At 73.3% G+C, this 56278-nt stretch carries 51 protein-coding genes and 2 pseudogenes (1 of these 53 only partly in view); 20 read left to right on the top strand and 33 right to left on the bottom strand.

Annotated features, from left to right (window positions below):
* Positions 1–790, top strand: the 3' portion of a protein-coding gene (locus ADK41_RS10320) for an aminopeptidase P family protein (RefSeq protein WP_030828419.1). Its footprint begins 338 nt before the window's first position; only the last 790 of its 1128 coding nucleotides appear in the window; its start codon lies off the left edge, out of view; it ends in the stop codon at positions 788–790.
* A 50-nt stretch (positions 791–840) separates the two neighbouring features.
* Positions 841–1794, top strand: coding sequence for an aminoglycoside phosphotransferase family protein (locus tag ADK41_RS10325; RefSeq protein WP_030828416.1), 954 nt, complete (start codon positions 841–843; stop codon positions 1792–1794).
* A gap of 9 nt (positions 1795–1803) precedes the next feature.
* On the opposite strand, the gene treZ is transcribed toward ADK41_RS10325, so the two are convergent.
* Positions 1804–3549, bottom strand: a complete 1746-nt coding sequence (gene treZ / locus ADK41_RS10330; RefSeq protein ID WP_030828413.1) for a malto-oligosyltrehalose trehalohydrolase — start codon at positions 3547–3549, stop codon at positions 1804–1806.
* A 175-nt stretch (positions 3550–3724) separates the two neighbouring features.
* Here treZ and ADK41_RS10335 point away from each other — a divergent pair, with 175 nt between their 5' ends.
* Together ADK41_RS10335 and ADK41_RS10340 are read left to right on the top strand one after the other, a co-directional pair.
* On the top strand, positions 3725–4276 hold the full coding sequence (locus ADK41_RS10335) for a DUF1707 and FHA domain-containing protein (RefSeq protein WP_030828409.1): 552 nt from the start codon (positions 3725–3727) through the stop codon (positions 4274–4276).
* Positions 4277–4400: 124 nt separating this feature from the next.
* Positions 4401–4817, top strand: coding sequence for an SSI family serine proteinase inhibitor (locus tag ADK41_RS10340; protein ID WP_030828406.1), 417 nt, complete (start codon positions 4401–4403; stop codon positions 4815–4817).
* 152 nt (positions 4818–4969) lie between these two features.
* On the opposite strand, the gene ADK41_RS10345 is transcribed toward ADK41_RS10340, so the two are convergent.
* The 9 genes from ADK41_RS10345 to glgX all read right to left on the bottom strand — a co-directional run bounded on the left by ADK41_RS10345 (position 4970) and on the right by glgX (position 17186).
* Entirely contained in the window at positions 4970–6220 is a 1251-nt protein-coding gene (locus tag ADK41_RS10345) for a M14 family zinc carboxypeptidase (RefSeq protein ID WP_030828403.1), read from the bottom strand.
* Positions 6221–6365: 145 nt separating this feature from the next.
* Positions 6366–8021 carry a fused response regulator/phosphatase gene (locus tag ADK41_RS10350; RefSeq protein WP_051843212.1) on the bottom strand — a complete coding sequence of 552 codons (1656 nt, stop codon included), beginning with the start codon at positions 8019–8021 and terminating at the stop codon, positions 6366–6368.
* On the bottom strand, positions 8018–9850 hold the full coding sequence (locus ADK41_RS10355) for an ATP-binding protein (RefSeq protein ID WP_051843211.1): 1833 nt from the start codon (positions 9848–9850) through the stop codon (positions 8018–8020). Before ADK41_RS10355 ends, ADK41_RS10350 begins: the two co-directional genes overlap by 4 nt.
* The gene (locus tag ADK41_RS10360; RefSeq protein WP_030828394.1) at positions 9847–10893 is read right to left on the bottom strand and encodes an ATP-binding protein; all 1047 of its coding nucleotides are present in this window, start codon (positions 10891–10893) and stop codon (positions 9847–9849) included. Before ADK41_RS10360 ends, ADK41_RS10355 begins: the two co-directional genes overlap by 4 nt.
* The gene (locus ADK41_RS10365; RefSeq protein ID WP_030828391.1) at positions 10881–11300 is read right to left on the bottom strand and encodes an anti-sigma regulatory factor; all 420 of its coding nucleotides are present in this window, start codon (positions 11298–11300) and stop codon (positions 10881–10883) included. The genes ADK41_RS10360 and ADK41_RS10365 overlap by 13 nt, the downstream gene beginning before the upstream one ends.
* Positions 11297–11665, bottom strand: a complete 369-nt coding sequence (locus ADK41_RS10370) for an STAS domain-containing protein (RefSeq protein ID WP_030828388.1) — start codon at positions 11663–11665, stop codon at positions 11297–11299. Before ADK41_RS10370 ends, ADK41_RS10365 begins: the two co-directional genes overlap by 4 nt.
* Positions 11662–12510 carry an STAS domain-containing protein gene (locus ADK41_RS10375; protein ID WP_030828385.1) on the bottom strand — a complete coding sequence of 283 codons (849 nt, stop codon included), beginning with the start codon at positions 12508–12510 and terminating at the stop codon, positions 11662–11664. The genes ADK41_RS10370 and ADK41_RS10375 overlap by 4 nt, the downstream gene beginning before the upstream one ends.
* Positions 12511–12567: 57 nt before the next feature.
* Positions 12568–14946, bottom strand: a complete 2379-nt coding sequence (gene treY, locus ADK41_RS10380) for a malto-oligosyltrehalose synthase (protein WP_030828382.1) — start codon at positions 14944–14946, stop codon at positions 12568–12570.
* 101 nt (positions 14947–15047) lie between these two features.
* Entirely contained in the window at positions 15048–17186 is a 2139-nt protein-coding gene (gene glgX, locus ADK41_RS10385; RefSeq protein ID WP_030828380.1) for a glycogen debranching protein GlgX, read from the bottom strand.
* Positions 17187–17485: 299 nt separating this feature from the next.
* Between glgX and ADK41_RS10390 the strand changes: the two genes are divergently transcribed.
* The 3 genes and pseudogenes from ADK41_RS10390 to ADK41_RS10400 all read left to right on the top strand — a co-directional run bounded on the left by ADK41_RS10390 (position 17486) and on the right by ADK41_RS10400 (position 19859).
* A complete protein-coding gene (locus tag ADK41_RS10390; RefSeq protein ID WP_037804462.1) occupies positions 17486–18727 on the top strand; it encodes an SAV2148 family HEPN domain-containing protein in 1242 nt (413 codons plus the stop codon).
* A 107-nt stretch (positions 18728–18834) separates the two neighbouring features.
* A pseudogene (locus ADK41_RS10395) lies at positions 18835–19056 on the top strand (3'-5' exonuclease); the annotation flags it as partial.
* Between the two features lie 92 nt (positions 19057–19148).
* Positions 19149–19859, top strand: coding sequence for a 3'-5' exonuclease (locus ADK41_RS10400; RefSeq protein ID WP_030828372.1), 711 nt, complete (start codon positions 19149–19151; stop codon positions 19857–19859).
* Between the two features lie 75 nt (positions 19860–19934).
* Here ADK41_RS10400 and ADK41_RS10405 read toward each other — a convergent pair whose 3' ends face one another.
* On the bottom strand, positions 19935–20798 hold the full coding sequence (locus ADK41_RS10405; RefSeq protein ID WP_030828369.1) for a phosphotransferase: 864 nt from the start codon (positions 20796–20798) through the stop codon (positions 19935–19937).
* A 240-nt stretch (positions 20799–21038) separates the two neighbouring features.
* Here ADK41_RS10405 and mgt point away from each other — a divergent pair, with 240 nt between their 5' ends.
* A complete protein-coding gene (gene mgt, locus ADK41_RS10410) occupies positions 21039–22238 on the top strand; it encodes a macrolide-inactivating glycosyltransferase (RefSeq protein ID WP_030828367.1) in 1200 nt (399 codons plus the stop codon).
* Positions 22239–22517: 279 nt separating this feature from the next.
* On the top strand, positions 22518–23069 hold the full coding sequence (locus ADK41_RS10415; RefSeq protein WP_030828364.1) for a DUF1697 domain-containing protein: 552 nt from the start codon (positions 22518–22520) through the stop codon (positions 23067–23069).
* Between the two features lie 2 nt (positions 23070–23071).
* Here the strand turns inward: ADK41_RS10415 and ADK41_RS10420 are convergent, their stop codons facing one another.
* The 15 genes from ADK41_RS10420 to ADK41_RS10490 form a co-directional block, all read right to left on the bottom strand.
* Positions 23072–23809 carry a sirohydrochlorin chelatase gene (locus ADK41_RS10420; RefSeq protein ID WP_030828361.1) on the bottom strand — a complete coding sequence of 246 codons (738 nt, stop codon included), beginning with the start codon at positions 23807–23809 and terminating at the stop codon, positions 23072–23074.
* An 8-nt stretch (positions 23810–23817) separates the two neighbouring features.
* Entirely contained in the window at positions 23818–24714 is an 897-nt protein-coding gene (locus ADK41_RS10425) for an ABC transporter permease (protein ID WP_030828358.1), read from the bottom strand.
* Positions 24701–25489, bottom strand: coding sequence for an ABC transporter ATP-binding protein (locus tag ADK41_RS10430; protein WP_030828355.1), 789 nt, complete (start codon positions 25487–25489; stop codon positions 24701–24703). Before ADK41_RS10430 ends, ADK41_RS10425 begins: the two co-directional genes overlap by 14 nt.
* 36 nt (positions 25490–25525) lie before the next feature.
* Positions 25526–26629, bottom strand: a complete 1104-nt coding sequence (locus tag ADK41_RS10435) for an aliphatic sulfonate ABC transporter substrate-binding protein (protein WP_030828352.1) — start codon at positions 26627–26629, stop codon at positions 25526–25528.
* A 228-nt stretch (positions 26630–26857) separates the two neighbouring features.
* Positions 26858–28192: a sulfate adenylyltransferase subunit 1 gene (locus tag ADK41_RS10445; RefSeq protein WP_030828350.1), complete on the bottom strand. Its 1335-nt coding sequence runs from the start codon at positions 28190–28192 to the stop codon at positions 26858–26860.
* Between the two features lie 2 nt (positions 28193–28194).
* On the bottom strand, positions 28195–29133 hold the full coding sequence (cysD, locus tag ADK41_RS10450; protein ID WP_030828348.1) for a sulfate adenylyltransferase subunit CysD: 939 nt from the start codon (positions 29131–29133) through the stop codon (positions 28195–28197).
* Complete coding sequence (cysC, locus tag ADK41_RS10455; protein WP_030828346.1) at positions 29130–29699, bottom strand: adenylyl-sulfate kinase; 570 nt, start codon at positions 29697–29699, stop codon at positions 29130–29132. Before cysC ends, cysD begins: the two co-directional genes overlap by 4 nt.
* Before the next feature lies 1 nt (position 29700).
* Positions 29701–30411, bottom strand: a complete 711-nt coding sequence (locus tag ADK41_RS10460; protein WP_030828344.1) for a phosphoadenylyl-sulfate reductase — start codon at positions 30409–30411, stop codon at positions 29701–29703.
* Entirely contained in the window at positions 30408–30587 is a 180-nt protein-coding gene (locus tag ADK41_RS43015; protein WP_030828342.1) for a hypothetical protein, read from the bottom strand. The genes ADK41_RS10460 and ADK41_RS43015 overlap by 4 nt, the downstream gene beginning before the upstream one ends.
* Positions 30584–32281 (bottom strand): nitrite/sulfite reductase, encoded by a 1698-nt coding sequence (locus ADK41_RS10470; RefSeq protein ID WP_030828339.1) that lies wholly within the window; start codon positions 32279–32281, stop codon positions 30584–30586. The genes ADK41_RS43015 and ADK41_RS10470 overlap by 4 nt, the downstream gene beginning before the upstream one ends.
* A gap of 127 nt (positions 32282–32408) precedes the next feature.
* A complete protein-coding gene (locus tag ADK41_RS44205; protein WP_310887545.1) occupies positions 32409–32492 on the bottom strand; it encodes a putative leader peptide in 84 nt (27 codons plus the stop codon).
* Positions 32493–32619: 127 nt separating this feature from the next.
* Positions 32620–33192, bottom strand: a complete 573-nt coding sequence (locus tag ADK41_RS10475; protein WP_030828336.1) for a GNAT family N-acetyltransferase — start codon at positions 33190–33192, stop codon at positions 32620–32622.
* A 62-nt stretch (positions 33193–33254) separates the two neighbouring features.
* Positions 33255–34526, bottom strand: a complete 1272-nt coding sequence (locus ADK41_RS10480; protein WP_030828333.1) for a hypothetical protein — start codon at positions 34524–34526, stop codon at positions 33255–33257.
* A gap of 202 nt (positions 34527–34728) precedes the next feature.
* Positions 34729–36003, bottom strand: coding sequence for a helix-turn-helix domain-containing protein (locus ADK41_RS10485; RefSeq protein WP_037804470.1), 1275 nt, complete (start codon positions 36001–36003; stop codon positions 34729–34731).
* A 254-nt stretch (positions 36004–36257) separates the two neighbouring features.
* Positions 36258–37892 (bottom strand): acyl-CoA dehydrogenase family protein, encoded by a 1635-nt coding sequence (locus tag ADK41_RS10490; protein ID WP_030828328.1) that lies wholly within the window; start codon positions 37890–37892, stop codon positions 36258–36260.
* Between the two features lie 90 nt (positions 37893–37982).
* Between ADK41_RS10490 and ADK41_RS10495 the strand changes: the two genes are divergently transcribed.
* On the top strand, positions 37983–39122 hold the full coding sequence (locus ADK41_RS10495) for a YihY/virulence factor BrkB family protein (RefSeq protein WP_030828325.1): 1140 nt from the start codon (positions 37983–37985) through the stop codon (positions 39120–39122).
* A 99-nt stretch (positions 39123–39221) separates the two neighbouring features.
* Here the strand turns inward: ADK41_RS10495 and ADK41_RS40700 are convergent, their stop codons facing one another.
* On the bottom strand, positions 39222–39374 hold the full coding sequence (locus tag ADK41_RS40700; RefSeq protein ID WP_199821807.1) for a hypothetical protein: 153 nt from the start codon (positions 39372–39374) through the stop codon (positions 39222–39224).
* 86 nt (positions 39375–39460) lie between these two features.
* On the opposite strand from ADK41_RS40700, the pseudogene ADK41_RS10505 reads away from it, so the two are divergent.
* Positions 39461–40135: pseudogene (locus ADK41_RS10505) on the top strand (helix-turn-helix domain-containing protein); the annotation flags it as partial.
* Here ADK41_RS10505 and ADK41_RS41625 read toward each other — a convergent pair.
* Positions 40130–40531, bottom strand: coding sequence for a VOC family protein (locus tag ADK41_RS41625; RefSeq protein WP_078661999.1), 402 nt, complete (start codon positions 40529–40531; stop codon positions 40130–40132). The pseudogene ADK41_RS10505 and the gene ADK41_RS41625 sit on opposite strands and share 6 nt — an antisense overlap.
* A 296-nt stretch (positions 40532–40827) precedes the next feature.
* Here ADK41_RS41625 and ADK41_RS10510 point away from each other — a divergent pair, with 296 nt between their 5' ends.
* The gene (locus tag ADK41_RS10510; RefSeq protein ID WP_030828312.1) at positions 40828–41520 is read left to right on the top strand and encodes a ThuA domain-containing protein; all 693 of its coding nucleotides are present in this window, start codon (positions 40828–40830) and stop codon (positions 41518–41520) included.
* Here the strand turns inward: ADK41_RS10510 and ADK41_RS10515 are convergent.
* The gene (locus tag ADK41_RS10515) at positions 41495–42721 is read right to left on the bottom strand and encodes an MFS transporter (RefSeq protein ID WP_030828309.1); all 1227 of its coding nucleotides are present in this window, start codon (positions 42719–42721) and stop codon (positions 41495–41497) included. The genes ADK41_RS10510 and ADK41_RS10515 overlap by 26 nt on opposite strands.
* Positions 42722–43059: 338 nt before the next feature.
* Positions 43060–44130 (bottom strand): LacI family DNA-binding transcriptional regulator, encoded by a 1071-nt coding sequence (locus ADK41_RS10520; protein WP_030828306.1) that lies wholly within the window; start codon positions 44128–44130, stop codon positions 43060–43062.
* 175 nt (positions 44131–44305) lie between these two features.
* On the opposite strand from ADK41_RS10520, the gene ADK41_RS10525 reads away from it, so the two are divergent.
* The 3 genes from ADK41_RS10525 (at position 44306) to ADK41_RS10535 (ending at position 47154) form a co-directional block, all read left to right on the top strand.
* The gene (locus ADK41_RS10525) at positions 44306–45847 is read left to right on the top strand and encodes a carboxylesterase/lipase family protein (RefSeq protein WP_030828303.1); all 1542 of its coding nucleotides are present in this window, start codon (positions 44306–44308) and stop codon (positions 45845–45847) included.
* Positions 45848–45988: 141 nt separating this feature from the next.
* The gene (locus tag ADK41_RS10530) at positions 45989–46756 is read left to right on the top strand and encodes an SDR family NAD(P)-dependent oxidoreductase (RefSeq protein WP_030828300.1); all 768 of its coding nucleotides are present in this window, start codon (positions 45989–45991) and stop codon (positions 46754–46756) included.
* A 26-nt stretch (positions 46757–46782) separates the two neighbouring features.
* Positions 46783–47154 (top strand): MerR family transcriptional regulator, encoded by a 372-nt coding sequence (locus ADK41_RS10535; protein WP_030828297.1) that lies wholly within the window; start codon positions 46783–46785, stop codon positions 47152–47154.
* A gap of 315 nt (positions 47155–47469) precedes the next feature.
* Here ADK41_RS10535 and ADK41_RS10540 read toward each other — a convergent pair whose 3' ends face one another.
* Together ADK41_RS10540 and ADK41_RS10545 are read right to left on the bottom strand one after the other, a co-directional pair.
* The gene (locus ADK41_RS10540; protein WP_037804458.1) at positions 47470–48501 is read right to left on the bottom strand and encodes an MBL fold metallo-hydrolase; all 1032 of its coding nucleotides are present in this window, start codon (positions 48499–48501) and stop codon (positions 47470–47472) included.
* 83 nt (positions 48502–48584) lie between these two features.
* Positions 48585–49526, bottom strand: a complete 942-nt coding sequence (locus ADK41_RS10545; RefSeq protein ID WP_030828292.1) for a serine hydrolase — start codon at positions 49524–49526, stop codon at positions 48585–48587.
* 88 nt (positions 49527–49614) lie between these two features.
* Between ADK41_RS10545 and ADK41_RS10550 the strand changes: the two genes are divergently transcribed.
* Positions 49615–50583 carry a LysR family transcriptional regulator gene (locus tag ADK41_RS10550; RefSeq protein ID WP_199822393.1) on the top strand — a complete coding sequence of 323 codons (969 nt, stop codon included), beginning with the start codon at positions 49615–49617 and terminating at the stop codon, positions 50581–50583.
* 23 nt (positions 50584–50606) lie between these two features.
* On the opposite strand, the gene ADK41_RS10555 is transcribed toward ADK41_RS10550, so the two are convergent.
* The gene (locus ADK41_RS10555; protein WP_030828287.1) at positions 50607–51434 is read right to left on the bottom strand and encodes an MOSC domain-containing protein; all 828 of its coding nucleotides are present in this window, start codon (positions 51432–51434) and stop codon (positions 50607–50609) included.
* A 521-nt stretch (positions 51435–51955) separates the two neighbouring features.
* Here ADK41_RS10555 and ADK41_RS10560 point away from each other — a divergent pair.
* The 4 genes from ADK41_RS10560 (at position 51956) to ADK41_RS10575 (ending at position 55740) form a co-directional block, all read left to right on the top strand.
* On the top strand, positions 51956–54157 hold the full coding sequence (locus ADK41_RS10560; RefSeq protein WP_030828284.1) for a glycoside hydrolase domain-containing protein: 2202 nt from the start codon (positions 51956–51958) through the stop codon (positions 54155–54157).
* Between the two features lie 12 nt (positions 54158–54169).
* On the top strand, positions 54170–54502 hold the full coding sequence (locus tag ADK41_RS10565; RefSeq protein WP_245174629.1) for a hypothetical protein: 333 nt from the start codon (positions 54170–54172) through the stop codon (positions 54500–54502).
* Between the two features lie 44 nt (positions 54503–54546).
* Positions 54547–55128, top strand: coding sequence for a twin-arginine translocation signal domain-containing protein (locus ADK41_RS10570; RefSeq protein ID WP_030828279.1), 582 nt, complete (start codon positions 54547–54549; stop codon positions 55126–55128).
* A 93-nt stretch (positions 55129–55221) separates the two neighbouring features.
* Positions 55222–55740 carry a hypothetical protein gene (locus ADK41_RS10575; protein ID WP_030828275.1) on the top strand — a complete coding sequence of 173 codons (519 nt, stop codon included), beginning with the start codon at positions 55222–55224 and terminating at the stop codon, positions 55738–55740.
* Positions 55741–56278: the final 538 nt, after the last annotated feature.

Below are 56278 nucleotides of genomic sequence, written 5' to 3' on the forward strand. Positions count from 1 at the left end.
CGGCATCAGCGACAACGCCTGGGCCATGCACCTGCTCGGCCTGCAGAAGGCGTTGCCCGGCACCTCGTACGCCTCCCTCACCGAGGCCCTGCCGATGCTGCGCGCCGTCAAGGACGCGGCGGAGCTGGAACTCCTGGCCGCCGCCGGGGCCGCGGCGGACGCGGCCTTCGAGGAGATCAGGCAGGTCGCCTTCGCCGGCCGCCGCGAGACCGACGTCGCCGCCGATCTGGCCGCCCTGCTGCGCCGGTTCGGGCACTCCCAGGTCGACTTCACGATCGTCGCCTCCGGCCCCAACGGCGCCAACCCCCACCACGAGAGCGGCGACCGCGTCATCGAACGCGGCGACATGGTCGTCCTCGACTTCGGCGGCCTCAAGGACGGCTACGGGTCCGACACCTCCCGCACCGTCCACGTCGGAGAACCCACCGACGAGGAGCGCCGGGTGCACGACCTGGTGCGCGAGGCACAGGAGGCGGGCTTCCGCGCGGTGCGGCCCGGGGCCGCCTGCCAGGACGTCGACCGGGCCGCCCGCGCGGTCATCGCCGACGCGGGGTACGGCGAGTACTTCATCCACCGCACCGGGCACGGCATCGGCGTCACCACGCACGAACCCCCGTACATGATCGAGGGGGAGGAGCAGCCCCTCGTCCCCGGCATGTGCTTCTCCGTCGAACCCGGCGTCTACCTGCCCGGCCGGTTCGGCGTGCGGATCGAGGACATCGTGACCGTGACCGGGGACGGCGGACGGCGGCTGAACGACACCGGGCGGGAGATGGTCACAGTGGACTGAACGGCCCCTTCCGTCCTCTCCCCGCCTCCCCGAACGGCAACGGCGCGCCCATGACCCAGACACCGACACCCACCGCGGACACCGTCCGCCGACTGGCCCGCTCCCTGCTGAAGGACGGCGGCAAAGGCGGCGGCGCGCAGTCCGCCGCCGGCCCCGACGTCCGGCCCGTCGCCGCGGGCGCCGAGCCCGCCACCTGGTGGGTCGGCACCCGCCATGTGCTGCGCCTCGCCCCGGACCGTGAGGCGAGTGTGCGCCGCCGCCGCGAGCTGCGGCTGCGCGACCTCGTCCGCCCGCTCGTCCCGGTCGCGCTGCCGTCCACCGTGGCGTACGGCGAGTGGGCGCCCGGTCTGCTCTGCAGTCTGGACACCCGGCTGGCCGGCGGCACGGGGGAGGAGCACCGCGTGTCCGCCGTCGGCGAGGCCGACCTGGCCGGGCTGCTCTCGGGGCTGCGGGAGGTGCCGGTGCGGCAGGCGGAGACGCTCGGTGTGCCGCGCGTCTCCCCGCGCTCCCTGGAAGCCCTGCGCCGGGTCGCCGCGGAGGCCGCCGGACGGCTCGCCGCGGCCGACGAGTTCGACCCGGGGCGGCTGAACCGGCTCACCCCGCCCGCCGCGGTCCAGCTCGCCGCCCAGCCCGGCACGGCCGTCCTCGTCCACCACGCCCTCACCGGCGGGCACCTCGTGGTGAGCGCGGACGGCCGGGTACGGGGCGTCCTCGGCTGGGACGCGGCGGTGGTCGGCGACCCCGCCGAGGACATCGCGGGCCTCGCCCTCGCCGTCGGCGCCCCGGCCGCCGTACGCGCCGCCACCCTCGCCGGCTACGGCGCCCGCCCCTGCCTGCGCGGGCTGTGGCTGGCCCGCTGCGACGCCCTCGTCCGGCTCGCCGAGGCGCTGGCCGGCCCCGCCACCGCCCCGTCGCCGCGGCCCCCGCGCACCAGACTGCGCCGCGCCTGGGAACCGATCATGCTGGAACGCGTGACCGACCTCGGCGGCGACGAAGTCCCGTAGCCGCGGCGGTCACTCCTGCAGCAGCACCACCGCCGACTCCGCCGGCAGGCGCAGCACCCCGTCCGGGCCCGGGGCCTCCACCGGCTCCCACGCCGCCAGGACGCGTGCGCCGGGCACGCCCAGGGGGATCTCCGCCCACTCGGCGCCGAGGTTCACCGCGACCCGGACGTCCCCCCGCCGGAAGGCCAGCCAGCGGTGCTCCTCGTCGTGGGCCACCTTGGTGTCGCCGAGGTCGGGGTCGGTGAGGTCCGGGTGCTCGTGGCGCAGGGCGAGGAGGAGCCGGTACCAGGACAGCACGCGCGCGTGGGGCTCGCGTTCCGGTTCCGACCAGTCGAGGCAGGAGCGGTCGCGGGTGACGGGGTCCTGCGGGTCGGGCACGTCCTGCTCGGCCCAGCCGTGCGCCGCGAACTCCCGCCGCCTGCCCGCGCTCACCGCCTCGGCGAGCTCCGGGTCGGTGTGGTCGGTGAAGAACTGCCAGGGCGTGCCCGCCGCCCATTCCTCGCCCATGAACAGCATGGGCGTGAAGGGGGCGGTCAGCGTGAGGGCCGCCGCGCAGGCCAGCAGCCCGGGGGAGACCAGGGCGGCCAGACGGTCCCCCCGGGCGCGGTTGCCGACCTGGTCGTGGGTCTGGCTGTAGCCGAGGAGCCGGTGCCCGGCCACCCGATTGCGGTCCAGGGGGCGGCCGTGGCGCCGGCCCCGGAAGCTGGAGTACGTCCCGTCGTGGAAGAACCCGCCGGTGAGCGTCTTGGCGAGGGCCGCGAACGGGGCGCGCGCGAAGTCGGCGTAGTAGCCCTGCGACTCACCCGTCAGCGCGGTGTGCAGGGCGTGGTGGAAGTCGTCGTTCCACTGTGCGTTCAGCCCGAGACCGCCCTCCGCGCGGGGCCGGACGACCCTGGGATCGTTCAGATCCGACTCGGCGATCAGGAACAGGGGCCGGCCGGTGTCGGCGGCGAGGGCGTCCACGGCCCCGGACAGCTCCTCCAGGAAGTGGCACGCGCGCGTGTCCACCAGCGCGTGCACCGCGTCCAGCCGCAGCCCGTCGAACCGGTAGTCCCGCAGCCACGCCAGCGCGCTGTCCACGAGGAACGCGCGCACCTCGTCGGAGCCGGGCGCGTCCAGGTTGACCGCCGCCCCCCACGGAGTGTGATGGGTGTCGGTGAAGTACGGCCCGAACGGCGGCAGATGGTTCCCGGACGGTCCCAGGTGGTTGTGCACGACGTCCAGCACGACGCCGAGGCCGAGCGCGTGCGCCCGGTCGACGAACCGCTTCAGTCCCTCGGGTCCGCCGTACGGCTCGTGCACCGCCCACAGCGAGACCCCCTCGTACCCCCATCCGTGCCGGCCCGGGAACGGGCACACCGGCATCAGCTCGACGTGCGTCACGCCCAGCTCCGCGAGGTGACCGAGCCGCTCGGCGGCGGCGTCGAAGGTGCCCTCGCGCGTGTACGTGCCCACGTGCAGCTCGTACAGCACCGCACCGGGCAGCGGGCGTCCCGTCCACTCCGTGCGCCAGGCGAACCGGTCGTGGTCGACGACGGCGCTCAGCCCGTCCGGCCCGTCCGGCTGCCGGCGCGAGCGCGGGTCGGGCAGGACGGGACCGTCGTCCAGCGCGAAGCCGTACCGGGAGCCGTCGTGCGCCCCGGCCTCCCCCCGCCACCACCCCTCCCGCTCCGGATCGCGCTCCAACGCGTGCCCGACGCCGTCGCACCGGAGCGTCACTCGGCCGGCCTGCGGTGCCCACACCTCGAACTGCACGGACGGTTCCCCTTCGTCTGCTCACCGTGATGTAGCCCCTCCATCGTGCTCCATGGGAGATCAATGCGCCGGTGGATCCTCCCTTTTGCGGCAGGTGTCGCCGGGCACGCGCACGCGTGCGGCCGTCTGCCCGTTTTCTGGACAGCCCGGCCGTCACTGACCGACAATCGGCGACGTGACGTCGTCCTTCGAGTTCCACACGTATCCCGCGCGGCTCTCCGACGCGGAGCGCGACAAGGCGCTGAGCGTGCTGCGGGACGGCGTCGCCATGGGCCGCCTGTCCCACGACACGTTCGTCCGGCGCATGGAACTCGCGCTCGTGGCCCGCCGTTCCGACGAGCTCGCCGCGCTCACCGCCGACCTCCCGCAGGAAAACCGCGTCTCCCGCCTGGTGTTCGGCACCGTGGAGGCCGTCTCCGGATTCACCGTACGGCTGCGCCGGGCCTGGCGGGCCGAGAAGCTCCCCAAGCTGCTGCTGCCGCACCCGGCGGCCGGCCACCCCCTGCGCATAGGCCGCGACCCCGGCAGCGGACTGCGGATCAGCCACGAGACGGTCTCCCGCGTGCACGCCGAACTCCGCCACCAGGGCGGCCTCTGGGTGCTGCGGGACCTCGGCTCCACCAACGGCACCACGGTGAACGGGCGTCGGGTGGTCGGCGCGGCCGTCGTCCGCGAGGGCGACCAGATCGGCTTCGGGCAGATCACCTACCGGCTCGCGGCGCACTGACTTCCCGGCGAAGCCCTCACGGTCGTCGGGAGGTTGACGTGCCCCCACGCCGTGGCCGACCGCGGAGCCTTCCGTTCGGGTGAGTTGAGTGGGGTCCGGACGCCGTCGTGCCGATGCATCGGGAATGACGCACATCTCAGTGAAAGCGGTACGGGCGGGACTGGTCACCGCCCTCGTCCTGCTCGCGTGCGCGGCGCCCGCGCGGGCCGGCGGCGGGCACGTGGCCGAGGACAGCTGGCTGATGCTCACGGTCAGCCGCGGAGAGACGCCGTCCACCAGGCAGGACGGCACCCTGCTGCGGTGCGACCCGCCCCGGGGCCACCGGCGCGCCGCCGACGCCTGCGCGGAGCTGACCGCGGTGGACGGGCGCATCGCCGACCTCCCGGCGAAGGACGTCGTCTGCCCGATGGTCTTCGCCCCGGTGACGGCGCACGCGAGCGGAAGGTGGCGCGGCCGTCCCGTCGACTACACCGAAACCTTCCCGAACACCTGCCTGCTGACCGCCCGGACAGGAGCGGTCTTCGCCCTGGACACCCAGTAACCCATCCGGCTGCGGGGGGTCGTGCCTCTCCCCGTGCCTTGAGGGTCTGGGAGGCACCCCGTCGTCGCCGGGCCGGGCACCGCCCCCCGCCCGGCGCCGACGCCCCACACGCCAGAAGCCCCGGCGCCGACGCCCCGCCCGCGAGCCCTCCGTCACCGGGCCCGCTCGCGGGCCTGGCGGGCAGCCACCAGCACCGTGCGGGACTGGTGCTCGACCTGGTGGTCCACCGGCACCCACCGGGCGCGAAAACGCCCGGCGAACGCGTCGCTCCAGCGCGCGACCAGCCCCTCCAGCCGAGCCGCCGCCCCCGCGTCGCTCTCCCGCAGCGCCCGCCGCAGCATCGCCGCCGCCCTGAGCGGCACCCGGCGCGTGAACGCGTCCACGCTGCCCACGTACGCCCGCGTGCCGTCCACGGGCGGCGTACGGACCAGGTCGGCGGCCAGCCCCGGCACCAGCTCCAGCCCCCAGGCGGCCGCCCGCAGCAGCGGCCCGTCCGCGTCCCCGTGCCGCGGCCGCGTCTCCTCCAGCACCCGCCGCACCTCGTCCGCGTCCCGCAGCAGCCGGTCCGCGAGACGGCGCAGCGCCGCGTCCGGGTCCGGATGCGGCGCCGGGTCGCCCACCAGGTCGCAGGCCCACATCGGCACCTCGATCACCGCCGTCAGGCCGCCGTACCGGTGGGCGTGGTACCAGGTGCTGTGCCGCGCGTCGTCGGTCAGGCTCGGATAGGCGGGTGCGGCCTCCGGCGCCGGCATCACATGCACCCCGGGACCGGACGCCGGCCAGCCCGCCGCGTCCGAGGCGCCCGTCTCCACCGGAATGTGCAGCCGCGCCGCCGACTTGGCGAACGGCTCCGCGAGCCCGGGCACGTCCCTCGTCAACTGCACCCAGCTGCCGCCCAGATCGGTGCCGTGCAGGGACACCTGCAGATAGGGCCGCACCTCGTCGATGACCCCGGTCAGCGCCCGGGTCTCGGGCGGCAGCCGGCCGGGCGGCAGCACCGACGGCGCCCACTCCGGCTGCTCCGGCCCGGCGGGACGGAAGAAGCCCAGGTGGTAGTCGTACAGACTGCGCGGCGCCGGCGTCACATGGAGGCTCGCCCCGTCGGGGTCCGCGCACAGCAGGAAGTGCCACGAGACGCCGTCGCGCAGCTCCCGCTCCCGGACCGTCCGCCGGGCCAGCGCGAGCAGCGTGCCCCCGCCGGCGGGCTCGTTGGCGTGGGCGCCGGCGACCACCAGCACGGCCCGCCGCGCGTGTCCGACGGACAGCAGGTGCAACGGCCGGCCCGCGCGGGAGACCCCCACCTGCCGCAGGACGCACAGACCGGGCCGCTGCACGGCCAGCGCACGGGCGGAGAGCACCAGCTCGGCCACCGTCGGATAACGCGACTCCCGCAGCGGACCCACCCCCCGTCACCGCTTGAATCCGCGTTGCACTGCGCAGTACCCCACGGCCGGGTGGCGGTGTCAAGAGCGTGACGGGGAGTCCGCGCAGGGCGCCCGGAGGCCCACCCGGACCCGGGGCGCCGCGCGTGCGTCGCTTCCCGCGCGTTCAGCGTTCCGCCGACGCCGGGCGCGGCCCTTCCGGCCGCTCGGCCCGGGTTCCGTTCAGCCGTACCGCCAGGAGGGCCACGTCGTCGCGGCCGTCCGGCGGCAGACGCTCCAGCAGCTGGGTGCAGGCCTCCTCGGGGTCGCTGGACGTCTCGCCGACCACGGAGGCGAGGACGTCCAGGGAGTGCTGGAGATTGACGTGACGGCGCTCGACCAGTCCGTCCGTGACCAGGAGGAGCAGCGAACCGGGCGCCACGGCGACCCGGTGGGCCGCCGGGTGGGGCAGGCCGAGGCCGAGCAGCGGGCCGTGCTCGTGGAGGTAGGCGGTCGTGCCGTCGGGGCTGTGCAGCAGCGGGGGCAGGTGCCCGGCGTTCGCGACGCGGATGGCGTCGGAGCCGGACTCGATCAGGACGATGCACAGCGTCACCGTGACACCGGGTTCGACGGAGGTCAGCAGGTGGTCGAGCCGTTCGAGGATCACCTCGGGCGGGTGCCCCTCCACCGCGTAGGCGCGCAGCGCGTGCCTGACCTGGCCCATCACCACGGCCGCGTCCAGGGAGTGGCCGGCGACGTCGCCCACCGCCACGACCAGGCCGTCCGGCGTGTCGATGGCCTCGTAGAAGTCACCGCCGATCTCGGTGTGCTCGTCGGCGGGCAGGTAGCGCACCGCCAGGTCCGCCCGCGCGGTCTCCGGCAGGCTCTCGGGCAGGAAGCTGCGCTGCAGGGTGAGCGCGAGCGCGTGCTCCTCGCTGTAGCTGCGCAGTGCCTCCAGGGCCAGCGCGCCGGCCTGGACGAGCTGGTCGAGCAGTTGCTCGTCGTCCGGCGTGAGAACCGCGTCCGCCGGGGTGACGACGGCGATGGGCGGGCGGTCGGGTCTGGCGCGGCCGAGCACGGTGCGCCGTCCCTCCGGGGCCTTCAGGCCCGGCGGCAGGCAGGGCAGGTCGAACGCGGCCGCCTGTCCCTGCCGTGCCCGGGCGGGGGCGTCGCCGCGGTGCGGCCAGGCGGGGACGGCGTGCACCTGCGGTCCGTCGTGCGGCGTGGAGGTGTCCTGGTCGTGCCAGGTGTGGGCGACCAGCGCGCCGTCCTCCGGCGCGGTGAGGAAGGCCGCCGCCTCGCAGCGGAGGACGGCCGCCGCCCCCTCGGCCGTCACCCTGACCAGCTCCTGCGCGTCGGTGGCGCCGTACAGCGCCAGCGTGATGCGGTTGAGCAGGTTCAGGCGGTCCGCGAGGAGTTCCGCGCGGCGGCGGGCCCGGGCGTAGCGCAGGTTGGCGGTGACCGTCGCGAGCAGTTCGTCGGGGGCGATGGGCTCGACCAGGTACGCGTCGGCCCCGCGGTAGAGCCCCTGCGCCCGGTCGTCGACGGTGATGGCGGAGGCGGAGATGTTGATCACCGGGACCGCGGCCGTGGCGGGGTTGCCCTTGATGCGCTCGCAGACCTCGAAGCCGCTCATGTCGGGCAGCCGGACGTCGACGACGGCGAGCTCGGGCGGGGGACCCGGCCCGTCGAGCAGTTCGAGCGCGCGGGTGCCGTCCTCGGCCTCGGTGACCTCGTGCCCGGCCCGGCGCAGGGTGGTGGCGAGGACGTAGCGGTTGGTGGGGATGTCGTCCACCACCAGGATGTGCGCCGGACGGTTCTCCGCGTCGGGGGGAAGGGTCATGGGTGTTGTTCCTTGGCCGTGGACGGCTCCGGCCGGGCGGGAAGGGACTCCTGCGCCGCGGGTGGCCCGGCCGGCAGCCGCTCCAGGGCGTCCGCGAGGGTCGCGGTGGTCAGGTACGACTTGTTCAGCACGGCGTGGGCGCCCGTGAGGCGCGTCCGGTCGACGAGGGCGGGTTCGAGCGCCGTCAGGACGATCACGGGTACGTCGGCCGTCGCCGGTTCGAGGGCCAGCCGCCGCCGGACCTCGTAGCCGTCCGGGTTAGGCATGGTGAGGTCCAGGAAGACCACGTCGGGTCGCACGCGCTCGACGGCCGCGACGGCCCCGGCGCTGTCCGTGACCGTGGTGACCGTCTCGGCCAGGCCCTTCAGCATGGCCCGGAAACCGGTCACGAAGGCCTCGTCGTCGTCGACCACCAGGACCGAGGGCACCGGACCGCGGGCGGCCGTGGCCCGCCTCTCCCGAGCCGCCGGCCGGGCGGGTATCTCGACGACCACCCGGGTGCCGACCCCCACCTCGCTGTCCAGCCTCAGGGTGCCGCCCAGGAGTTCCGTCAGCTTGCGGGCGTACGGCAGCCCGAGGCCGGTGCCGGGCCGCCCCCGCTGGTGCGGCCCGCGCACCTGGTAGAACTCCTCGAACACTCGCTCGACTTCAGGGGGCGGGATGCCGACGCCGGTGTCCTCGACCCGGAAGACGACGCGGGCGCCGTCCTCGCGGTCCTCCTCGGCGACGTCCAGCACCACCGCGCCGTCGCCCGTGAACTTCAGCGCGTTCGACAGCACGTTCCGCAGGATCCGGGTCAGCATGACCTCGTCGGTGACGAGCGTGCCGTGCGGCGTCCGGTCCGGGATGCGCAGGTCGACCCCGGGCCGCGCCGTGCTCTGCAGCATGCCGCGCAACTGGTGCAGCAGCGAGCGCAGGTCCACCTCGGCGAGGTGCGGCTCCAGACGGCCGGACTCGGCCTTGGCCACGTCGAGGAGTTCGTCGACGAGGGCCAGCAGCGTGCTGCCGGACGCGTGCACCATGGCCACCTGCTGGCGCTGCTCGTCGGAGAGCGGGTCCGCCGCCGTGTCCAGCAGCAGCTGGGCGAGGGCGATGACGGAGTTCACCGGCGACCGCAGCTCGTGGCTGACGTTGGCCCAGAAGCGGGTCTTGTACTCGTCGGCCAGTTCGAGCTGGCGGGTCTTGTCCTCCAGCTCCGCGTAGAGGGCGACGACCCCGCTGTTGGTCTCCTCCAGCTCGCTCGCCAGCTCGGAGTAGAGCGCGAGGACGCCGGCGTTGGTCTCCTCCAGTTCGGCGTTGAGCCGCTGGAGCTCCTCCTGCTGGCGCTGGGACTCCTCCAGCGCGGCCAGCAGATGACGGTTCTGTGTGCGCAGGGTCTCGATCAGGTCGGCCGCGGTGTCGGTGCCGACCAGCGAACCGCGCACCTCGCCGGCCAGTTCGGCGGCGGACGCCGTCGGCGCGGGGATGCGCTGGGCGAGCACGAGCCGGTGGCGGCCGTCCTCGTCCGAGAGCCGCAGGGAGCTGCCGTCGAGCAGGCGGGAGGCGGCGGTCAGCAGGGTCGACGGCGGCCGGTGGGCGCCCCGCCAGTCGAAGCGCACGGCCAGGCACACCCCGTCCCGTTCCTCGAGGCACAGCTGCGCGGTCAGGTCCGAGGCGCCCTTCAGCTGTTCCCCGGCCTCGCTCACCACGGTGGTCAGCCGGACCAGGGAGCCGCCCGTCAGGCCCGCCGCCCGGCAGGCGGCCTGGGCGCACCGGCGCAGCGTGACCACGTCCCCGTCCCTCATGAGCAGAAGGGTGGCCAGCTCGTGGACGGGCGCCCCGGAGGTCATCGCTGCCCGTGCGCGGCGACGACGATCCCGGCGTCGTCCCTGCGGACCGCGGCCTGGTTGAGGATCTGGGTGGCGACCACGACCGGGTCCTGGGCGAACAGCCCGGGGAAGTCGGCGGGCTTCCACCGGTCGCTGAGGCCGTCGGTGTGCATGACCAGGGCCGATCCGCGCGGGAAGGGCGCCTCGAAGGCGCGCGCCCTGGGCATCTGCACCCCGACGATGCCGGGCACGGACAGCAGACCGTGCCGGGTGTCCGCGGTGCCGACCAGCGCCGTGACGTTGCCGACCCCGCTCAGGTGGACGCGCTGCGCGGCGGCGTCGACCAGGGCGACCGCGACGGCCGCGCCGCGGGTGCCGCGCAGGTTCCGGTGGATGTCCTGCAGGACGTCCACCGGGTTCGTCCGGGTGCTCTCGCGGAAGGCGTCGGCGGCCCGCTCGGCGGCCCTGGCCGCCAGGGGGCCGTGTCCGAGCCCGTCGCACATCATCAGCAGCAGGGCCTCGGGGCCGTGACCGCTCACGGTGCGCACGGTCCAGGTGTCGCCGCACATCTGCTCGCCGCCGATCGGGCGGGTCAGGCCGTCGGCCTCCACCGGTCGCGGAGCCGGCGCCTGCCCGTCGGCCCAGAAGCGGGCCTGGAGCACCGTGCCCCGGCCGCGCAGGGAGTGGACGCCGCTGACGTCGGCGAGCCGGCCGATGGCTCCCATGCCGATGCCCAGGCTGCCGGCGGTCGACGTGCCGTCGAGCAGGGCCCGGGGCAGGTCGTCGATGCCGGGCCCGTTGTCCAGGGAGAGGCACTCCACGGCGGCACGGCCGCCGGTGCGCACCACCCGCAGGGCCAGCGAGCCGTCGTGCGCGTGCTTGAGGAGATTGGTCGCCATCTCCGTCACGCACAGCTCGACGCGGGCCACCAGGTCCTCGGGGAAGCAGACGCCGCGGGCGAGCTGCGCGGCCTGGCGGCGGGCGGCGGCGGCCAGCGCCACGTCGGCGCGCAGCCAGTGCACGTCACCGGCCTCGACGAGGAGGCCGCCGTTCACCTGCCCCACTTCACAATGCGCACGGTCGTGCCGGACGGACCGGACTCGATGTCGAACTCGTCCACGAGCCGCTTGGCGCCGCTGAGGCCGAGTCCCATGCCGTTGCCCGACGTCCAGCCGTCGGTCAGCGCCAGCTCGAGGTCCGCGATGCCCGGGCCCTTGTCCCGGAACTCCACGAAGACGCCGGAACGGCCCGCGTCGACGACCGGGGCCGCGCGAACGACACCCCCTCCGCCGTACACCAGCATGTTCCGCCCGAGCTCACTGGCGGCCGTCACGAGCTTCGTCTGGTGCACCAGCGACAGGCCGCACCGCTGCGCGAGGGTGCGCACCGTCTGCCGCATGCTGACCACGTCGCCGCTGGTGGCGACCGGTACGGTCTCGGTCGAGGTGCTCGCGGCCGCGTAGTCCTTCATGCCCGGCCCGCGGCGATGCGCCGGAGCAGCTTGAGCCCGCGCTCCAGGTTGAGGGCCGTGCGCACGCCGCTCATGGACAGCCCGAGCTCGACCAGGGTCATCGCGACCGCGGGCCGCATGCCCACGACGATGGTCTCGGCGCCGAGGATGCGCGAGACGGCGGCGTTGTTGGCCAGCATGCGCCCGACGAAGGAGTCGACGATCTCCAGGGCGGAGATGTCGATCACGACGCCCTTGGCGCCGGTCGCGACGATGCGGTGGGACAGGTCCTCCTGGAGGTCGAGGACCATCTGGTCGTCCAGGTCGGTCTGGATGGAGACCAGGAGGACCTCACCGATCTTGAGGACGGGGACGCGGTCGGTCACAGGAGACCCCGCACGTCGTCCTCGGCGTCCAGCGCGACTTCCTTCAGCGCCTGGCGCAGCGCGTCCGACAGCGAGGCGTTGGTGGGGATGTCACCGAACTCGATGCCGAGCGCCACGATGGTCTGGGCGATCTGCGGCCGGATGCCCGAGATGGTGCACCGGGCGCCCATCATGCGCGCGGCGACCACCGTCTTCAGCAGGTGCTGCGCGACCTGGGTGTCCACGGTCGGGACGCCGGTGATGTCGATGATGGCGTGCGTGGAGTCGGTGTCGACGAGGGTCTGCAGCAGCTTCTCCATGACGACCTGGGTACGGGCCGAGTCGAGGGTGCCCACCAGGGGGACGCCCACGACGCCGTCCCACAGCTTGACCACGGGCGTCGACAGTTCGAGGAGCTGCTCGGCCTGGGAGGAGATGATCTCCTCGCGGGTGCGCAGGTAGGCCTCGGAGGTCAGCAGGCCGAGGTCGTCCAGCAGGCGGGAGAACTGGAGGTAGGCCCGTACGCTGTCCGCGTCGCCCGTGAGGGAGGGCTCCAGCACCTCCTTGAGGGCGAAGACACTGCGGGCGGTGTCGGTGGGGGTGAAGCCCTGCCGGGCGCGGTTGCGGGACAGCTCGATCAGCAGGCTGCGCGTCTCGCCGAACTCCTCCCCGTGACTGTCCAGCGATCCGGCGGACAGGGCCCTGAGAAGGGCTTCGTACAGCTCGCCCAGTTCGCGTCCGAGCTCGGCCATGCTCAGCCTGCCGCGCAGGTCCTCGCCGACGGTCCGGGCCCACTGCGCGAGAAAATCATCACGCCGCGCGGTCAGTGTGTCGACCAGCAGGCGTGTGTTGCTCTCTGTGTTCACGTCTTCCCCGCCAAACAATTATTCGATGCGTCATGAAGACGATACGGCAAGGCCGCCCTACGGGATTTCGGGAGCGGGCCGGTCCGGGAGCCGTTCCAGCAGCGCCACGGGCGACCGTCCGAGCAGCTCGTCCAGGCGCACGTGCCCGGTGAACTCCCGCTCGGCCTCCAGCACCCCGGCCCACCGCCCCCGGGGCAGCGGCAGCCGTGTGTCACGCCAGCCGCCCTCCTCCGCCAGGCGCAGCGACAGGCGGGTCACGACCGTGAGCACCTCGCCGGAGCGCACGAACGCGAGGCAGTGCCCGGCAGCGGGGCCCTTTGCCGGCAGCGGGTCGTACGACGCGGTGTCACCGAAGACGTCCGGCCGCCGCGCCCGCAGCCGCAGCGCCGCCCGCGTCACCGCCTCCTTGCCGCTCCCGTCGCTCCCGGCGTCCGCGAACCGCACGGTCCGCCGGTTGTCCGGGTCGACCAGCGCCCGGTACTCGCGCTCGGTGCCCTGGTAGAGGTCGGGCACCCCCGGCATCGTCAGGTGGACCAGCGCCGCGCCCAGCACGTTCGCCCGGATGTGCGCCTCCAGCGAGGCGCGCAGCGCCGCCACCCGTTCGCCCGGCACCCCGCACGGCCCCGCCGCGACGAACCGCGCCACCGCCTCCTCGTACGGCGGCTCCTGCTCCGTCCAGCTCGTGTACAGCCCCGCCTCCCGCACATGCTTCAGCAGCGCCCCCCGCACCCGCTCCTCCTCCGCCGGACCGAGCCCGAACACCGTCTGCCAGGCCGCCCACGCCAGCTGCGCGTCCGGCGCCCCCTCGCCCGCGCGGGTGATCTCCGCCAGGACGTCCGTCCAGCGCTCCGGGCACTCGGTGAGCACCTGCAGCGCCGCCCGCACGTCGGCACTGCGCTTGGTGTCGTGCGTCGAGACGACCGTCCCGGTCGACGGCCGGTCGCGCTGCACGCGCGCGCAGTACGCGTGGAACCGCTCCGGGGACACCGCCGGGTCACCGGGGTTCCCGCCCACCTCCGTCGCCGACAGCAGCGGCACGTAGCGGTAGAACGCCGTGTCCTCCACGGACTTGGCCCGCAGCGCCGACGCGGTCTGCGCGAACCGCGTACGGAACTCCACGTACTCCGCGCCGTCCCCGTACCGCCCGAGCACCAGGTCCCGTACGACGTCCACCGCCCCGGCCTCCTCGGGGACGGCGAAGGCGAGCCGGGCCTCGGCCGCGGCCTCCTCGGTGACCACCGTGGACGCGTCCACGGACGCGTACGGGCGGTACACCTCCAGCCGCACCAGCAGCTCCCGCAGGGCGGTGCGCAGCGCCCAGGGCGCGCGGTCGCGCAGCCCGGTCTCCGGAGCGGTCGCGCACAGCCGGGCCGCCACCCGGGTCAGCCGGTCCACCTCGGTGGCCAGCTCGTGCGTGAGCACCTCGTACGCGGCCCGCCGCGCCGTGGCGTCCCAGTCGCCGCCCCGGTCCGTCTGCGGGGCCGCGAACCGCCGGTACCGGCCGAGCAGCTCCCCGAACCCCGCCGGGTCCGTGAACAGCCCGTCCACGTGCCGCAGGGCGTCGTAGCCGGTGGTGCCGGCGACCGGCCAGGAGGCGGGCAGCGACTCACCGTCGGCGAGGATCTTCTCCACCACCGTCCACCGGCCGCCCGTGGCCTCGTGCAGCCGCCGCAGATAGCCGTCGGGGTCGGCGAGCCCGTCGGGGTGGTCGACGCGCAGCCCGTCGATCACGCCCTCCCGGAGCAGCTGAAGGATCTTGGCGTGGGTGGCCTCGAACACCTCCGGGTCCTCCACCCGCACCCCGATCAGCTCGGAGATGCTGAAGAACCGCCGGTAGTTCAGCTCGGTCCGCGCCAGGCGCCACCACACGGGGCGGTACCACTGCGCGTCCAGCAGCTGCGGCAGCGGCAGCCCGGCCGTCCCCTCGCGCAGCGGGAACGCGTGGTCGTGGTAGCGCAGCACGTCGCCGTCGGTCCTCAGGTGGCCGGCCTCCCGGCCGAGCGGCCCCCCGAGCACCGGCAGCAGCACCTGGCCGCCCTGCGCCTCCCAGTCGATGTCGAACCACCGCGCGTGGCGCGAGGCGGGGCCGTCGCGCAGCACCTCCCACAGCGCCCGGTTGTGGCGCGGGGACATCGCCATGTGGTTCGGGACGATGTCCACGACCAGGCCGAGACCGTGCTCCCGCGCGGTGCGCGCCAGCTCCCGCAGGCCCTCCTCGCCGCCCAGCTCCTCGCGCACGCGCGCGTGGTCCACCACGTCGTAGCCGTGCCGCGAGCCGGGCACGGCCTCCAGGACGGGCGACAGGTGCAGGTGGGACACGCCGAGCGAGGCCACGTACGGCACGGCGTCCGCCGCCGCCCCGAACGGGAAGCCGGGCTGCAGCTGCAGCCGGTAGGTGGCCGTGGGCACCGCCGGGTCAGGTCGCTCAGGTGTCATGGGAACCTACGTACCCGCGTGGCGGCCTTTCGTGCCCTCGCTCCTTCCACCGGGCCGCCCATCGCCCGGACGGGCGACTCCCGGGTGTGCCGGACGTCGTGCTACGCCGGCCGTCGCAGCACCGTCATGCTGCGGTCGGTCAGCGTCAGCCGGGCGCCGGCCGCCGCCTTCGGACCGGTCCCCGGTGGCACGCCGTCCGCGCGGGCGGTGTCGACGACCACCTGCCACTGCCGGCCGTGGCCGACCGGCACGACGAAGTCCAGCGGCTCGGGGGAGGCGTTGAACATCAGCAGGAACGAGTCGTCCGTGATGCGCTCCCCGCGCTGCCCGGGCTCGGAGATCGCGTTGCCGTTGAGGAACACCGTCAGCGCCGACGCCCGCGCGGAGTCCCAGTCCCGCTGGGTCATCTCCGCGCCCTCGGGAGTGAACCAGGCGATGTCGGAGAGGTCGTCGTGGGTGCCCTCCACCGGCCGGCCGTGGAAGAAGCGGCGCCGCCGGAACACCGGGTGGTCCTTGCGCAGCCACACCATCGCGCGGGTGAACTCCAGCAGCCGCCGGCGCGGGTCCTCCCCGCCCTCCTCCCCCTCGCCGGGCGCGGGCCAGTCCAGCCAGGCCAGCTCGTTGTCCTGGCAGTAGGCGTTGTTGTTGCCGCGCTGGGTGCGGGCCACCTCGTCGCCGTGACCGATCATCGGCACACCCTGGGAGAGCATCAGCGTGGCGATGAAGTTGCGCATCTGCCGGGCCCGCAGCCGCAGCACGTCCGGGTCGTCGGTTTCGCCCTCGGCCCCGCAGTTCCAGGACCGGTTGTGGCTCTCGCCGTCCCGGTTGTCCTCGCCGTTGGCCTCGTTGTGCTTGTCGTTGTACGCCACCAGGTCGTGCAGGGTGAAACCGTCGTGGCAGGTGACGAAGTTGATCGAGGCCAGCGGGCGCCGCCCGTCGTCCTGGTACAGGTCGGAGGAGCCGGTCAGCCGGGAGGCGAACTCCGCGAGCGCGCGCGGCTCGCCCCGCCACAGGTCCCGCACGGTGTCGCGGTACTTGCCGTTCCACTCGGTCCACAGCGGCGGGAAGTTGCCCACCTGGTAGCCGCCCTCGCCCACGTCCCACGGCTCGGCGATCAGCTTCACCTGGGAGACCACCGGGTCCTGCTGCACCAGGTCGAAGAACGACGACAGCCGGTCCACCTCGTGGAACTGCCGCGCGAGGGTCGCCGCCAGGTCGAAGCGGAACCCGTCGACGTGCATCTCGGTGACCCAGTACCGCAGCGAGTCCATGATCATCTGCAGTACGTGCGGGGACCGCATGAGCAGGGAGTTCCCCGTGCCCGTGGTGTCCATGTAGTACCGGGGGTCGTCGGTCAGCCGGTAGTACGACGGGTTGTCGAGGCCCTTGAGGGACAGCGTGGGGCCCAGGTGGTTGCCCTCGGCGGTGTGGTTGTAGACCACGTCGAGGATCACCTCGATGCCGGCCTCGTGCAGCGCCTTCACCGCCGACTTGAACTCCAGCACCTGCTGGCCCCGGTCGCCCCAGGACGCGTAGGCGTTGTGCGGGGCGAAGAAGCCGATCGTGTTGTAGCCCCAGTAGTTGTTCAGGCCCATGTCCACCAGGCGGTGGTCGTTGACGAACTGGTGCACCGGCATCAGCTCCAGCGCCGTCACCCCCAGCTCGGTCAGGTGCTCGATCACCGCCGGGTGCGCCAGGCCCGCGTAGGTGCCGCGCAGCTCCTCCGGCAGCCCCGGGTGGCGCATGGTGAGGCCCTTGACGTGGGCCTCGTAGATCACCGTGTGGTGGTACTCCGTACGGGGGAGCCGGTCGTCGCCCCAGTCGAAGTACGGGTTGACCACGACCGACGTCATCGTGTGCGGCGCCGAGTCGAGGTCGTTGCGCCGCTCGGGCTCGTCGAAGTGGTAGCCGTACACCTCCTCGCCCCACCGGACCGAGCCGCTGATCGCACGCGCGTACGGGTCGAGCAGCAGCTTCGCCGCATTGCAGCGCAGTCCCCGCTCGGGGGCGTACGGTCCGTGCACGCGGAAGCCGTACCGCTGCCCGGGCATGACCCCGGGCAGGTACGCGTGCCGCACGAACGCGTCGCTCTCGCGCAGTTCGACCGCGGTCTCGGAGCCGTCGTCGTGCAGCAGACACAGCTCCACTCGGTCCGCGGCTTCCGTGAAGACCGCGAAATTCGTTCCGGCGCCGTCGTACGTGGCACCGAGCGGATACGCCTCGCCAGGCCAGACCTGCATGGATACGACTCTTTCAGGTGTACGGCGCCGGTGGGGCGCCTTGGCTCCGGGTGTTTCCGTGTCTCCCCGAAAGGGCGGGAACCACCTTCTACCCAGGACCCCGGGTCCGATGACCCCCGTCCGCCGTCGATCTTGCTATGAATCCGCTCACTCCCGGGGGCCCTCGGGGCGGAACGGTCCGGTGATTGCGGGAAGTTGGGAAGCGAGCCTGTCCATCGGGCTGCATCGTGCGCCGCTGGCGGAGTACTCTCCTTGATCGTCGGGACGGAGTGCTCGGGGGAGCGGAAGGCGGTACGCGGGTGGGCGCGGGAGGGCTGGAACTGCCCCCGGGTGACGACGGTCACGAGGGGAGCGGTTCCACGGACGTCCCGCCCGGTGCGGTGTCCCTGGCACGGCCGATGGACGCGGGCTCGATCGGACCGGAGCTGGACTGGGGCGCCGACGCCTGGCGCGAGGTGCGCACCCGCGCCCAGCGGGCCGGCCGCGCCTACATCTGGCTGAACCTCGTCGAGCAGCGGCTGCGCGCGGTCGTGGCCGCCGTCCTGCGCCCCATCTACGAGCCCGTGCACGGCGACGACTGGGTGGTCGCCGCCGCCGGGCCCGCCGGGCAGGAGTGGGTGCAGCGCGCGGTCGCGGTGCGCGAGGTCAGCCGCCGCAAGGGCTATCTGCTCGACCCGGCCGACGACAACGTCCTGTCCTTCCTCACGCTGCCGCAGCTGCGCGAGCTGATGGTGGCGCACTGGCCCTGTTTCGAGCCGTACTTCGACGACCGCCGGGACGTCGAACTCGCCCTGGACGAGCTGGAGGTCACCCGGAACGTCGTCTCCCGCAACCGCGCGCTGTCCGAGGCGGTGCTCAGCCAGGCCGAGCGGGCCTCCGCGCGACTCCTCGAGATGCTCGGCGCCGGCGGCGACGTGCCGTCCGCGCGCCGGCTGCCCGTCGACGCGGTCGAGGACCTGGTCGGCGACCGGTACGCCGACGTGGTCGCCGTCCACCCGGACCGGGTGCGGCTGCTGCGCCAGTTCCCGGCCGAGGACATCTTCGGCGGGGCCCGCCGGCTCGACGCCCTCGGCATCGGCCTCAACCTGCTGGTGCAGAACTTCTCCGGGCGGCGTCTGGTGCGGCTGGCGGAGTCCGGCTGCCGGGTGCGGCTGCTGTTCCTGAACCCGGCCTCCAGCGCGGTCAAGCGCCGTGAGCGCGAACTCGGCCTCAAGCGCGGCGAGCTCGGCCGCAGCGTCGAGATGAACATCCTGCACATGCGCCGGGTCCGGTCCCGGCTGCGCGACCCCGGCGCCTTCGAGATCCAGGTCTACGACGAGACGCCCCGCTGCACCGCCTACCTGGTGGACGGGGACGGGTCGGACGGCGTCGCGGTCGTGCAGAGCCACCTGCGCCGGACCCGGGGGATGGAGGCTCCGGTGCTGGTCCTGCGCAACGGCGCCAAAGTGGTCAAGCCGGGCGAAGTCGAGGAAGGCGGGCTGTTCCCCACCTATCGCGAGGAGTTCGAGCTGATGTGGACCGATTCGCGACCGGTGTCCTGAACGCCCCGGGGCGGGGCCGGTAAGCGGAACGCGATCCTCTGATTGTCAGTGGTGCGTGCGAAGGTGGGAAACCGCTGGGGGAACGCACCACACAGAAGGGGGCAGCCATGGGCTGGCACCGGGAGCCGCTGATCGGCTTCGAGCCGGAGACGACGGGTACCGACCCGCACGGGACGCGGATCGTCACGGGGGCCGTGAGCGAGGTCGGAGCGGGGGAGGCGGTGGGCCGCCGGGAGTGGCCGGCCGGCCCGGGCGTGCCGATCCCCGAGGACGCGGTGGCCGTGCACGGCGTCGGCGACGAGCGGGCGACCGCCGAGGGAGGCCCCGCCGCCTTTCCCCCACGCGTCCCGGGCGCGTCCCGGATGTCCCGTCCGGCAGCGGCGTGCCGGGTTCCGGTCCACGCCGGAGCGGAGGCCGCGTGATGACCTGGACCACGGGGCCTTTGGCGGCCTTCGACCTGGAGACCACGGGCACGGACATCGAGACCGACCGCATCGTCACCGCGGCGGTCGTACGTCTGGAGCCGGACGGGAGCGTCTCGACGGAACGGACCTGGCTGCTCGATCCCGGAGTGGCGATACCGGAAGAGGCCGCGGCGATCCACGGCATCTCGACGGCGCAGGCCCGCGCGCAGGGGGCCCCGGCCCCGCGCGCCGTCGAGGAGGTCACACAGACCGTCGCCGAGGTCCTGCGGGCAGGGACGCCGCTGGTCGTGATGAACGCGCGCTACGACCTGTCACTGCTGGACCGCGAGTGCCGGCGGTACGGGCTGGAGTCGCTCAGTGAGCGGCTGGGCTCCCTTCCCTCTCCGGTCATCGATCCCCTGGTGATCGACAAGCACATCGACAAGTACCGGAAGGGCAAGCGTGCCCTCCACGCGTTGTGCGCGCACTACGGTGTGTCGCTCGACGACGCACACGACGCGAGGGCGGACGCGGTGGCCGCGGCCCGCGTGGTGCGACGCCTGGGGGAGAAGCACCGGCCCGTCGGGACGATGTCCTTGGCGGACCTGCACGACCTCCAGGTACGAGCGGCGGCCGAGCAGTCGGCCTCCTTGCAGGCGTACCTGAGACGGACCACGAACCCGGCGGCAGTCGTCGAGCGGGCCTGGCCGGTCATCCCGCGCGGCTGACGATCCGGGCGGGTCGAGCCCTTCCGGGCGCGGGAGCCCGCGGGCGAGCGGGTCCGACGCGCCGCGCGGTCCGGATCAGAACGGATACCAGCGCACGCTCTCGTCCCCGTCCCGCAGCGACGCCACCCGGCGCCGGAACTCGGCCAGCGCCTTGGGGTTGCCCGGGGCGTGCTGGGCGACCCAGGCGCAGCTGGCGGTCTCCCGCGCGCCGCGCAGCACCGAGCAGCCCTCCCAGACGCGCACGTCCCAGCCGTAGGCGGCGGTGAAGGACGCGTACGCCTCGTCCGACAGCCCGTAGCGGTCGTGCGAGAGGGCCATCACCACCAGGTCGTGCTCGCGCAGGTCGGCCGAGAAGGTCTCCAGGTCGGTCAGGACCGGTCCGTCCGGCCCGATGTGCACATTGCGGAGCAGCGCGTCCCCGTGCACGGGCCCCGGCGGCAGCTCGGGCGTCAGCGCCGCGGCGGCCGCCGCGAAGCCGTCGCGCCGTTCGCGCAGGTAGGCCGCGTCCGCCGGGTCGACGGCGTCGCCCGCCAGCCGCAGCCAGCGCTCCACACCGCCCAGCAGCTCGCGGGGCGGCAGCGCGAACGGGGGAGCGGGCAGTGCGTGGACCATTCGCAGCAGTTCGGCCAGGTCCCGGGGTTCGGCCGGCCGCGCCGCCTTTGGCAGCCGGTGCCACACGGTCACCGGGTGGCCCTCGACCAGCAGTGCCTCCGGCGCGGCCGCCCGCACCGCCGGCACGCCCCGCTCCGCCAGCCACTCCGCGACGGACAGCTCCCGGCGGGCCCGCTCCAGCAGTTCGGCGTCCCGGCCCACCTTGACGGCCAGGTCACCGGCGGCGAACACCGCGTTCTCGCCGAGGGCGAGAAGCCGCGCGTCCGTCGCCGCACCGGGCAGCACTCCCGCAGCCGCGAGTACGCCCCGCGCCCGTGCCTCGTCCATCCGTCCGCCTCCGTGTCCGCGCGCCTCCGACCGCCGGGATCCGGCCGTCCGCCGGTCAGTGTCGCATTCACCCGGGTGGCGGCGGTGTGCGCGGTACCTCGACGAGCCGCGCGAGCGGCTGGAGGCCGGGGTGCTGGTGAGCGGGGTGGCGCGCGAGCGGTGGCTGCGGCCGCGCGAAGGGCCGGCTCCGCGACCGCAAACAAGTTGCACGAGACGTATCGTCTCGTCTATGGTCCCGGTATGACCACTCCCGCGCACATCGCCATGTTCTCCATCGCCGCCCACGGCCACGTGAACCCGAGCCTCGAGGTGATCCGCGAGCTCGTGGCGCGCGGTCACCGGGTCACGTACGCGATCCCCCCGCTGTTCGAGGAGAAGGTCGCCGGGACCGGCGCCGAGCCCAAGCCGTGGAACAGCACGCTGCCCGGCCCCGACGACGACCCGGAGGCCTGGGGCTCCACGCTGCTGGACAACGTGGAGCCGTTCCTGAACGACGCGGTCCAGGCGCTCCCGCAGCTCATCGAGGCCTACGAGGACGACACCCCCGACCTCGTCCTGCACGACATCACCTCCTACCCGGCCCGCGTGCTCGCCCACCGCTGGGGCGTGCCCGCCGTCTCCCTCTCGCCGAACCTCGTCGCCTGGGACGGCTACGAGAAGGAGGTCGCCGAGCCGATGTGGGAGGAGCCGAAGAAGACCGAGCGGGGGCAGGCGTACTACGCCCGCTTCCGCGCCTGGCTGGAGGAGAACGGGATCACCATGCACCCCGACGACTTCGCGGGCCGCCCCGCCCGCTCGATCGTCCTGATCCCCAAGGCGCTCCAGCCCCACGCCGACCGGGTGGACGAGAGCGTGTACTCCTTCGTCGGGGCCTGCCAGGGCGACCGGAGCGCCGAGGGCGGCTGGCGGCGTCCCGCCGGCGCCGAGAAGGTCGTACTCGTGTCGCTCGGGTCGTCCTTCACCAAGCAGCCGGCCTTCTACCGGGAGTGCGTCAAGGCGTTCGGCGAGCTGCCCGGCTGGCACCTGGTGCTCCAGGTCGGCCGTCACGTCGGCCCCGCCGAGCTGGGGGACGTGCCGGAGAACGTCGAGGTGCGGTCCTGGGTGCCGCAGCTCGCGATCCTGAAGCAGGCCGACCTGTTCGTCACCCACGCGGGGGCCGGCGGCAGCCAGGAAGGGCTGGCCACGGCCACCCCGATGATCGCCGTACCGCAGGCCGTGGACCAGTTCGGCAACGCGGACATGCTCCAGGGGCTCGGGGTGGCCCGGCACGTTCCGGCCGACGAGGCGAAGGCCGAGGTGCTGAGGGCGGCGGCCCTCGCCCTGGTCGACGACCCGGAGGTCGCCCGGCGGCTGAAGGGCGTCCAGGCCGAAATGGCGGAGGAGGGCGGTACGCGCCGGGCGGCCGACCTGATCGAGGCGGAGTTGCCCGCGCGGCGCTGATGTGGCCGTGGGCGGGGCGGGGTGCGCTGCCCGGCGCCGGGCGGTGAGGCGCCGCACCCGTGATTCCCCGGTCCCCATGACGGGCTCGCTCCCTCGTGTCCGGCAGCGGCCCCCTGCCGCCGGCCGGCGCTTTCGACGGCGGGGGGCCGTGTGAGCCCGTCGCGTCGCGCTGTCCGGTGAAGCCCGGGAACCCGGGGCCGTCCCGTCGGAGCCCACCTCCTCCCCGCGCGGGAGGACAGCGGTCCCCCACGGGCACGACGGCCGTCCTAGGGTGTGCGTATGGCGACGACGAGATACGCGGCACTGCTGCGCGGGATCAACGTGGGCGGCAACAGGAAAGTGCCGATGGCCGAACTGCGGACCCTCATGGAGGGCCTCGGCCACGACGGTGTGCGCACCCACCTGCAGAGCGGCCAGGCGGTGTTCACCGCCGCGCACGGCGACGAGGAGTCGCTGGCCGCCGGGTTGTCGGAGGCGATCGAGCGGCACTTCGGCTTCGCCGTGGACGTGATCGTGCGCGACCACGCCTATCTGAAGGGGATCGTCGAGGCCTGCCCGTACCCGGCCGGCGGACTGGAGCCCCGGCAGCTCCACGTCACGTACTTCTCCGCGCCCGTCACCCCCGACCGCTTCGCCGAGATCGACCCGGACGCCTACCGGCCCGAGGAGTTCAGCCTCGGCGACCGCGCGCTCTACCTCTACGCCCCGGACGGCCTGGGCCGCTCCCGACTCGCCGAGCACCTGGCCAGGCCCCGGATCACCAAGGGCACCGTCGCCACCAGCCGCAACTGGAACACGGTGCGCACACTGGTGGAGCTCACCGAGGGCTGAGTTCAGGCGCCGACCGCCGCGAGCAGCGGCGCCCGCGCCTCGTCGTACCGCTCCAGCAGCACCCGCGCCACCTCCGGCGCCGGGCCCAGCACGTCCGCGAGGACGTCCGCCCCGGCCGCGCCCCGGGCGATCCGGTCCGGGAGGAAGCCGGGGGCCAGGACGTACGGCGCGACGGCGACGCGAGCGCAGCCCAGGGCGCGCAGTTCGCGCACCGCCTGCTCGGTGCGGGGCAGGGATGCGGAGGCGAACGCAGGCCGCACGGCGCACCAACCGGTGTGCCGCCACTCCCGCGCGATTGCTGCGATCACTGCGATCGCCTCCGGGTCGGAGGACCCCGCCGAGGCCAGCACGACCCCGGTCGAGGACTTGTCGGCGGGCGTCAGGCCCGCCTCGTACAGCCGGCGCTCCAGCGCCGACATCAGGAGCGGGGACGGGCCCAGCACCTCGGCCTGGCGGATCCGCAGCCGCGGCGGCGCCTGGGCCAGCACCGCCGGGATGTCCGACTTGGCGTGGAAGGCGCGGGTCAGCAGCAGCGGGAGGGCGACCACGTCGCGGACGCCCTCCGCGTCCAGGGACTCCAGCACCCCTTGGACGGAGGGGACGTTGAAGTCCAGGAAGCCGGTCTCCACCCGCAGTCCCGGCCGCAGCGACCGCACCCGCCGCACCAGTTCGTGCACGGTCGCGGCGTGCCGCGGATCACGGCTGCCGTGGGCGACGACGAGAAGTACCGGACGGCGCATGGTGTTCCTCAGCCCTTCACCAGCAGACCGCGGCTGCGCAGCACCCACCGCTCCAGCGGACTGAAGATCAGCAGGTCGATGGCGATGCCGACGGTCAGGATCAGCAGGATGGCCTCGAAGACCATGGCCATGTCGCTGGCGTTGCGGCCGTTCTCCAGGAGCTGGCCGAGGCCCACGCCGAGGTCCGGGAAGGACGCGATGATCTCCGCGGCCATCAGCGAGCGCCAGGAGAACGCCCAGCCCTGCTTCAGGCCCGCCACATAGCCGGGCAGCGCGGCCGGCAGCACGATGTGCCAGGTGCCCTTCAGCCCCGTCGCGCCCAGCGTGCGGCCGGCCCGCAGGAACAGCGGGGGCACCTGGTCGACGCCGGAGACCAGGCCGTTGGCGATCGAGGGGACCGCGCCGAGCAGGATGACGGCGTACATCATCTGGTTGTTCAGACCCAGCCAGATCACCGCCGGCGGCACCCACGCCACCGACGGCAGCGACTGCAGCCCGGACAGGATCGGCCCGATCGCCGCGCGCACGAACCTCACCCGCGCCACCAGCAGCCCCAGCGGGGTGCCGATCAGCAGCGCGAAGAAGAAGCCGAGCAGACCGCGCGAGACGCTGGTCCAGATGTAGCCGAGCAGCTCGCCCTGGAGCCACGCCTCACGCAGGACGTCCCACACCGCGCCCGGCGAGGGCAGCTTGGTCGGATCGTCGACGATCTCGAAGGAGACCAGGGCCTGCCACACCGCCAGCACCAGCACGACGGCGACGACCGGCGGCAGGATCTTCTCCACGAAGGTCTGCCGCAGCGGCTTGCGTCCGGTCTGCACCGTCTCCAGTGCGTCGAGGCCCGCCTCCAGACCGGCGAGGTCGCCCCCGTCCCCGTCCTTCGCGGTCGTCTCAGTGCTGGCCATGACGGCGGATCTCCCCACGGAGTTCTTCGGTGATCTCGACGGACAGTTCCGCCACGGCGGTGTCCTCGATGCGGCGCGGATGCGGGATGTCCACCGTCCACTCGCGGGCGATCCGGCCCGGACGGGACGACAGCAGCACCACCCGCTGCGCGAGCCGGACGGCCTCGCGCACGTTGTGCGTGACGAACAGGACGGACAGCCGGGTCTCGCTCCAGATCCTGGTCAGCTCGTCGTGCAGCACGTCCCGCGTGATGGCGTCCAGCGCCGCGAACGGCTCGTCCATCAGCAGCAGCCGGCTGTCCTGGGCGATCGCCCGGGCCAGTGCCACGCGCTGCCGCATACCGCCGGACAGTTCGTGCACCCGCTTGCCGTGCGCGCCCTTCAGCCGGACGAGCTCCAGCAGCTCCTCGGCCCGTTCGCGGCGCTCGTTCTTCTGCACGCCCCGCAGCTTCAGGGCGAGTTCGATGTTCTTGCCCGCGGTCAGCCACGGGAAGAGGGCGTGCTCCTGGAACATCAGGGCCGGCCGGCCGTCCGTGCCGATCGTGCCGGCCGTGGGGCGGTCGAGCCCCGCGACCAGGTTGAGCAGTGTGGACTTCCCGCAGCCCGAGGCACCCAGGAGGGTGACGAACTCACCGGGCGCGACATCGAGGGTGATGTCGTCCAGCACCAACTGCTGTCCGGCGGGGCCCGCGAACGACTTCGAGACGTGCTCGATGCGGGCGGCGTGGGTCGCCGTCCCGATGCCGTCGGCGGCCTTGGCGAGGGTCGTGGCCATGGTCGTCACCTCCTGGGAACTCTTCGTGGTCCGGGCTTACTTGGCGCCGAGTCCGGCGTCGTCGACGGCCGGTTCGCCGGCGGCCTTCAGAACCTCGTTGAGCAGCGTGAGGTCGTAGACGCCGTCCAGGTCCGGCTGCTCCAGCAGTCCCGCCTTGACGGCGTGCTCCGCCTGCGCGTCGAGGGTGGCGGCCAGCGGGTCGTCGGTGAACTCGATCGACTTCCACGCCGGGTCCAGCACCTCGGCGGGCAGCGCCTTGCCGGAGTCGGCCTCCAGCTGCTCGTTGGCGGCGGTCTTCGCCTCGTCCGGGTGGGCGTTGATCCACTGGTTGGTCTCGACGGACGCCTTCAGCACCGCCTCGACGGCCTTCGGGTGCTGCTCCAGGAACTCCTGGCGCACGATGATGTTCGTGATCACGAACTTCCCGTCCGGCCACAGGGACGCCTCGTCCAGCAGCACCCTGCCGCCCTGCGCGACCAGCTTCGACGCGGTCGGCTCCGGCACCCAGGCGCCGTCGACCGACCCGGCCCTGAACGCGTCCGGGGTGACCTTGTTGTCGCTGCGGACGACCGTGACGTCACCCTTGCCGCTCTGGGCGTCGACCTTCCAGCCCTGCTCGGCCGCCCAGTGGAGGAACGCCACGTCCTGGGTGTTGCCGAGCTGCGGGGTCGCGATCCGCTTGCCCTCGACGTCCTTCAGGGACGTCACCTTGTCCGGGTTCACCACGAGCTTGACTCCGCCGGACGCCGAACCGCCGATGATGCGCAGGTTCCTGCCGCCGGACTTGGTGTAACCGTTGACAGCCGGGGAGGGACCGATGAAGCCGATGTCGAGGGAACCGGAGTTGAGCGCCTCGATCTCCGACGGCCCCGCGTTGAAGACCGCGTACTTCGCCTCCGTGGCGCCGAGTGCCTTCTGGAACAGGCCCTTCTTGTTCCCCACCAGCGCGGTGCCGTGGGTGAGGTTGCCGAAGTAGCCGATCCTGACGGAGTCCAGACCGTCGATCCTCTTCGCCCCGGCGGCGACCTTCGCGGAGTCGTCGTCCTTGGCCTGGGACCCGTAGCCGCAGGCGGCCAGGGTGAGCAGCAAAAGCGCGGCCGGCACCGCGAGGGCACGGCGCAGAGCGGTCGTGGCAGGCACGGGAGGTGTTCCTCTCGCAGGGCCCGGCGGTCACGGTCCTGGTCTCAGGCGGTGGCCGGGAGGTCGGCGGGTTTTCGTCTACGGCGGTGGGGGGTGAGGGCGCGCGAGCGGTGCGCGTACGTCAGCGCGCACATCGGTCCACCCCGCCCTGCCCGGCGCCGAGGGCGCCGCTTCCTACGCGGCCGCCCTCCTTCGCGAACCCGGTGTAGAAATCGGTGGGGTTCATGCTCAGAAGTCCCACCCGTCGTCCCCGGCCTCGTCCTTGACGGGCTCCGGTGCGGCGAAGGACTCACCGACCATGCCGGCGGTGAGCGTGGTGCCGTCACCGGGGTCGATGAGGATGAACGAACCGGTGCGCCGCGAGTCCGCGTAGGAGTCGGCGGGCAGCGGCTCGGCGGTGCGGATCTTCACCCGGCCGATGTCGTTGGCGGTGAGCTGCCCGGGGTGCGGGTGCAGCGACAGGTCGTCCAGCGTCAGCCGGGACGGGATGTCCTTCACGATCGCCTTGACGGTGCGGGTGCCGTGCTTGAGCAGCACCCGGTGGCCGACGGTCAACGGCTGGTCGGCGACGTGGCACACGGTGGCCTCGACGTCCTGCGAGGTGGCCGGCGCGTCCTTGCTGGGGACGATCAGGTCGCCGCGGGAGATGTCGATGTCGTCGGCCAGCAGCAGCGTCACCGACTGCGGCGTCCAGGCGACGTCGACGGGCTCGCCCAGCAGGTCGATCCCGGTGACCGTCGTGGTCCGCCCGGACGGCAGCACGGTCACCTCGTCGCCCACCCGGAAGGTGCCCGCCGCGATCTGCCCCGCGTAGCCCCGGTAGTCGGGGTGCTCGGCGCTCTGCGGCCGGATCACGTACTGCACGGGCAGCCGCGCGTGGCAGTGCGCCAGGTCGTGGCTGACCGGGACGGTCTCCAGGTGCTCCAGCACGGTCGGGCCGCCGTACCAGTCCATGTGCGCGGACGGCTCCACCACGTTGTCGCCGACGAGGGCCGAGATCGGGATCGCGGTGACCTCGGGGACGCCCAGCTCGGTCGCGTACGCCGTGAACTCCTCGGCTATGCCCGCGAACACGGACTCCCGGTAGTCCACCAGGTCCATCTTGTTCACGGCGAGGACGACGTGCGGGACGCGCAGCAGGGCGGCGATGGCGGCGTGCCGGCGGGTCTGCTCGACGACGCCGTTGCGGGCGTCGACCAGGACCACCGTCAGCTCGGCCGTGGAGGCGCCGGTGACCATGTTCCGCGTGTACTGCACGTGCCCCGGGGTGTCGGCGAGGATGAACCGGCGCCGGGCCGTGGCGAAGTAGCGGTAGGCCACGTCGATGGTGATGCCCTGCTCCCGCTCGGCCCGCAGACCGTCGGTGAGCAGCGCGAGGTCGGGCGTCTCCTGACCGCGGCCGGCCGACGCGCGCTCCACGGCCTCCAGCTGGTCGGTGAGGACCGACTTCGAGTCGTGCAGCAGCCGGCCCACCAGGGTGGACTTGCCGTCGTCGACGGAGCCGGCGGTGGCGAACCGCAGCAGGGTGGTGGCCGCGAGCTCCTCGGCGGTGATGGTGCTCATGTCTAGAAGTACCCCTCGCGCTTGCGGTCTTCCATCGCGGCCTCGGAGAGCTTGTCGTCGGCGCGGGTGGCCCCGCGCTCGGTGAGCCGGGAGGCGGCGATCTCGGTGATCACCTTCTCGATGGTGTCGGCGTCGGAGTCCACCGCGCCGGTGCAGGACATGTCGCCCACGGTGCGGTAGCGCACGAGCCGTTTCTCGACCCTCTCGCCGTCCTTCGGGCCGCCCCACTCACCGGCGGTCAGCCACATGCCGCCGCGGGCGAACACCTCGCGCTCGTGCGCGTAGTAGATCTCCGGCAGCTCGATGTCCTCGCGGGCGATGTACTGCCACACGTCCAGCTCGGTCCAGTTGGACAGCGGGAACACGCGGACGTGCTCACCGGGGGCGTGCCGGCCGTTGTACAGGTTCCACAGCTCGGGGCGCTGGCGGCGCGGGTCCCACTGGGAGAACTCGTCGCGCAGTGAGAACACCCGCTCCTTGGCGCGGGCCTTCTCCTCGTCGCGGCGCCCGCCGCCGAACACGGCGTCGAACCTCTCGCTCTGGATCTTCTCGGTGAGCGGCAGGGTCTGCAGCGGGTTGCGGGTGCCGTCGGGGCGCTCCTTGAGCACCCCGCGGTCGATGTAGTCCTGTACGGAGGCGACGTGCAGCCGCAGCCCGTGCCTGGCGACCGTGCGGTCGCGGTAGTCGAGGACCTCGGGGAAGTTGTGCCCGGTGTCGACGTGCAGCAGCGAGAACGGGACCGGCGCCGGGGTGAACGCCTTCAGCGCCAGGTGCAGCATGAGGATGGAGTCCTTGCCGCCGGAGAACAGGATCACCGGCTTCTCGAACTCGCCCGCCACCTCGCGGAAGATGTGCACCGCCTCGGACTCGAGGGCGTCCAGGTGGGAGAGGGCGTACGGGTTGCCCGTACCCTCGTGCACGGTGGCGACGGTGGTCGTCATGCCAGTCCCCTTTCGCTGAGCACGGCGTGCACCGACGCCGCGGACTCCTGCACGGTCTGGTTCTGGGACTCGATCCGCAGATCGGGCGTCTCGGGCTCCTCGTAGGGGTCGTCCACACCGGTCAGTCCGGTGAGTTCGCCCGCGGCCTGCCGGGCGTACAGGCCCTTCACGTCGCGTACGGAGCACACCTCGAGCGGGGTCGCCACGTGCACCTCGACGTACGGCGTGCCGTTCGCCCCGTGCCGCCCCCGGACCGCGTCCCGGCTGTCCGCGTACGGCGCGATGACCGGGACGAGCGCGAGGACGCCGTTGCGGGCGAGCAGTTCGGCGACGAAGCCGATGCGCTGCACGTTGGTGTGCCGGTCCTCGCGGGTGAAGCCGAGGCCCGCGGAGAGGAACTCGCGGATCTCGTCGCCGTCGAGCACTTCGACCCGGCGGCCCTGCTCGCGCAGCCGGCCGGCCAGCTCGTGGGCGATGGTGGTCTTGCCCGCACTCGGCAGACCCGTGAGCCAGACGGTGGCTCCGGTCGTCACGTGGTTCTCCTGGATCTCGGTGGTCGTCGTCATGTCAGCCGTGCAGCCCGCACTCGGTCTTGGAACGGCCAGCCCAGCGGCCGGCGCGCGCGTCCTCGCCCTGAAGCACCCGGCGGGTGCAGGGCGCGCAGCCCACGGAGGCGTAGCCGTCCGTCAGCAGCGGGTTCGTGAGGACGCCGTGCTCGTCGACGTACGCGTGCACGTCTTCCTGCGACCACGTCGCGATGGGGGAGATCTTCACCTTCCGCCGCTTCTCGTCCCAGCCGACGACCGGGGTGTTCGCCCGGGTCGGGGACTCGTCGCGGCGCAGGCCGGTCGCCCAGGCCGCATAGCCCTTCAGACCCTCCTCCAGCGGCTTGACCTTGCGCAGCGCGCAGCACAGGTCGGGGTCGCGGTCGTGCAGCCTCGGGCCGTACTCCGCGTCCTGCTCGGCGACCGTCTGCCGCGGGGTCAGCGTGATGACGTTCACGTCCATCACGGCCTCCACCGCGTCGCGGGTGCCGATGGTCTCCGGGAAGTGGTAGCCGGTGTCGAGGAACACCACGTCGACGCCGGGCAGCGCGCGGGAGGCGAGGTGGGCGACCACCGCGTCCTCCATCGAGGAGGTCACGCAGAACCGCTTGCCGAAGGTCTCGGCGGCCCACTGGAGGATCTCCAGGGCGGAGGCGTCCTCCAGGTCCCGGCCCGCCTGCTCGGCCAGGGCCTTCAGGTCCTCGGTGTCGCGCTCTTCCTGAACAGCCGTCACGTCCGCTCCCCTCCCGTGTCGGATCGCTCGAGTCCCCGGGCGAGCAGCCCGAGGAACTTCAGCTGAAAGGCCCGGTTGCACGCGCCGCACTCCCACGATCCGTGGCTCTGCTCCCCGGGACGCAGGTCCTCGTCGCCGCAGTAGGGGCAGTGGAACGGCGCCGCACGCCCGCTCACGACAGGGCCTCGTCCGACGCGCGGCCGACCCAGGCCGCGAACCGCTCGCCGTCCTCGCGCTCCTCCTGGAAGCGCTTGAGGACCCGCTCGATGTAGTCGGGCAGCTCGTCCGAGGTCACCTTCAGGCCGCGGACCTTGCGTCCGAAGGACGGCTCCAGACCGAGCGCGCCGCCCAGGTGCACCTGGTAGCCCTCGACCTGCTCGCCCTTCTCGTCGATCATCAGCTGGCCCTTGAGACCGATGTCCGCCACCTGGATACGGGCGCAGGCGTTGGGGCAGCCGTTGAGGTTGATGGTGATCGGCTCGTCGAAGTCCGGGATGCGGCGCTCGAGTTCGTCGATCAGCGAGGCGCCGCGCGCCTTGGTCTCGACGATGGCGATCTTGCAGAACTCGATGCCGGTGCAGGCCATGGTGCCGCGCCGGAACGGGGAGGGCCGGGCGCTGAGGTCCAGTGCCTCCAGGGACTCCACCAGGGAGTCGACCCGGTCCTCCTCGACGTCGAGGATGATCATCTTCTGCTCGACGGTGGTACGGATCCGGCCGGAGCCGTGCGCCTCCGCGAGGTCCGCGATCTTGGTGAGCGTGGTGCCGTCGACGCGGCCGACCCGCGGGGCGAAACCGACGTAGTAGCGGCCGTCCTTCTGCCGGTGCACACCGACGTGGTCGCGCCACTGCTGCACCGGCTGCTCGGGAGCGGGTCCGTCGATCAGCTTGCGCCCGCCCAGGTACTCGTCCTCCAGCACCTGGCGGAACTTCTCCGCGCCCCAGTCGGCGACCAGGAACTTCAGCCGGGCGCGGTTGCGCAGCCGGCGGTAGCCGTAGTCGCGGAAGATGGACAGGACGCCCTCGTAGACGTCCGGGACGTCCTCGATCGGCACCCACGCGCCCAGCCGCACACCCAGCTTGGGGTTGGTGGACAGCCCTCCGCCGACCCACAGGTCGAAGCCCGGCCCGTGCTCGGGGTGGCGGACGCCGACGAACGCGACGTCGTTGATCTCGTGCACCACGTCCAGCAGCGGCGAACCGGAGATGGCCGTCTTGAACTTGCGGGGCAGGTTCGAGTACGCCTTGTTGCCCAGGACGCGGCGCTTCATCTCCTCCAGCGCGGGGGTGCCGTCGATGATCTCGTCCTCGGCGATGCCGGCGACGGGGGAGGCGATCATCACGCGCGGGGTGTCGCCGCAGGCGGTGACCGTGGACAGGCCGACGTCCTCCAGCCGTTCCCAGATCTCGGGCACGTCCTCGACCCGGATCCAGTGGTACTGGACGTTCTGCCGGTCGGTGATGTCGGCGGTGCCGCGCGCGAACTCCTGCGAGATCTCGCCGATCACCCGCAGCTGCCGGGTCGTCAGGGCCCCGCCGTCGATGCGCACCCGCAGCATGAAGTACTTGTCGTCCAGCTCCTCCGGCGCCAGGATCGCGGTCTTGCCGCCGTCGATCCCGGGCTTGCGCTGGGTGTACAGACCCCACCACCGCATCCGGCCGCGCAGGTCGTTGGGGTCGATCGAGTCGAAACCGCGCTTGGAGTAGATCGTCTCAATGCGTGTCCGCACATTGAGACCGTCGTCGTCCTTCTTGAACTGCTCGTTGCCGTTCAGCGGCGTGTGGTGCCCCACCGCCCACTGTCCCTCTCCGCGGTGACGGCTCACCTTGCGGCGGGAAGTCTCGGCAGGCTTCTGCGGGGTGGCGGCCATGGTTGATACGTCCTTCGGGACAGGCGGGAGGGAGGCTCTGACCTGCGCATGCGTGGGCACGGGGTCAAGTGCGCGTCACTGCGCGGGGAGTGGGGCGAGGAGAGGGGCCGTGCGGTGCCGGGTGCTCTCAGCGCGCCGGACAGATGGCGCTGGACATGCGGCCGAGGTCGACGTGCCGCCGACTCACCAAGGCGATCCCAGTTCCAGGCATGACGGAAGCGTGGCACGGCGATCTGGACACAGTCCAGCTTCGTCCAAAGTGCGGACACCCTTGTCTCGAAGCGAGAGACAAGGGTGTCCTTGGTCACAAGCGTCGCAGGCGGTCTCGTCCGTGCCGGTCAGGCGGGGTGGGCCCCGGCCCACGGGCCCGGAGTCGGTACTTCCGGTTCTTCCTCGACCTTGGTGTCGAACAGGGTGAAGCCGCGGCGCCGGTAGTTGTCCAGGGCGTGCTCGCCGTCCTTGCTGCAGGTGTGCAGCCACACCCGCGTGGTCGGCTTCAGCCCCGGCCGGCGGTCCGCCAGGTCCCAGGCGCGGGCCGTGCCGTACGACAGCAGGTGCCCGCCGATGCGCCGCCCCCGGAAGGCGGGCAGCAGCCCGAAGTAGACGATCTCGACGACCCCGTCCTCCTGGGCTTCCAGCTCCACGTACCCGGCGGGCGTCCCCCGGTCGTAGGCGACCCACGTCTCCACCCCGGGCCGGTCCAGATGCTCCAGCCACCGCGCGTACGTCCAGCCCAGCCGGTCGGTCCAGCGGATGTCCCCGCCGACCGAGGCGTACAGGAAGCGGCTGAACTCGGGGGAGGGCACCTCGGAGCGCACGACCCGCACGTCCCCCTCGGGCACGGCGGCCGCAAGGAGGTCGGTGGGCGAGGTCTGCTCCAGGGACCAGGTGGTCACGGAAAGGGTCGTCATGCCCGAAAGGGAACCATCCGGCGCGAGCTCCTGTCGAACGCCTGACCAGGACGTGGACGGTCCTAGTCCAGGGAACGGTCGACCGAGGCCAGCGGCAGGGCGAACAGCATCCGGCCGGACTGGGACCACACGTCGCCGGTCTCCTCCCAGTAGGACAGGGACGCCACCCGGCCGCTCCAGCAGCGGTGCGTCTCGTCCGCGCCGCACCGGGTGGGGCGCGCCCCGTCCGTGTCCTGCCGCCACAGCGTTCCGCGCTCGTCCGGCGTCCCGGTCATCCGGCCCAGGTACCAGCCCGACCGGTGCGACAGCACGCCGCGCACATCGGTCAGTTCCGTCTCGTACACCCCGACCGGGTCGGTGTCGAGCAGCCCCGCGCGCTGTGGCCCGGTGCTGAACGCGTACCGCCACAGCCGGGTCGGCCCGTCCTCGTCCGCGGGCGTCGCCTCGTGCGCGACCATGCTGTCGGGTGCGGTGCTGCGGTCCAGGGAGATGCCGCCCGGCCGGGGCGCGCCGGCCGCGTCCGTCCGGTAGGAGGCGACGGCCGGCAGCACGTACCGCGCCCCCGCCGCCGACCAGCCGCCGGGCACCCGGCCGACCGACGTGCCCTCCACGGTGGCCCGCTGGACCCGTTCGACGTCGTACACGTACAGCGCGCTGTCGTCCGCCGGACCCGCGGTGACCAGCAGTTTGTCCTGGTACCAGACCATGCCGGACACGGCGGAGCCGAGCCCGCGGTAGTCGCGGCCGCCGTCCACCGGAACGGCCAGCAGGGCCCAGGTGTAGCGGAGGCCGTCCGGGTCGCCGGCGTCCACGAAGGCGACGCGGGCCAGACCGTCCTCTGACGGCGTGCCGGTGCTGCGGCTCCACCCGGAGAGGATCACCCGGTGCTCTCCCCAGCGGCCGTCGTCGTCCGCGTCCCCGGAGGTGGTGACCGCGCCGGACCGCCAGCCGTCGGTGTCGGCGTCCGGCCAGCAGTACGCGCGGGTCGCGGCGGGCTCGAGCGGCAGGGTCCGCCGGTCGTCGGCGGTGCAGTCCTCGGCGTCGCCCAGGGCGCCGTCGGGATCGGCGAGCACGGCGCCGACCCCGACCGGCCGGCCCATTCCCTCCGAGAGCCGGTCCAGCGCGTCGCGCGGCACCTGGTGCTCGGTCAGCCGCAGCGGTGCGGCCTCGGCGGACGCGGTGAGCGGCTTCAGCGCCCCGGGGTCGTCGGCGTCGGTGGCCTGGGAGGCGCTGATCATGGTGGCGGCCGCGGTCAGCGCGAGGGCGGTCCCGGCCAGCGCCGCCCGCAGCGCCCTGTTCCGCCTGCGCCGGCGGTGTCTGCCGCGATGCTTCATGACGTCCTCCCGAGACGAGCCAACTGCTTCCGGTGGTCCGAGGGTTGACCGTGGAACAGTTGGGGTGGCCCGTACCGGGATGCTACGGCAGGCGGCCGGTCCGGGAGAGGGAGACCCTGCAAATACGCGAAACAGCGGCCTTCCGGGGCGTCGACGGGCACGCCCGTACGACCCCGCGCGGCCTTGACGGGCGGAAGGAGGGTCAGGCTTCCCGCGCCGGCCGCCGGGGACGGCCCGGGACCCGGGCCGTCGAACGGGGGAAAGGGTCGTGGGGGCCGTCCGGGAGGACGACCTCCACCTCCGCGCTCTCCGTGAAGCGGTAGGGGCGGTGGTCCAGGAGGGGCCCCAGGTAGCGGCGCACGCGGGACATCTCCGCGCGCACCGTCACCGTGCGGGCCGGGTCGCCGAAGACGTCCCGGGCGAGGTCCGCGGCGCTGCGCCCCGTGCGGTGCACGGCCAGCAGGTACAGCAACTCGGCGTGCCGTGGGCTCAGTTCCCGGGTCCAGGAGCCCGACCCGCCGGACACCTCCACCGACCGGCGGCGCGGCCCCCTCAGATCCAGCACGATCCGGGTCGCACCGCGCGCCACCGGTTCGTCCGCCGCCCGCACCAGCCAGCCCCCGGCCAGCGGCTCCAGCGAGCAGCGGCCCAGCGCCGGCAGCCACCGCATGCCCGCCGACACCGACGCGGGCAGCGCCAGCCGCTCCGTGTACGGCATCCCCGTCACCGCCGCCGTCCACCCGTGCCGGTCCACGACCAGCGCACGCCCGTCGATCCGGGCCAGCACCGGCGCCGCCACCGCGCGCAGCCGCTCCAGCGACCGCAGGTGCGTCTCCCGCAGCCGCGCCTCGGCGAGCTTGGCCACCGAGTCGACCCACGCGAGCGTGGCCGGGTGCATCGTCTCCAGCGGCCCGCTCACGTCCACCACGCCGATCAGCCGCCCGTCGCGGGGATCGGTGATCGGCGCCCCGGCACACGTCCAGGCGGTGTGCGACCGCACGAAGTGCTCGGCGGCGAACACCTGCACCGGACGCCGCGTCACCGCGGGCGTCCCCACCCCGTTGGTGCCGACGACCTCCTCGCGCCAGTCCGCGCCGATCTCGAAGCCCAGCTCGTCGGCCTTGCGCAGCACCGGCGCGCTGCCCTCCCGCCACAGCACCCGGCCCTCCTCGTCGGCCACCACCATGATGTGGTGGGCGACGTCCGCGACCGACAGCAGCCCCTCCCGCAGTACCGGCAGCACCTGCCGCAGCGCCGAGGTCTCCCGCCGCCGCTGCACTTCCTCGCGGGACAGCAGACGGCTGCGGAAGCCGTGGTCCGGGTCCACCCCGCTGCGCAGCATCCGCTCCCAGGACTGCCCGATCACCGGGCGGGGCGCCACGGGCACGCGCCGCCCGGAGAGCGCGGCGGAGCGGACCTCGTCGAGCACCCGCGCCGCCCGCGCCGCGTCGACGGCGGCCAGCCGCGTCACGTCCATCGGCGAGAGCGCCACCGGTCCCCTTCCGGAAGAAAAGCTGTCGGTCCCATACTGCCGTCCGCCCCCGGTGCGGACGCCCGTCACGGTCACGGGGACGACACGTTGCAACCCCTTGCAACCCTGGTGGAGAGCCCTCGGCCGACCGAGACTTGGGCGACGCCGTCCCGAGCGGCGTCCACGGCTCGCAAGGGCCCGTGCGGCGGGGGTGGTGCCGTGTCGGCGCAGCACCACCCCCGCGTCGCGCCCGCCGTCGCTCAGCACACCGGCCGGGCCCGCTCCACCACCGACGCCAGGTCCAGTGCGCGCGGCAGCGTCCCGAAGGCCGCGCCCCCGTCCCCGCCCAGCCGCGCCGCGCAGAACGCGTCCGCCACCTGCGGCGGCGCGTACCGCACCAGCAGCGACCCCTGGAGCACCAGCGCCAGCCGCTCCGTCAGCCGCCGTGCCCGCCCCTCGACGCCCTCCAGGTCCGCCAGTTCGGTCAGCAGGTCCTTGATCGCGGCGTCCAGCCGGCGATCCGCCCCGCGCGCCCGCCCCACCTCCCGCAGGTACGCGTCCAGCACCGCCGGCTCCCGGCGCAGCGCCCGCAGCACGTCCAGCGCCTGAACGTTGCCCGCGCCCTCCCAGATCGAGTTCAGCGGCGACTCCCGCACCAGCCGCGGCATCCCCGACTCCTCGACGTACCCGTTCCCGCCCAGGCACTCCGCCGCCTCCACCGCGAGCGGCGCGCACCGCTTGGTCACCCAGTACTTCGCCGCCGGCACCGCGATCCGCAGCAGCGCCCGCTCCTGCTCGCCGCCGTCGTCGTACGCCGCCGCCAGCCGCAGCGCCAGCGTGGTGGCCGCCTCCGACTCCAGCGCCAGATCGGCCAGCACGTTGCGCATCAGCGGCTTGTCGACGAGCTTCCCGCCGAACGCCTCCCGGTACGCGCAGTGGTGCACCGCCTGCGCCACCGCCTGCCGCATCAGCCCCGCCGAACCCAGCACGCAGTCCAGCCGGGTCGCCGCCACCATCCCGATGACGGTGCGCACCCCGGCCCCCTCGTCCCCGACCCGGCGCGCCCACGTCCCGTCGAACTCGACCTCGGCGGACGCGTTGGACCGGTTGCCCAGCTTGTCCTTGAGCCGCTGGATGAGGAACACGTTGCGCGTGCCGTCCTCCAGCACCCGCGGCACCAGGAAGCATGTGAGCCCCCCGGGCGCCTGCGCCAGCACCAGGAAGGCGTCCGACATCGGCGCCGAACAGAACCACTTGTGCCCGGTCAGCTCGTACGCGCCGTCCTCGGCCAGCGGCCGGGCCGCCGTCGTGTTCGCCCGTACGTCGCTGCCGCCCTGCTTCTCCGTCATGCCCATCCCGAACAGGGCGCCGGGCTTCTGCCCCGCGGGCCGCAGGGCACGGTCGTAGACCGTCGACGTCAGCCGCGGCTCCCACCGGGCCGCCAGCTCCGGGTCCGTGCGCAGCGCGGGGACCGCGGCGTGGGTCATCGACAGCGGGCAGCCGTTGCCGGCCTCCACCTGCGTCCACACCAGGAACGCCGCCGCCCGCCGCACATGCCCGCCCGGCCGCCCCCAGGCCGCCGTCAGCCCCGCCGAGACGCCCTTGCCGAGCAGCCGGTGCCAGGACGGATGGAAGTCGACCTCGTCGATCCGGTGACCGTAGCGGTCGTGGGTGCGCAGCCGCGGCGGGTTCTCGTTCGCCAGCGCCCCCCACTCCTGCACCTGCGCGGACCCGGCGGTCCGTCCGAACCCCGACAGCTCGGTGAGGCCCTCGTCCCGCACGCCGGGATCCAGATGCCGCTCGACCGCCTCCACCAGCGCCCGGTCGGCGCCGAAGACGTCGTACTGCACCAGCGGGGGAGCCTGATTGGTCACGCTGTGCGTGGTGCCTGCCATGCCCACGAACGTACCCCCTGGTACGGGGGCCTCACCCGCCGATCCGGCCTGTGGGTGAGTGCGACCTGGTACGACGGATACCTTTAGGGCGTGCAGCCAGCAAGTGAATTCCCCGACGCGCCCTCCGGCCGCCTCCACCGGGCCCGGGCCCTGTACCGGAACGTCTCCAAGCGCAGGACCGCCTGGCTGCTGCTGAAGGACACCGTCAACTCGTGCATGGAGTACCGCATCCTGGGCCTGGCGGCCGAGGCGGCGTTCTTCACGCTGCTGTCGGTGCCCCCGCTGCTGCTCAGCCTGATCGGCCTGCTCGGCTACGTCGACGCCTGGACCGGCGCCGACACCATCCAGAGCGTGCAGCGCAACCTCCTGGACGCCTCCCGGACGGTGCTGTCCGACCGGGGCGTGACGGAGGTCGCCGAACCGATCCTGCGGGACGTCACCAAGGGCGGCCGGCCCGACGTGATCTCCCTCGGTTTCCTGATCGCCGTGTGGTCGGGCTCCCGCGCGGTGAACGTCTTCATCGAGACCATCACCGTCATGTACGGCCTCGACGGCGTGCGGGGCATCGTCAAGACCCGGCTGCTGGCCTTCCTGCTGTTCATCGTGGCCCTGCTGATCGGCTCCATCGCGCTGCCGCTGATGGTGGCGGGACCGGACGCGGTCGTCCGGGTGGTGCCCTGGTCGGCGACGCTCGTCCAGATCCTCTACTGGCCGGTCGTGATCCTGCTGTCCGTCGCCTTCCTGACCACGCTGTACCACGTCTCCGTGCCCGTGCGCTCCCCGTGGATCGAGGACGTGCCCGGCGCGCTGGTCGCCCTCGCCATGTGGGTGCTCGGCAGCTTCCTGCTGCGCCTCTACCTGACGAACACCGTCGAGGGCCCCACCATCTACGGCTCCCTCGCCGCCCCCGTCGCCGTACTGCTGTGGATCGGCGTGTCCGCGTTCGCGGTGCTCGTCGGCGCCGCGGTCAACGCGGCCATCGACCGGGTCTGGCCGGCCGCCGCGACGGCCGCGGCCCGCGAGGCCAACGAGCGGCTGCGGCAGGCGCAGGTCGCCGAGTACGTCGCCCGCACCGCCGCGGCCGGCGAGGCCGACCCCGACATGCCCTCCGAGTTCCCCGAACGCTGGTCCCGCTTCCTGCCCCCGGAGGACGTCACGTCCCGGCTGCGCGCCCACGCGAAGCCCACCCACCCGAGGAACGACGAGGGGCCGGGGCACGAGGAGAAGTGAAGGGCTGGGAATCAGCCCCTCCGGCGTTCGGGGAGCGGGGTCCGGGACGGAGCCCCGGGTCGGGGCGGGAAGGGGCGGCGGGGGCGGAACCCCCTCGGCTCACGCCTTCCGGGTACCGGCCCCCGCGATCTCCGCCACCGCCTCCGCCCGGGTCGGCAGCCGGGGCCCGGTCACGGAGAGCGTCCGCCCCGCGTACCGCTCCCCGCCCGTCACCGCGGCCACCACTACCTCCGCGACGTCCCGCACGCCCACGAACGGCTCCGCCACCCCACCCGCCGGGAACACCGGCTCCCCGGCCCGCACCCAGTGGCGGACCAGGGCCGCGTAGCCTGGGGGGCGTGTACAGGGAGCGGGCGTCGCGGCTGACGGGCGCGGTCGTGTGGACCAACACCCCGCCCGTCGACGGGGAGAACCGGGTGCTCCCCGACGGCTGCATGGACCTCCTGTGGAACGAGGGACGCCTGCTGGTCGCGGGCCCCGACACCCGCGCCCACCTCACCCAGGGCCGGACGGGCGCCTGGGCGGGCGTCCGCTTCCGCCCCGGCACCGCGCCCGCCCTGCTCGGCGTGCCCGCCCACGCGCTGCGCGACCGCCGCGTCGCCCTGGCCGACCTGTGGCCGGCCGCGGACGTACGGCGGATGACGGCCCGTGTGAACGCGGCGGACGACCCGGTGCGCGCCCTGGAGGACCTGGCCCTGCGCCGGGCGGCGGAGACCACCCCGCCGGACCCCCTGCTCGGCCTTGTCGTGGCCGCCCTCGACGCGGGCCGTCCGGTCGCCGCGACCGCCGACGAACTGGGCGTGGGCGCCCGCCAATTGCACCGCCGCTCGCTGGCCGCGTTCGGCTACGGCCCGAAGACCCTGGCCCGCATCCTTCGCATGCGCCGCGCGCTGGCCCTGGCGCGGGCGGGCGTCCCCTTCGCGGAGACGGCGGCCCGCGCCGGCTATGCCGACCAGCCCCATCTGGCCCGCGAAGTCCGGCGCCTGACGGGACTGGCGCCGGGCGAGCTAGTCACCCGCGGGCAGCGGCGCGAACAGGTCCACCCCGTTGCCGTCCGGGTCGAGGAGGACGGCGTACCGCTGCCCCCACACCGCGTCCCACGGCTTCAGCTCGACACGGCTTCCGGCCCCGGCCATCTCCGCGAACAGCGCGTCGACCTCCGCGGGGCTGTCGCACCGCAGCGCCAGTGAGGTCCTGCCCCCGCCCGACGGGGGCTCCCATTCCGTGTGGAAGGACCGCACCACCTCCTCCGTGTCCAGCAGCAGCCGCAGCCCGCCCGGCAGTCCGGCCTCCACGTGTCCCTGCTCCTCGGCCCCTTCGGGGAAGGCGAACCCGAGCCGCCGGTAGAAGGCGACGGAGGCGGCCATGTCCGAGACGACCATTCCGATGGCGTCGAATCGTGCGCTCATGCGGCCCACCGTAGGGCCGCGCCGCCACGCCGGTCTTGAAGGAATCGGACACGCGGGTTCGGAGCGGACCGGTTCGAGGAGCCGGCCGGTCCGGTCGCGGCCCCGGCCGCGGTCGTCGCCCCGGGACGCGGAGTCGGAGTCGCCGTGGACGATCGTCGCGTCGTCGGTGGCCGGGAGGAGGCGGGCCGGATCCGAGTGCTGGGTGAACCCGGCGTGCGGCGGCCGGGCCATGACGGCGGTCCGCCGCCGCTCCCGGCCCTCGCTCCGCCCGGCGCCCGCCGCATAGGCTCGCGCCCATGCCCGCCCTCGCACGCCCCGCCCTCCTCGTGTACACCCGCACCGCCGACTACCGGCACGACTCCATCCCCGCCGGTGTCGCCGCCCTGCGCGCCCTCGGCGACCTCACCGTCGACGCGACCGAGGACCCGGCCGCCCTCGAGGCGCCGCTCGACCGGTACGCCGCCGTCGTCTTCCTCTCCACCAGCGGCGAGGTGCTCACCCCCGCCGGGCGGGAGCGGCTCGCGGAGTACGTCGAGAGGGGCGGGGGATTCGCCGGGGTGCACGCCGCCGCCTGCACGGAGTACGACTGGCCGTACTACGGCGACCTCCTCGGCGCCCGCTTCGACCGGCACCCGGCCTTCCAGCCGGGCCGCGTCGTGACCGAGGACCACGACCACCCGGCGACCCGGCACCTGCCCGCCGTCTGGGACTTCACGGACGAGTGGTACGACTTCCGCACCGACCCGCGTGCCGCGGGAGTGCGGGTCCTGCTCCGCGCCGACGAGTCGTCGTACGAGGGAGCCGGGACGGGCCCCGGCCACCCGCTGGCGTGGTGCCGCGGCCAGGGCGCCGGGCGGGTCTTCTACACCGCGCTCGGCCACGTCGCCGAGGCCTACGGTGATCCCGCCTTCCGTGCCCACCTGCGCGGCGGGATCGGCTGGGCGGCCGGAGCGGGCGAGCGGGTCAGTCCGGGCGGTGGGCCGCCGTGACCTGATCGGCTCCCGGCAGGGCGCCGGCGCCGGACGAGGTGATCACCTCGGAGCGGCGGCCGTCCCGGTTCAGCAGGCCGCCGGTGAGGGCGAGGCCGAGGCCGGCCACGGCGAGGACGGCGCCGACCAGGGCGGGGGAGGTCCAGCCCCAGCCCGCCGAGAGGGCCAGCCCGCCGAGCCAGGCGCCGCCCGCGTTGGCCAGGTTGAAGGCGGAGTGGTTGGAGGCCGCCGCCATCGTCGGGGCGTCCTTCGCCTTGGCCATGAGCAGCATCTGGACGGGCGTGGTGATGAGGGAGCCCAGCGCGCCGATGAAGGTGATCGTCACCAGGGCGGGCCAGGTGCTGTGGACGGTGAAGGAGAACGTCACCAGCGCCGCGGCGAGCAGGGCGAGCCCCGCGTACAGCGTCGGGCGCAGCGCGCGGTCCGTGAGCGGGCCCGCGACCAGCGTGCCGAGCGTCATGCCGACGCCGTAGAGCGCGAGGACCAGGGTGATCGAGGAGTCGGAGAGACCCGTCACGTTGGTCAGGACGGGGACCAGGTAGCTGTAGACGGCGAAGAAGCCGCCGAATCCCACCACGGCGACGGCCAGGCCGATCGCGACCTGCCGGTTGCCCATCGCCCGCAGCTCGTGCCGGATGCCGGACTGCCCGCCACGGGGCTGGTGGGGGACGAAGAGGGCCAGCGCGGCGAGGGCGGCGAGACCGATGACGGCGATCGCGAGGAAGGCGGACCGCCAGCCCAGCTGCTGGCCCAGGGCCGTGCCGGCCGGGACACCGACGATGTTGGCGACGGTGAGTCCGAGGAACATGCGCGAGACGGCCCGCGCGGCCCGGTCGGGGGCGACCAGCCGGGAGGCCACGACGGCGCCCACGCCGAACAGCGCCCCGTGCGGCAGCCCCGTCAGGAGGCGCGCGGCGAAGAGCGTGCCGTACGTGGGGGCCAGCGCGGACGCGACGTTCCCGACCACGAACAGCCCGGTCAGGAGCAGCAGCAGCCGCTTGTGGGACATGCGCGCGCCGATGCCCGTCAGCACGGGGGCGCCGACGACGACGCCGAGCGCGTAGGCCGAGACGAGGTTGCCGGCGTCCGGCACGGAGACGCCGACCCCGTCGGCTATCTGGGGCAGCAGCCCCATGGTGGCGAACTCGGTCGTGCCGAGACCGAACGCGACGACGGCCAGGGCCAGCAGAGCCAGTGGCATGGTGCGGGGAAACCTTTCGAAGACAGCGGGCCGGATCGGGGGAGGGGGGAAGGACCGAGGTCGTCCCCGGCTCTCGTGGCCGGTCGCGCTGCGCACCCTTGCACGGCGCACTCCGGGAGCGGGCAGGCCCATGGGCAGGGTAGGCCCACAAGGAGGGGAGCAAGGACGGCGGGCCGCGCATTCCAAGATCGGGCCGCACATCGCCGTGAGCTGTGTCACGGTCATGCCGCACCGGGCGGGGCGCCGGCCTTTGGCCCCGCTCGGCCGCCTCCCGGGAGCCGGGAGCCGTCGCCGGCCGGACGCCGGGGCGCGGCCGTGCCGGAGCGCGGCGCCGTCCGTCAGCCGTGACCGCCCGCACCGGGCCCGGGAGGCGCCGTGCTCGCGCGTTCCACCAGCCGGGTCGACAGTTCCGTGCGGGTGCTCTCCGGGCGGTGGCCGTCCATCATGCGCAGCAGCAGCCGCAGGGACGTCGCCGCCATCTCGGACAGCGGCTGGCGGACCGTCGTCAGGGCCGGGGTGAGCCAGCGGGCCTCGGGCAGGTCGTCGTAGCCGACCACGCTCATGTCGTCCGGTACGCGCAGACCGCGCGCGGCCAGGGCCTCGTAGACGCCCAGCGCCATCCGGTCCGCGCAGACGAAGACGGCCGTGGGCGGCTCGGGAAGGTCGAGGAGCTCGCACAGCCGGCGGCCGGCCGCGTCCCGCCCGGAGTCGGCGTGCCGGACGTACTCGGGGCGGTGCCGCACGCCCGCCGCGGCGAGGGCCGAGCGGTAACCGGCGATCCGCGCGTCGGCGCACAGCGTGTGCCGCTGTCCGGCGACGACCGCGATGCGCTCGTGCCCCAGCGCCAGCAGGTGCTCGGTCGCCGTCACCCCGCCCCGCCAGTTCGCCGCGCCCACCGAGACCACGCCCGCCGGCGGTTCGAGCACCGGGTCGATCATCACGAACGGGATGCGGTGCTGGGCGAGCCACGCGTACTGCGGCTCGCTCAGCTCGGCCAGGTGGAACAGCACCCCCGACGAACCCCGCAGGACGAGTTTGTCCAGCCAGCCCCGCTCCGGACGCTCCGGCCGCTCCGCACGGCTCCGCGTCAGGGCCGCCGAGACGACGAGCTCGAGACCCGCGTCGTGCGCCGCCTCCTCCGCACCGTGCAGCACCGCGCCCGACCCAGAGGTCTCCAGCGAGTGCACCACGAGGTCCACCAGACGAGGCGCCCGCCCGCCGTCGAACCGGGGTCTCCTGATGTACCCGAGCCGGTCCAGTGCCTCGGTGACGCGGCGGCGGGTCTCGGGGGCCACGTCCTCGCGGCCGTTGACCACCTTGGACGCGGTCGGCACGGACACCCCCGCCTCGCGGGCCACCACCGCCAGCGTCGGCCCCGCCGTCACGTTGGCACTCCCCGCACGGACCATCGAGTATCCACCTCTCCGAATAGAAAGCGCTTCCTACTGTAGGTCCGGCACACCGGGGCGGGAAGAACTCTCACGTGGACGCGGGAATACCGAAGAGCCGTGCGGTGCTCCCGTGTTACCGGCGGGTCCGTCCGGTGCGCGACGCGGCGCGCCGCGGTGAAGGGCTGGTGGGCACATGACGGCAGACCGGGAGCACCCCGTGACCGGAACCCCGTACGGCGCCGTGCGCGGCCGCTGGGAGCGGGGCGTGGCCGTCTTCCGTGGCATCCCCTACGCGGCGCCCCCCTTCGGCCCCCGCCGCTTCCGGCCCCCGGCCCCGCCGGACCGCTGGGACGGCGTACGGGAGGCCGCCGACTTCGGGCCGACGGCCCCCAAGCCCCCGTACTCGGAGGCCTTCGCCCAGTACCTGTCCGATCCGGCCGTCCCCGGCGACGACTGCCTCAACCTCAACGTGTGGACCCCCGACCCCGCCCCCGGCGCCCGCCTCCCCGTCCTCGTGTGGCTCCACGGCGGCGCCCTGACCAGGGGCTCCTCGGCGGTCCCCGTCTACGACGGCCACACCTTCGCCCGCGACGGGGTGGTGTTCGTGTCGGTCAACTACCGCCTCGGCGTCGAGGGCTACGGCCTCTTCCCGGACGCCCCCGCCAACCCCGGCCTGCGCGACCAGCTCGCCGCGCTGCACTGGGTCCACACGTCGATCGGGGCCTTCGGCGGCGACCCGGACCGCATCACTCTCGGCGGCCAGTCCGCCGGAGCGATCAGCACGGGCGCGCTGATCGCCGCACCGCAGGCCCGGGGACTGGTCCGCCGGGCCGTCCTGCAGAGCGGCCCGCCCGAGGCCACCGACCGCGACAAGGTGCGCCGCGTGGTCCGCCGCATGGCGAACCGCCTGAAGGTCCCCGCCACCGCCGAGGCCTTCGCCGCCGTCGACCGCGACCGGTTGCTCCGTGTCCAGGCCGACATCGGCCGCCTCGGCAGCCCGGTGCTCGGCGGCCCCGCCTTCGGCATCGTCACCGACGGCGACCTGGTCCCGCGCGACCCCCTGGAGGCCCTCACCGACGGCGCGGCCCCCGGCGTGGAGCTGCTGACCGGCTGGACCCGCGACGAGTACCGCCTGTGGCTCGTCCCCGGCGGCCTGGTGGACCGCGTCGACCGCCTCGGCGCTCTCGCCCTCGCCGGCGCGATGGCCCGCTGCCGCTGCGGCAGCGAGGTCCCGCGCGGCTACCGCGCCCTGCGCCCGGACGCCGGCACCGCGGAACTCGTCGGCCAGCTGGTCACCGACCACCTGCTCCGCCTCCCCCTGCACCGTCTGGCCGACGGCCGCCGAGCCCCGTCGTACGTCTACGAGTTCGCCTGGCCCTCCCGCCGCCCCGGCCTGGGCGCCTGCCACGCCCTGGAACTCGGCTTCGTCTTCGACAGCGGCGATTCACCGGACGCCCGCAAACTCGCGGGCGAGGGAGCGCCGCGGGACCTGGCCGACGCGATGCACGGGGCGTGGGTGCGCTTCGTCACCGACGGCTCGCCGGGCTGGGAGCGCTGGGACGCGGGGCATCCCGTACAGGTCTTCGGCGACGGCGACCCGCACGTCGAACACGGCCCCCGGGACCGCGCACTCGCCCTGTGGGCCGCCCCCGGGGCCCCGGAGCCCGCCACGTCCCCCGAACTCCGCTCGGTCGTCCGCCGCCTGCGCCACAGCGGCGCACTGCGCCGCACCTGACCCGGGCGCACGGCCGGGCGGGTCGATCCCGCGGGATGCGAGACGCCGGGGCGCCGCCTGTCCGGGAGAAGCGGGGAACGGACCGGCTCGTCCCGCTCCCCGGAAGAATCTTGACCTTGACGCCGGCGGCAAGGTCGCACGATGGCCGGCATGAACAGCAGCGCAGCGCACAGCAGCAGGGTCGTCGTCGTCACCGGAGCGGGCACCGGCATCGGCCGGGCCACCGCCCGCGCCTTCGCCGCCGGAGGTGACCGTGTGGTCGCCGTAGGACGGCGGAGCGCACCACTCACGGAGACCGCGACCGGACACGACCGGATCACGCCCCTGCCCGCCGACATCACCGCCGAGGGCGAACCCGAGCGGATCGTGCGGGCCGTGGTGGAGGCGCACGGCCGACTGGACGTACTGGTCAACAACGCCGGCATCGTGCGCGGCGGCGCCCTCGGCACGCTGACGCCGGAGACGATCACGGACCAGCTCGCCACCAACCTCGTCGCCCCCGTCCTGCTGGCCCAGGCCGCGCTGCCGTACCTGGAGGCGTCGGGTGGAGTGATCGTCAACGTCAGCACCTCGGTGGGACAGCGGGCCTGGCCGGGCGGTTCGGTCTACGCGGCGACCAAGACCGCCCTGGAACTGCTCACCCGCAGCTGGGCGGTCGAACTGGCGCCCCGCGGCGTCCGGGTGGTGGCGGTCGCCCCCGGAGCGATCGACACCCCCATCGGCGAGCACCAGGGCCTGACACCGGAGCGGAGGGCCGCGGTGCGGGAGTGGCAGCTGGCGCACACCCCGCTGGCCCGCGTCGGCCGTCCCGAGGAGGTGGCCTGGGCGATCACCCGACTCGCCTCACCCGCGGCCTCTTTCGTCACCGGAGCGGTGCTCCCGGTCGACGGCGGAGCGGTCGTGGCGTGATAGGAGTGAGCCGGGAGGTGGGACGGATGCGGATCGGTGAGCTGGCCGAGGCGGCCGGGACGACCGCCCGTGCGCTGCGGCACTACGAGCAGGCCGGGCTGATCTCCTCCGAACGGGCCGCCAACGGCTACCGCGTCTACGAGGAGCGGACCGTCGTACGGGTCCGCAACATCCGGTACCTGCTGGCCGCCGGACTCACCCTGGACGACGTGCGCGTGTTCCTGCCCTGCCTGGACGGCGACGTGGCAGCCGCACCTCCCTCCGCCAAGGGGCTGAGGGTCGCGCGGGAACGGCTGGCGGTCCTCGACGCGCGCATCGCCGCCCAGACCGAGGCCCGCGACCGCCTGGAGGTCGCGCTCCGGGAGCGGACCGGCGACCGGATCCGCCCGGTGGCCTGACGAGGGCGCCCACCGACATCCGGTTTCCCGTACGGGGCGCCGGGCTCAGGAACGGTCGAACCAGTGGCCGATCGGACGATCGGGGCACGATCCGCACGTCGAACACGGCCCCGGGTACCGCGCACTCGCCCTGTGGGCCGCCCCCGGGGCCCCGGAGCCCGCCACGTCCCCCGAACTCCGCTCGGTCGTCCGCCGCCTGCGCCGCGCCGGCGCGCTCCGCCGTGACCGACCCGGGCGCACGGCCGGGCGGGTGCTCCCGACGGCCGGGGCAGGCCCGTGGTCCACGGGACGCCGGGCCGGCCCGGCGGGCCTCGCCTACCGGTGTGCGGGCCGCATGTCGCCGTCGTACACGGTGCGGTAGTCCGGGACGACGATCCGGGAGGCCGCAGACGCCTTCCCGACCTGGGCGAGGAAGGCGTCGAGGTCCATCGCCGGGTCGCGGACCGGGGAACCGGTCAACGGCAGCTCGAAGTTGTCCCAGTGGACGGGGACGACGACACCGGGGGCCTCCAGGGCGTCCAGCAGCCGGGGCACGTAGCGGTGGGTGGTGCCGGTGGCGGTGGGTACGGCGATCATCGCGAGGTCGGGGCGCAGGCCCCGCACCGCCCGCTCGGAGAAGTCGCTGGCCCCCATGAGGAACGCCGACGGGCCGTGCTCCCCGGCCGTGACCTGGAAGGCCAGGGTGTCGCCCTCGGGCAGGTCCGCGATGGTGCCGGGAACCTTCGCCGGCGGGGCGTTCAGCGTGCCCGGCGCGAAGTACGCGCAGTTCTTGTTGCGGCTGTGCAGGCCGGGCACGACCTCGACGGTGACCGTGCCGATGTCCAGCACCTCGCCGCCCTTCACCACGGAGATCTGTCCCGGGTCGACTCCGAGGGCGGTGAGCAGGTGGTACGTGGTCTCGGTGCCGATGACGCGGGCGCCGGTGGTCTTGGCGATGTAGGGCACGTCAGCGAGGTGGTCCCAGTGGGAGTGGCTCACCAGCACCAGCTCGGGACGGCCGATGTGCGCGTCCACGACGGTGGGATCCGTTGTCAGTTCGGTCTTCGGGTCGAGACCGTCGTCGAACAGTCCGGTGCGGAAACGGGTGAGGTAGGGGTCGAAGAGCACGGTGCGGCCGCCCACGTCGATGCGCCAGCCCGCGGTGCCGAGCCAGCGGAACGACACGGAACGGGCGGCCCGCTCACCGCCTCGGTCGCGGCCGGCGGTCGCGGTGGCCGCTGCGGCCGATGCGGCCGGGATCAGCGGGGCCGCCGCACCGAGCGTGGCGCCCCGCAGCACCGTACGGCGGTCGAGCCCGCGACGGGGGGAGGCGCCCGGTCCGTCCGGGGCGTGTATGTCCTGGGTCATGGCGTCAGCAGATCAAGGGGTGAAGTCCCTTGTCCAAGACCGGAGTCGGGCACCTCCGATACGCGAACGCATATGTGTCCCGGTCAGCGGCCGCCGCCGCGGAGGAAAGCGGCCGCGATTCCGGCGGCCCGGCCGATCGCCGCGTCCACCGTGGCACGGGAGGCGGTCAGGTCGTGCGTGCGCGCGAACACGGCGATCGCGTAGCACGCGCCGTCCGGGTAACGGGCGACGCCCGCCTCCATGTGCAGTCCGGGCAGGGTGCCGGTCTTGGCCGCGACCACGACGTCGTCCGGGAAACCCGACACCAGCCGGTGGCGGAAGACCTGCCTGCCCATCAGATCGCGTACGAGTGCACAGGCTTCCGGCGGACCGGCGGCATCGGTCCACACGAGCCGGAGCAGCCGGGTGATCTCGCGGGGCGTACTGGCCGTGGTGTGGCGGGGGTCCAGCACCGCCAGCCGTCTCTTCCGCTCGTCCGGCAGGGCCGGGTAGCGCACGGCGAACTCCCTCTCGTCGCGCGCCCCGACCTCCGTGAGCATCGACTCCAGCAGGTCCCGCGGGCCGCCCACGACCCGCGTCCGCTCCAGGCCGAGTTCCTTCGCGAGCAGTCGCACCGTGTCCAGGCCGACCCGGTCCAGCAGCAGATCGGCGGCCGAGTTGTCGCTGACCGACATCGCGAAGTGGGCCAGGTCGCGCAACGACAGCTCGACGTCGTCCAGGCAGCCGGCGGTGCCCCAGCCGCCGAGCCGGTCGGCCGACGTCACCCGCACCCGCTCCCGCGGATCGAGCTGGCCGGCCACGACCTGCCGGGCGAACTCCAGCACCAGCAGTATCTTGAAGAGCGAGGCGATGACCACGGCGTCGTCGGCGCCCACGGCGATCTCACGGGCATCGGGTCCGCCGTCGCCCTCCCCGGAGGCCGGCGTGCGCGCACGGACCGGAACGGCGTGCACCTGCCCCCTCGCGCCCGCCTCGGCGAAGACCTGCCGGATCCGATCCTCGACCGCTGTGCGCGTGCTCGTCACCGCTCGTCCTCGTACATCGCCGTCCTCCGTCGTCGACCGGCCGACCGGGTAGCCCCCTCAAGTCGGCCTCCGCATAGGATCCTTGATCGTGGATCTCTTGCGCCACCTGCGTCTGTTCGTCACCGTGGCCGACGAGCTGCACTTCAGCCGGGCCGCCGAGCGGCTGGGCATGGCCCAGCCGCCGCTCAGCCAGGCGATCCGCCGACTGGAGAGGGAACTCGGAGCCGAACTGTTCGACCGCTCGCAGCGCGGCGTCCGGCTCAGCGCCGCCGGAGCGGCGCTGCTGGAGGAGACCCACGAACTCCTCGCCCGGGAGGAGAGGCTGCGCACCCTGGCCCGCCGCGCCGCCGACGGCGGCCTCGGCACCCTGCGCGCGGGCGTGCCGCCCGACACCACGGCCGCCGTCCTGTCCGCGCTGCTCTCCGCCTGCGCGGAACACGCTCCGGAGCTCTCCGTCGACCTGCAGGAGGTCACCACCGCGGAGCAACTGCGGCTGCTGGCCTCCGGCGGCCTGGACGTCGGACTGGTGCACCACCCCGTCGACGCCACCGAACTGCGGCTCGGCCCCGACGTCCCACTGGACCTCGGCGTCGTCCTCCCCCGCACCTCGCCCCTGGCCCGGCTGCCGGAGGTGTCGCTCGGCGACCTCGCCGGCCACGACCTGGTGCTCTTCCCCCGCGCGCACGCGCCCGACTGGCACGACCGCGTCCTCGACGTGTGCCGCGCCGAGGGCTTCGTCCCGGGCCGCCTCCGCCACGCCTCCAACCCCGAATTCCTGCTCGCCCTCGTGACGGCGGGGCACGGAGTCGCCTTCGCCCAGGGACCGGCGGCCCGCAAGGAACCCCGTGTCGCCTGGTCCCCCCTGGCGGGCCGCCCCCTCACCCTGCGCATCGGCGGCGCCTGGCCCGCCGGCCGCGGAGCCCACCCGGCCGCCCGCCGCTTCGCCGAACTCGCCGCAGAGGTCCTGGCCCGCCATCACGCCGCCGCCTCCCGGCGCGAAGGCGCCGCCCACCCGCCCGACGACACCCCGCGTCCGTGGTCGGTGGTGTACGGCTGAACGCCCGTACGCCCGCCGGTGTCCTAGAGTTCGGACTCGCCCCACGAGGTGACGTCCACGGTGTCGCCGACGGACAGGGTGCCGGTGCGCAGCACGGCGTACTTGGTCCCGTAGGCGACGCCGCCCTGGGCGGCGCGGCGGTAGTCGGCGAGGGTGCGCAGCGGTTCCGGGCCCGCCTTCGCCCCCGTGCCCTGGTCGACCGTGGTGACCACGCAGCGGACGGCGAGCTTGGCGTAGCCGAGTTCGGTGTCGCCGATGCGGATGCGGTGGGCGCGGTCCTCGGTGTGCGGTGCGTCCCAGCCGTCGACCACGATGTTGGGGCGGAAGCGGTTCATCGGCAGCGGCGGGAGGCCGCGCTCGGCCAGTTTGCGGTGGAGCAGGTCCAGCGTGGCGCGTGAGACGACGTGCAGGGCACAGCTGTCGGCGTAGGCGGAGGTGCCGGGGGTCCTGCCGTCGGTCACCCGGTCGTGCTCCGGCGGCACGCGCACGAGCCGGCTCGGTGCGCCGAGCACCTCCGTGAACCAGTCGGCGGCCGCATCGCCCTGGTCGATGCCCCGGTAGGCCTTCCCGAGCACCTCCACCTTCCGCCGGTCGCCGGCCGTGTCCACGCGGAGGTCCAGCGCCTCGACGTCCGGCGCGTGCAGCACGAGCCGCCCGCCGCCGTCGCCCACCATGGGCCGGACCAGGGCCAGTCGGGGATCCCGGCGCTGGGTCCGCCCCACCCCCTCCTCGCTCACGACCAGGAAACTGCGGTCGTGCGCGAGCCCGGCGGGCGTCAGCGGTGCCTCGCCCGCCGATGTCCCGGCGCAGCCTTTGATGGGGTAGTACGTCAGCTCGACGACGCTGGCCATGGTGGCGTTTCCGTCCTGTTCTGCCGGTGGGCGACCGCACTGGTCTCGGTCCGCTGAGTCTCGCAGCGTGCCGGCCCCTCTCCCACCGGACCAGACGTGTGTCCGCATGCGGACGTCGAATTCCTCGCGGGCGGTGACTCGGTGGAGGAAACCCTGATCCTGGAGAACGAGGAAGCGCCGACCGAGTGGCGTTTGCCGTTGGATCTCCAGGGGCTCACTGTTCGTCTCGACAGCCACGGAGGGCGCTCGGCGGGCGTCATGTCCGACGGGTGAGATTCGGCCAACAGGCGTTGGTCGTCGCTGCCGCCCTGGCCCCTCGTTTCCCTTCCGTCGTACAGGAACTGCCCGCACTCGGCACTCAGTTGCCGCCTCAACCATGCGTTTTGTCATGCCATGATCATTCGGCCATGTTTCCCTGTCGATCTTGCCTTGGTCCGTCGGGCCCCGCCTAGAGTGATCGCCGAGTGACCGGCTCGACCGGTCTGCCAGGGGACGCGTAGATCAACGGGGGTTGCTTCGGCATGGCCGACGAAATGGTGCTCAGGGCACAGAGATTCATCAATCTGACCTACAACAACGGCGCGGCGCTGGGGATATCCAAGCTCGCCGAGGACGGCAGGACCGGCTGGCCCGTCATGTACGCCCTGACCCGGGCGTTGCAGTACGAGATGGGTATCACCAGCCTCTCGGATTCCTTCGGGCCGACCACACTGTCCACGCTCCAGTCGAAGTACCCGAAGCTGGACGACTCCACGGTGCCGTCGGCGAACTTCTGCCGCGTCCTGCAGTCGGCCCTGTACTGCAAGGGTTACGACGGCGGGGAGATCGACGGCATCTACAACGGGCGCGTCAAGGACGCGGTGGCCAAGCTGAAGGCCAACATGGGCGTCGACACCGTCTACGCGGGCAGCTCCCTGGAGCCGAAGGTCGTCAAAGGCCTGCTCAACATGGACGCCTACGTCACCGTCGGCAACGGCTCCGAGGAGATCCGTTCGATCCAGCAGTGGCTCAACCGGCGCTACGTGGGCCGCAGGGACTTCTACCTGATCCCGTGCGACGGCCATCACTCCCGCGACGTCGCCAAGTCCATGCTCTTCGCGATCCAGTACGAGCTGGGCATGGCGGACGGCACCGCCAACGGCGTCTTCGGTCCCGGCACCCAGTCCGGCCTGAGGAACCACACGGTCGCGGTCGGCACCACCGGCACCTGGGCCTCCCTGTTCACCGCGGCGATGATCCTGAACAAGCGGAACGTGCCCTTCGGCAACTTCACCGGTGACGTCAAGACCGGTGTGGAGTCCTTCCAGTCGTTCGCCAAGCTCCCGGTCACGGGCGTCGGCGACTTCCAGACCTGGGCGTCCCTGCTCGTCTCCTACGGCGACCAGACCCGCAAGGGCACCGCCTGCGACGGCGTCACCAGGATCACCCCGGCCCGCGCGCAGGCCCTGAAGGACGCCGGTTACAAGTACATCGGCCGCTATCTGTCCAACCCGTCCAGCACCAGCCTGCCGGAGAAGCAGATCCAGCCCGGCGAGCTCGCGACCATCAAGCAGTACGGTCTGCGCTGCTTCCCGATCTACCAGACCTGGTCCCGCTCGGCCGACTACTTCAGCTACCCCCAAGGCTGCGTCGACGCGACGAACGCCATCGAATGGGCCCAGATCCACGGCTTCAAGCCGGGCACGATCATCTACTTCGCGGTCGACTACGACGCCCAGGACGGCGAGATCACCGAGTACGTCCTGAAGCACTTCCGGGGCATCTACCGCACCGTCGGCGAGAACTCCGCCTACGGCGTCGGCGTCTACGGCCCACGCAACGTCTGCCAGCGTGTCTCCGACGCCGGATACGCCTCCGCCGGCTTCGTCTCCGACATGTCGTCCGGGTTCTCCGGCAACCTCGGCTACCCGCTGCCCACCAACTGGGCGTTCGACCAGATCGCCACCATCAAGGTCGGCTCCGGGGACGGCGCCATCGAGATCGACAACAACATCGCCTCCGGCCGGGACACCGGACAGGGCGACTTCGACCCCGGGGTCCCGGTCGACTCCGACCTCGACGTCGACTTCGACAAGGCGACGTACCGGGCGGCGGCGCTCAAGGACGTCCAGGCGTATCTGACGTCGATCGGCGTCCCGGAGACCGGCGGCGAGGGCTGGACCGCGGACGACGACTGGGTGACGTACGACGTCATCTCCACGACAGAGGCGTTCAACAACGTCATGAACGCCGACTGGCTGTTCACCAACCTGGCCAGGGCCCTGAAGCTGCGCAAGGCGCTCATCCAGGCACCGGTGCTGTGGGAGCTGCGCAAGCTGAATCCGCTCGACGCGCTCGCCGACGAGGCGGTGAAGGCCGGGCTGAAGGACGACTGCAGCACCGGCTGGGGGCAGATCTTCGCCTGGGTGACCATCGCCGCCCGCAACTACTGCATGGACCAGGGCATCATCCACGGCACTCCGCTCACCGGCTCGGACACCCGCGCGGTATGGGACAACCTCCAGGAGCCCGAGTACAACATCCCCTCGGTGGCCTACCTGACCATCTACAACGCGCACCAGCTCGGCATCGCCCGCCCGTCGCTCGCCACCGGCCAGGCCGACACCCAGAAGCTGCTGGCCCGCTACAACGGCACCGGCGACAAGGCCGAGAAGTACGGCCGCGAGCTGATCGGGCTCTACAACGTGCTGGAGAACTACAACAAGCTCAGCCGCGCCCAGTAGGCCGGACTGATCGTGAAGAACGAGCGCATGCGGAAGCTCTGCCTCCCCGTCGTCGTGAACCTGCTGCTCGGGGTCCCGGCCGTCGTTCCTCTGTTCCTGGCGTGGTACATCCTGGCCAACGGGCCGCTGGCGGCACTCGGCTGGACCATGCAGGACCCGAACGAGAACGACGGGATGCTGCTCTGGCTGGTCATCGCCGCACCGGTGTTCTGCCTGTTCGGCCTGGCCTGGGGGCTGGCCAACACCTGGCTGCGGCGCCGGACGCCGGTACGGGGCTCCCGCTACTGGCCGGTGTGTGCCGCCGTTTCCCTTGCGCCGTTCTTCGTGATCTTCGGTCTGTTCTGACAGCTGATTCAGCTCATAGGGAGACAGGAAACGTGGATCACGACATGACACGGCGTACGGTCGTCAAGGCCTGCGCCGTCATCGGCGGGGCCGCGGCCGTCGGTTCGGTGTTGCCCGCCACCACGGCGGTGGCCGACGAACGGCGCGGACCCCAGCGGCCGGCGACTTCCGCGAACGGCTGGACGATCCAGCCGAACGCGGACCTCGACTCGCAGGTGTGGACCCGCCCGGTGGCCGGTACGGGCCTGGGCGTACCGGTGTGGATCGGCGACGTGGAGACGGTGCTCGTGCACGTCGTGCGCCGCTTCCACTACGAGGTGCAGGAGCTCACGGCGGTGGACCTGGCCGGCTGGCGCCCGGCCAAGGGCCTGCGCCGTGGCCTCCCGGACTCCAACCTGGCCTCGGGCACGGCCGTTCGGATCCGGCAGGGCGCCGGTGCGGAGGGCTCGCTGTTCCCGCTCCAGGTCGCCGCCGTACGGGAGATCCTCGCGGACTGCCAGGGCGTCGTCCGCTGGGGCGGCGACGACGAACCGGTCGACGAGTCGCTCTTCTACATCGCGGTCGGCCCGCACGACGAACGCCTGCCCCGGCTGGCCGCCACCATCCGTGAGGCGACGTTCCGTTAGGCACGGATCGCGGTGGGGCTCCGTGCCCCGCCGCGACGACCGCTTCGAACCCCAGTTCACATCATCGATGTGCATGAAGGAAAGGAACCGACCATGAAGCGAATACTGGCCGTGCTGGCCGCCACCACGGCCGCCATGGGCGCACTGCTCACCCCGGCGTCCGCCGCCGGGCAGCCCGTCGCCCCGAAGGTGACGGTCGCCGCCGACGCCGACGGCGAGACCAGGGCGTGGGCCGCCGCCAACCCGCAGGAGGCCGTGGCCCAGGCCACGGAGTGCGGCGGCAACTACAACACACTGGTCTACATCGACGGAAACCTTCCCGGTGACGTCAACGGCGACGACGGCAGCATGGCCGCCTACGCGGGCGGCGGGCTGCTCTGCGTGATCTTCAAGAACGAGACACCGGGCAACGCCAACTACATGTTCCTCCAGGCCTGTCCGGGCACCACCGCCAGCAGCGCCTGCGGCACCGACGACGGCTACTACAGCAAGTTCGCCGGCCCGCTCTACATCAGTCAGGGCGCGGGCGGCTGCTGGACCGCCTCGTACAAGATGAAGACCGAGGCGGAGGACCGCTACCTCATCAACGGCAAGCGCAGCTACAGCTGCTGACAGCGGATGAGAACCCGCATGCCGGGTGACGCTCTCACCGGCGCCGGCCTCGGCGCCGCCGCCCCGGCCACCTCCCGGCGAGCTCCCGGTCCGACGTGATCGTCCCCGGCCACAAGCCCGCGAGCACCTCCTGCGTGGACAACGTCGCCACGGGCGCGATCACCAAGGAACCCCTGGGGTCCCCGCTGATCCACGGGTGGGGTGACACGGGACGGCGGGCTGTCGGAGGCCGGCTCGCCGGGCTCCGGCAGTCGCTGTGGCCACTCAGAGGCGTACGACACCGTCCGCCGGGGCGAAGAGCTGGCCCGGGCCCCGCCGCGGGGGCATGACGGTGATGGGCCCGCCGGGCCCGCCGCCACGAGAGGGGGCTCTTCCCGGCCGGGGTGCGGTCAGCTCCACCCGAGTCGGTCCCGGGCGTCACCGCCGGCTCCGTCCCCGGAGCCGCCCGGAGGACACCGGGCGCCGGCCCCGCGGACGCCATGAGGGGCTGATTTCGTGGGGGTGCGACCACAGCGGGGACGAGCACTTCTTCCTGCCC

Source organism: Streptomyces caelestis (assembly GCF_001279005.1).
GTDB classification, from domain to species: Bacteria; Actinomycetota; Actinomycetes; order Streptomycetales; family Streptomycetaceae; genus Streptomyces; species Streptomyces heliomycini.

What these genes read in the sequence shown, in the direction of transcription:
- ADK41_RS10570 (WP_030828279.1), top strand. Translation starts at nt 54,547, where the DNA reads ATGACACGGCGTACGGTCGTCAAGGCCTGCGCCGTCATCGGCGGGGCC.
- ADK41_RS10355 (WP_051843211.1), bottom strand. Translation starts at nt 9,850, where the DNA reads ATGACCTCCGGGGCGCCCGTCCACGAGCTGGCCACCCTTCTGCTCATG.
- ADK41_RS10560 (WP_030828284.1), top strand. Translation starts at nt 51,956, where the DNA reads ATGGCCGACGAAATGGTGCTCAGGGCACAGAGATTCATCAATCTGACC.
- ADK41_RS10510 (WP_030828312.1), top strand. Translation starts at nt 40,828, where the DNA reads ATGCCCGCCCTCGCACGCCCCGCCCTCCTCGTGTACACCCGCACCGCC.
- ADK41_RS10475 (WP_030828336.1), bottom strand. Translation starts at nt 33,192, where the DNA reads ATGACGACCCTTTCCGTGACCACCTGGTCCCTGGAGCAGACCTCGCCC.
- cysD (WP_030828348.1), bottom strand. Translation starts at nt 29,133, where the DNA reads ATGACGACCACCGTCGCCACCGTGCACGAGGGTACGGGCAACCCGTAC.
- ADK41_RS10425 (WP_030828358.1), bottom strand. Translation starts at nt 24,714, where the DNA reads ATGGCCAGCACTGAGACGACCGCGAAGGACGGGGACGGGGGCGACCTC.
- ADK41_RS10480 (WP_030828333.1), bottom strand. Translation starts at nt 34,526, where the DNA reads ATGAAGCATCGCGGCAGACACCGCCGGCGCAGGCGGAACAGGGCGCTG.
- cysC (WP_030828346.1), bottom strand. Translation starts at nt 29,699, where the DNA reads ATGACGACGACCACCGAGATCCAGGAGAACCACGTGACGACCGGAGCC.
- glgX (WP_030828380.1), bottom strand. Translation starts at nt 17,186, where the DNA reads ATGCAGGTCTGGCCTGGCGAGGCGTATCCGCTCGGTGCCACGTACGAC.
- ADK41_RS41625 (WP_078661999.1), bottom strand. Translation starts at nt 40,531, where the DNA reads ATGAGCGCACGATTCGACGCCATCGGAATGGTCGTCTCGGACATGGCC.
- ADK41_RS10400 (WP_030828372.1), top strand. Translation starts at nt 19,149, where the DNA reads ATGACCTGGACCACGGGGCCTTTGGCGGCCTTCGACCTGGAGACCACG.
- ADK41_RS10445 (WP_030828350.1), bottom strand. Translation starts at nt 28,192, where the DNA reads ATGAGCACCATCACCGCCGAGGAGCTCGCGGCCACCACCCTGCTGCGG.
- treY (WP_030828382.1), bottom strand. Translation starts at nt 14,946, where the DNA reads ATGACACCTGAGCGACCTGACCCGGCGGTGCCCACGGCCACCTACCGG.
- ADK41_RS10365 (WP_030828391.1), bottom strand. Translation starts at nt 11,300, where the DNA reads ATGAAGGACTACGCGGCCGCGAGCACCTCGACCGAGACCGTACCGGTC.
- ADK41_RS10405 (WP_030828369.1), bottom strand. Translation starts at nt 20,798, where the DNA reads ATGGACGAGGCACGGGCGCGGGGCGTACTCGCGGCTGCGGGAGTGCTG.
- ADK41_RS10555 (WP_030828287.1), bottom strand. Translation starts at nt 51,434, where the DNA reads ATGGCCAGCGTCGTCGAGCTGACGTACTACCCCATCAAAGGCTGCGCC.
- ADK41_RS10340 (WP_030828406.1), top strand. Translation starts at nt 4,401, where the DNA reads ATGACGCACATCTCAGTGAAAGCGGTACGGGCGGGACTGGTCACCGCC.
- ADK41_RS44205 (WP_310887545.1), bottom strand. Translation starts at nt 32,492, where the DNA reads ATGCCTGGAACTGGGATCGCCTTGGTGAGTCGGCGGCACGTCGACCTC.
- ADK41_RS10525 (WP_030828303.1), top strand. Translation starts at nt 44,306, where the DNA reads ATGACGGCAGACCGGGAGCACCCCGTGACCGGAACCCCGTACGGCGCC.
- ADK41_RS10490 (WP_030828328.1), bottom strand. Translation starts at nt 37,892, where the DNA reads ATGGCAGGCACCACGCACAGCGTGACCAATCAGGCTCCCCCGCTGGTG.
- mgt (WP_030828367.1), top strand. Translation starts at nt 21,039, where the DNA reads ATGACCACTCCCGCGCACATCGCCATGTTCTCCATCGCCGCCCACGGC.
- ADK41_RS10420 (WP_030828361.1), bottom strand. Translation starts at nt 23,809, where the DNA reads ATGCGCCGTCCGGTACTTCTCGTCGTCGCCCACGGCAGCCGTGATCCG.
- ADK41_RS10470 (WP_030828339.1), bottom strand. Translation starts at nt 32,281, where the DNA reads ATGGCCGCCACCCCGCAGAAGCCTGCCGAGACTTCCCGCCGCAAGGTG.
- ADK41_RS10350 (WP_051843212.1), bottom strand. Translation starts at nt 8,021, where the DNA reads ATGACCCTTCCCCCCGACGCGGAGAACCGTCCGGCGCACATCCTGGTG.
- ADK41_RS10520 (WP_030828306.1), bottom strand. Translation starts at nt 44,130, where the DNA reads ATGGTCCGTGCGGGGAGTGCCAACGTGACGGCGGGGCCGACGCTGGCG.
- ADK41_RS10530 (WP_030828300.1), top strand. Translation starts at nt 45,989, where the DNA reads ATGGCCGGCATGAACAGCAGCGCAGCGCACAGCAGCAGGGTCGTCGTC.
- ADK41_RS10325 (WP_030828416.1), top strand. Translation starts at nt 841, where the DNA reads ATGACCCAGACACCGACACCCACCGCGGACACCGTCCGCCGACTGGCC.
- ADK41_RS10535 (WP_030828297.1), top strand. Translation starts at nt 46,783, where the DNA reads ATGCGGATCGGTGAGCTGGCCGAGGCGGCCGGGACGACCGCCCGTGCG.
- ADK41_RS10515 (WP_030828309.1), bottom strand. Translation starts at nt 42,721, where the DNA reads ATGCCACTGGCTCTGCTGGCCCTGGCCGTCGTCGCGTTCGGTCTCGGC.
- ADK41_RS10485 (WP_037804470.1), bottom strand. Translation starts at nt 36,003, where the DNA reads ATGGACGTGACGCGGCTGGCCGCCGTCGACGCGGCGCGGGCGGCGCGG.
- ADK41_RS10430 (WP_030828355.1), bottom strand. Translation starts at nt 25,489, where the DNA reads ATGGCCACGACCCTCGCCAAGGCCGCCGACGGCATCGGGACGGCGACC.
- ADK41_RS10540 (WP_037804458.1), bottom strand. Translation starts at nt 48,501, where the DNA reads ATGACCCAGGACATACACGCCCCGGACGGACCGGGCGCCTCCCCCCGT.
- ADK41_RS10575 (WP_030828275.1), top strand. Translation starts at nt 55,222, where the DNA reads ATGAAGCGAATACTGGCCGTGCTGGCCGCCACCACGGCCGCCATGGGC.
- ADK41_RS10415 (WP_030828364.1), top strand. Translation starts at nt 22,518, where the DNA reads ATGGCGACGACGAGATACGCGGCACTGCTGCGCGGGATCAACGTGGGC.